Consider the following 57,671-nt stretch of genomic DNA (forward strand, 5'->3'; position numbering starts at 1 on the left):
GAGGTCGCCACGCTTGTAAGCCGCGCGCGCTTGCCGGATCTCTTTCGTTTGTGGGAAAGAGCCTATCGTCGTGGTTGGGAACAAAGGCAATTGAAAACGTGCCTGTTGCTTCACAATCCGCTGCGGAAATGCACTTTGGCGTTCTGCGTCCGCCGCGGTAACGCCAGCGACTCTTTGCTTGACTAAAGGATTGTGAATACGGGTCGAGGTAGCACGTTTATGGATGGCGATTTGCGATGCAGTAAAGTGGGCAATGACCGAGGCTGCTTGTCCGTTTAAGGCTTGTTTTAAGGCGACAATCTCATCGAGCTTTTGTGTCGCAAATGCGAGCCAGCTTTTTAAGTCAGCATCGAGCGCTGTCTCGGTCGCCAGATCGACTGGCACGTGCAACAGAGAGCAACTGGATGAAATCCATAACTGATCGCCTAATTGCTTTTGCAGTGGTTGCAATTGCTTGAGTAAGACTGATAAATCCGCACGCCAGATATTGCGACCGTCGATCACTCCCGCAGATAACACGCGTGCTTTTGGCCACGTTTGCGCCCCATTGGCGAAAAAGTCCGCCAGTTGTTGCGGCGCTCTCACCAGATCAAGATGAACACCCGCTACCGGCAATTGATGCAATAAATTTGCATAGTCTGTTACCGCCTCAAAATAGGTTGCCAGCAAAATTTTTGGTGCCGTCTTTGCCAGCGCGACATACGCAGGCTGAAACGCTTTTTGCCATTGCTGATCCAGATCTAGCGACAAAACCGGCTCATCGATTTGCACCCATTCCACCCCGGCAGCTTGCAAGCGCGCCAGGACTTTTTGATAAGCCGGAACTATCTTGTGCAGTAAATCAAGTTTATGCTGAAGCTGTTTACCTGCGTCGCCTTTGATCTTGCCCAGATAGAGCAAAGTGATCGGCCCGATCAACGTCACCTTGGCGACATGTCCCAATTTTTGGGCTTGTGCAAGCTCATCAAATAACCAATCAACGCCGCCATCAAAGCGGGTATCAGTAGTCCATTCTGGCACCAGATAATGATAATTAGTATCAAACCATTTGGTCATTTCCATCGCGACATTGGCGCTATTACCGCGCGCGGCGCTGTAATAATTTTCTAAGGACAAAGCCTGCGGATCAAAACCAAATCGTGTCGGCAAAGCACCCAGTAATGCCAGCGTGTTTAAGACCTGATCGTACCAGGCAAAGTCGCCGACGCTAACATAATCCAGACCGGCTTGCTGCTGCACACCCCAGTGTCGCGCCCGCAAATCAGTGCCGATATCTTGTAAGGCCTCTTCGGACAATTCTTTACGCCAGAACGCTTCTTGCGCAAATTTCAATTCACGCTGCGCACCGATGCGCGGAAATCCCAAAATATGTGCTAATGCCATGACAACTCCTTTTATCTAAGTGTTGTCATGATGGTGCAACGTCGTTTATGATTCAAACGATAAATTTTAAGAATCAACTTGAATTTCACTAATAGTAAAAACCGTTTATGCAATCAATTCTGGAAGTCCGGCACCTCAAAACCCTGCACGCTTTGCGTGAGGCTGGCAATCTGTTGCGCGCTGCAACACTGTTAAATGTGACGCAATCTGCGCTGTCGCACCAAATCAAATTGCTGGAAGAGCACCACGGTAGCGCCTTGTTCGAACGCAAATCGACACCGATACGTTTTACGCCAGCAGGAGAACGACTGCTACAACTGGCCGACGCGGTGTTGCCACAAATCGCCAATACCGAGCGAGACCTCGCACGTCTAGCGCAAGGGGTTGCCGGGCAATTACGCATCGCGGTGGAATGTCATACGTGTTTTGACTGGCTCATGCCTGCGATGGATTTATTCCGTCATCGCTGGCCAGAAGTCGATCTGGATATCGTCTCCGGTTTTCAGGCAGATCCGGTTGGCCTGCTGTATAGCAACCGTGCCGATGTGGCGATTGTGGCTGAGATTGATCATGATGAGAGCGTCAGCTACCACCCATTATTCCGGTTTGAAATCGTCGCGCTACTCGCCAAAGACCATTTGCTGGCAACTCGCGATTATCTGGTGGCGCAGGATTTTGCGACCGATACGTTAATTACCTACCCGGTACCCGATGAGATGCTAGACATCGTGCGGCAAGTGCTCAAGCCGGCTGGCGTCGACGCAACAAGACGCACGACAGAACTTACGGTCGCTATGTTGCAACTGGTCGCCAGCAAACGAGGCATCGCCACACTACCGGTTTGGGCGGCACAAAATTATGTGAATCGCGATTATGTTCTGCCTAAACGGATCACTGCTGACGGCTTGACGGGCAAACTGTATGCGGCTTGCTTACCAGAACTGGCGGACAAAGCGTATTTGACTGACTTTGTGAAGACGATACGAGAAAGCAGTTATTTGAATTTACAGAGCATCGAGTTGATTTAATTCTGATTGATTTCACTCTAGTAGATGCAATGCGTTTATTGCGGAGATTATTTGCAAGCCTCCAAACCATTTTTGTACTCGGTGCTACACTTTTATTTTACTGGACGTGAGACAACACACCATGACGCATATACCCGACACCTTACTCAATTTAGGCAAAATCACCAGCGAACAGTGCGACGTGACGTTCGCCACGCGTGAGCATCAGACCAGAGAGCCGCACACACCCCCCACGCCGATTTATGTGATAGTCACCGAGGGCACGATGTTTGTCGCCAGTGGTGGTGAAGAAAAAGCGTTTCATGCAGGCGAATGGTGCGTGATTGATGCGGGCGTAGAACACGCGGAACGCTTTGCAGAGAAAACTTCGACTATCGTGTTCTGGGTTAAAAACTAACCATGTCGGTCTGAGCAAAGCAACAAATAAATATTATGCTTGGTTGATATGGGCGAATAAATAGAACGAAAACCGGTCGTATTCCAACTGCAATGACTGCAAAAAATCCTCGATAGAATCTAGCTGACGGACTTTAATCGCTTGATTGATCTCATGCGCAAAATGGCGAGCCGGATCAGCGTTGAAATTACCAAATAATCCCGCCAGCGAGTGTGCATTGAGCTGTAACGTCACAAGGTCCCGGCTAACCCATGCATCCTTCATATCACTCAATTGTTTTGGTGCATGCGTTAAAAAGTGTTCTGCGATCAAACTTACTACTTCAGCGTCCGCACTACTTATTGCGGCATGATAATCAAAATATCCCGATTCAAACGACTCCATACCAGACTTCTTTTTTTCGGTACTGATATCGTCCGCTGGAGAGCCATATGACAAGGCTAACTCTGATTGACGCGGAAAATGCTTGGCAAGGATTTGCTTAAAAATATCTGCTTTAAACGGTTTAGACAAATAATCATCCATACCATTTGCGATACAAATTTCTTGATCTCCCTCTAATGCATTCGCAGTCATCGCAATAATTGGGATATGAATATGATGTCCTTGCTCTCGTTCACGAATTTTTTTAGTCGCCTCAAAGCCTCCCATCACGGGCATTTGTAAATCCATCAAAATGACATCAAATGTCAAACTATCGTACAACTCCAAAGCTTCTTTGCCATTGTTAGCTACCCAAACCTGATGACCCCATTTCGCCAATAAAGCAGTTGCCAATGCTTGGTTCGAGAAGTTATCTTCAGCAAGTAATATTTTTAAGGTACTACTCGCTTCTCGAATACTATGTCTCGTTACGACCATTTTCTCTTCATCGTTAGCAGACCTGCTGCCACCAACGACATTCGCAATCGCTGAATAAATCTCATCTGGGCTAGCAGGTTTTAGGAGATAAGCCTGGATACCAGCCTGTCGACATTTTTTTATATCCCCAGGCATACCACTGGAGGACAACATCACAATAGGAATATGTTTCACATGCTCTATCGCCGAAAGCTGTTCTGCAACTTTAAATCCGTCGAGTCCAGGCATTGCATAATCGATCACGATGCAATCGGCTACCGCCGATAGATCAGCACAGTAAGTTAACAAGTCCTGACCGCTAGAAAAATCGACTACCTGCATCCCGACTTTCGATAACAGGGTGTGCAACACCTTGCGATTGGTCTCGTTATCATCAGATATAAAAACAGTGAGTCCGGCTAATGCGGCATTCTGTTTTTGGTTGGATTGACTATGCAGTTGATCTTCATATGGTAAGGATAATTCAACAGAAAATTCACTCCCCTCGCCCAAAATACTCGTCACACCAATTGTTCCACCCATCATCGCGACTAAACTTCGAGTAATTGACAGACCAAGACCCGTTCCACCAAAACGGCGGGTGGTTGAACCATCTTCTTGCTCAAATGCGTCGAAAATACGATGCTGCTTTTCAGCGGAAATACCTATACCCGTATCTTTCACCAGTAATAAAAAATGGACTTGATGGTCGCTGATTTTTAATAATTTAACAGAGATCAATATCTCGCCATACTCGGTGAACTTGATCGCATTTCCAACCAAATTATTGATAATTTGCCGGAGGCGCCCAGGATCACCACGTAACCTAAAAGGTATCTCAGAATCAATATCAAGGACAAGCTCCAAACCCTTCTTCACAGCACGCAATGAGTGTGTGCGCAAGGTTTCCAAAATCATTTTCGGGAAATCAAATACGATCGATTCCAATCCCATCTTGCCAGCTTCGATTTTTGAAAAATCTAATATGTCGTTAATGATCTCTAACAATGAATCGGCAGATGATTTAACGATAGACAAATATTCTCTTTGATTAGTGCCTAACTCCATGTCCAATACCAAGTCAGTCATTCCAATAATGCCATTCATCGGCGTTCGGATCTCGTGACTCATATTCGCTAGAAATTCGCTTTTTGAGCGATTAGCTGACTCTGCCGATTCTTTAGCAAGCATTAAGGTTCGTTCTGCAATTTTGCGATCAGATATATCAACAATAGTTCCTAACAAACCCAGTATGCTGCCATCAGATTTGAGTAAAGCCGTTTTAGTAAATATGGCATCGACGCAAATGCCGTTAGATAAGTCGACCACCTTCTCACGAGAAACTACACCACCAGAACTGATCGATTGCAAATCTGCGTCGGTATAAATTTTTTCAAAAGAGCGACCAAGCAAGCCATAATTATCTTGTCCAATAAAGTCCTCGGGCTTACTTTTAAATAAATCGCAAAACGCTTTATTAACACGTAAAAACTTTCCGTCACTTCCCTTAAAATAAACTGGCAGCGGAATTGATTCAAAGATCGCATCGACAAATTTTAGATTTTCTTTGAGATTTTCTGAGGCATTCCTGCGCTCGGTAATGTCTACTAAACTACCGGTTAAGCCGACAACGGTTCCGTTATCAATTTCCAGTTGCGCATAGACCGATATCCAGCGATATCCACCCTGCTTTGTAATATAACGTGCATCATGTTGTGAGTATCCCTTTGAGCCCGCAAGTAATTTGTATAACCCTGCCTCAATCGCTGCCCGGTCACTTTGATGAATAAAATCCAAAAATGATTTTCCTATCGTCTCTTCAGTAGAAAACCCGGTGATCACTGTCCAGGCGGGATTCAAAAATGTCCAGATGCCGTTTGCGTTTGTTCTAAAAACGATCTCTTTTAAGCGATCAACGACAGTACGATATTGGCGCTCACTATTAGCGATACGCTCCGCCATTTTCTTACGCTCTGTGATTTCGGTGCGGATCGCAATGTATTGATACGGTTTTCCGTCCTGATTCAAAAATGGAACGATGGTCGCGTCGACCCAATATTGATGACCTTGTTTTGCGATATTACAAATCTCGCCGTTCCATACCTTGCCATTAGAAATGGTATCCCACAAATTAGTAAAAAATTCTGGCGGATGTAATTTTGAATTGATCAACCGATGATTAACGCCAATTAATTCAGAGCGATCGTATCCACTGATCTGGGAAAATTTGTCGTTGACATAAATAATTGTTCCATCGGTGTCCGTGATGCTAACGATCGCATGTTGATCCATCGCAAAACGCTGGTTGTATAACTCTAAGCGACTAGCTTCTCTTTGGCTGACAAGCTTTGGCAATAATGCAGACAGCACTTCAAGATCATCCTCTTCGGGCAAGTTGAGGACTAATTCTGAGTGAGAAAGTAGTTCTCCGGCTGCTTTGCGCACTGATTCTAGACTGCGGTTGCGACTGGTTAATTCTGTCCGCATACGCTCATTAGCATCACTTAATTCAAACGAACTGATATCCAGACTGCGGGAACGCAGATCGAGGTCACGTTCAAACTGCCCATAAGTCGCATCGATCTTACCTATGAGTTCCGGGAGTCCGCTCAGAAATAGAACCAACTGCTCATTATCGGAACATTGTGGTGCTAGCGCTTGTGCTTGTTCGACAACGAGTGCAAAACTATCGATCGACTCGATGCCACAACTCCGTCGTAGCTGCCTGGCTAAAGTACGATGCATATGAGATTTAATGAAGGTTTATTTTAAATTTGATTCAATTTCATTGATCCAAGTGATCGTCATCGTTTGATTATGCAAACGGCATTCGCCATGGAAATCCGTACCCGCAATCTCGCCGTTAGAATAAAAACCTGTAATCGTTGTGTTTTTCCCCAAAATATCGGCAACCGCCTCTACTTCCTCATCGACACGATCCCCCATCACCAGTTTTCGGCCTATACAGCTCACCAAGATAGCAAGCGACTCACTTCCCACTTGTTTAGCTAAAGTTAAGGCGGTTGTCGCTGCGGTCTCAGCACCTTCGATTAATTTATCCGTACTTGAATGCATCAACCTTAAGTAACCGTTAGCATCGATATCGCCCGCCAAAGTAAGCGAGCCATCAACTTCGTCTATACCAAGAATCGTTCTAAAAATACCGCTTTTATCGCGATTTTTACCTAACATTTCAAATGGAAATAACAGTCCTGACCCTGGCAGGTCTTTGGCATAGTCGCCAAGGTAGCGTTTATACACGTCCAATGCACGTTCACCATCCAGCTCGAATAAAACATTTTCAGCGCAGCGCGTCACTTTTCTGGCTGGGCCAAAAGGCTCCCAGCCGGCAAACGTACCGTAACTTAGCTGTATTGATTTACCATACAAACCAACTGCAACGATCTGATTATCTGCAACGCCAGATTCACCCCAAGTCCAGGTTTGCTGAAAAGCGCCCGCATCCGCTGCGAGTCCGCCAGATATGGGAATATTGGGCGCTAAAACCGACTGTAATCCTGCTACTAAGGCACTGCCATTAATCGATACACCAGTTCCAAAAACTAATATTCCGGCAAGGTCGTCAGCCGGCAGCAAAGTCGACAATCTGGCTCCAGCATCAAACGAGTCCGCCATATTGGTGATTGGCGTTGAAACGGATCGTAATGTAGTGTTAGAAAATTTTACTGTTGTCAGCGCGACGATATCGTCATACACCCGGTCGACTGCTATTTCGCCCGCAGTGGAACATCCCAAAATAATCGCCTCGGGAAATCGCTTTTTGACACTCGGTGGAAAGTTGGCTGAAGTAAAAAACGGTACTGCACCGAATACTAAGACCAGATCAGGCGCATCGTCGAAAATCGTACTTAATATTTTTTCAAAATCGCTGTCCAGCTTTACTACAACTTGCTGTGTTTTCATTTTTTTGTCTCCAACGGCAAAGCTAAAAAAATATTGTCTAATCAGGGAACTGCGATCGAATTTTCAATACGTCTGGCCAAGCGTTTAAAAAAACATGGGCACAAGTAGGGCAAAAATGACTACCGACATTATCAGCAATATAACTTCGCGCATCGTCTAAAGACCAGGCTTTTTTATAAGGTCGCTCTGATGTCAGTGCATCGAAGACATCAGCAACAGCGACGATGCGCCCAGATAAAGGGATATCATTCCCGACCAGGCCGGCTGGATAGCCACTGCCATCAAATTTTTCGTGGTGGGCACCTGCAATTTCAGCAGCGAGCTGAATTAATGACGCGTTACTTCCACTTAAAATCTCGGCACCGATTTCAGCATGCTTTTTCATAATCGCCATCTCATCTGCGTCAAGCCGACCCGGCTTGAGCAAGATATGATCTGGCGTCGCCAATTTACCGATGTCATGCATAGGAGCAGCCTCAAGCAAGGTTTGTTGATATTCCGGCGTGAGATTTAAACATTTTGCAATCAAGGCGGAATAGTGTGCCATGCGCAAGATGTGCGCACCAGTCTCTGGATCACGATACTCAGCAGCTTTCGACAGCCGTAAAACTAATTCTTTTTCTCGTTCTAAAATTGATGCTGTCGCCAGAGATACTTCATGCCGTAAATGCTTCGCCTGATCTTTCAATAAATTTTGAGCATGGCGCAATGCCAATAAATTTTTAACCCTTAAACGAAATTCACTGGGGTCAACTGGCTTAGATAAAAATTCAGTTGCTCCAAGAGAAAGTGCTTCTTTTCTAACGTTTTTTTCATTTTCGGTAGTGACCATCACAATCGGCACATCGGCACAATTTTTCAAAGTTCTGAATTGCGCAATGAATTGATGTCCGTTCATATCTGGCATCATAAAATCCACCAGTACCAAATCTGGACTATTTGTCTGACACCATTCAATTGCCTTGAGGGGGTGCTCAAATGTCAATACATCGACCTCCGCTGCAGCTTTCGCTAAGGCACTGAGCAGAACTAAGTTTGTCGCATTATCATCAACAATGAGCACCTTCATTGAACACCTTTGAAAATAAACCTAAGTGATTTTGGAATATATTCTGAGCCTTGACTCCGTTTGCTACGTTTGCTTCGCTTTAAAAGGGCTTACTCAAACCACCCAACTGCGTTGCGGAGACAATTTTGCGTAAGTTCTCACGGATAATAATAAACATCCATTTCATCATAGCAAAAAAAGCGGGGACGGTTTAATAAATCACTTATTTTTTGGAAACAAACTTATATTTTTTATGTCGACAAACAGTTACTCCCTTATCTAGCCTGGCACTGAAGATTTACGCTAATTAATTAAGTTCACTGGCGACACCAGCACGCCATCCGCATCGGCATAAATCCAGTCACCGGCATCAATGGTTACACCAGCAAAACGGACACGCACATCTTGTTGCCCGGTATTGCGTTTGGCACTTTTAACCGGGAACGCCGCCAAAGCACGTACGCCAATCTCGCAGGCATTAATCTCGTCCACGTCGCGGATGCAGCCATTGACGATAATGCCAGCCCAACCGTTTTGCTCCGCCAGTTTGGCGAGATTACCGCCCACCAGCGCACAACGCAGGCTGCCGCCACCATCGACGATCAGCACCTGACCGTTACCAGGGGTTTCTAGCTTATTGCGTATCAATACATTTTCTTCAAACAATTTCAGTGTGACGGCGGGTCCGGAAAATTGCGTCTTGCGACCGAATTGTTTAAAAATAGGTGTAAAAACTTGTAGCTCACTGCTGGCTATTTTGTCTTCATATGCATCGCAGATATCACAGGTTAACAGACTCATTAGATTCTCCAAAAATTGAAAATACCACATACCCCCTTTATATTTAACAAAAATATCCTTAATGACCAATAAATATAAGGACAATTAAAAATACTAGTTAGGAGTATATTTAATCATATAAAAAAACAGCTATTCAACTTAGACTCCCTAACACGTCATCCGAGTGCTGATCTTATTCTAACCACAGCCGCTGCTATTGTCTAAAACACGGGCCTCTTAGTCTGGCTAAGAACTCAGACTAACAGGCCTGACTAAGAGGTCAGAATTTACTAATGCGTTTCAGGCCGAAACTTGCCCGTACTCAACACCAACATTGATGCCGAGGTTAAACAGCCAGCGTCCTTGCTTTTGTGTTTGACCCCACATTCACCGCTGTCAAAATCGCCATCACCTGGAACACGCCAATGCAGACAAAAATCCAGCTTGGATGATGCGCATCCATGACTGCGCCAAACAATAAGGGTGAGCATGCCAAGCCAGTATCAAGACCGGAGTACACCACGCCATAGACGCGCCCTGTGGCATTTTTTGGTGCTGCTGCGCGTATCAATAAATCTCGCGAAGGTCCGGCAACACCAGAGCCAAAACCGATCGCGCCCATCAATACCACTGCCAGCGCGGCGTCAACCCAGCCTGTTGCCAGCAACAATGCAAAGCAACCCGCAACTGCAAAAGCAATGCTGATCGTACGATCATGCTGTGCCGTTTTGGCTGCGATAAAACCACCCCATAGCATGCCAGCAGCAGACGCCAGCATGTAAGCGGTATAAGCCGTGGTCGCCCAAGTCAATGACATGCTATATATTTCACGCAAACCAACTGACGCAAAACTCTGTATGCCGCCCAGTGCCATTGCCGTCATAAAGAAAAAAACAAAACACATCCAGACCGCAGGCACACGCATAAAATCCATTGCCCCACCGCTGGCCTTAGCTGACATCGGTGCTGTACCAGACACTATGTTTGGTACCTCATCCGTCCGCAAAACATCGCGATATACAAACAATACGATCAACACCACAACTGGCAAAAAGGCGGCCGATAACAGGGCTGTACGCCAGCCGGAAAATCCAGCAATCGTCACCAAAAATAGCGGTGCCGCTGCCCATCCCAGATTACCGGTAATTCCGTGCACCGAGAAAGCATATCCAAGGCGTGCAGGCGACACTCGCTTGTTTAATAAAGTGTAATCTGATGGATGAAATACACTATTGCCCAGCCCAGCCAACATCGATCCAGCCATCAGCATAGAATAATTTTGCGCACCAGATAACACCAGCGCGGCAACACCCAGACAACTCACACCAAAAAACAGTACGGTTCTTGCACCGATTTTATCCACCACAAAACCAGACAGAGCTTGCCCGATACCCGAGACTACAAAAAAGGCACTCATCAATAAGCCCAATTCTGCATACGAGAGATTGAACGCCTCTTTAATCCAAGGGAATAAGGGTGCCAGTATCAAATGAAAAAAATGCGAAATACTATGCGCCATGCCGACCAGGCCAATCACTTGCGCGTCTTGCTTCATATTGCCCGGTTGCCTTGTGCTGTTGCTGATACTGATCATATGATTCTCTTTTCTGGTTAGAAGCTGCTTAGTAATTACTTAGTCATTATTGTGCAGCCAATGAACATCATTGATCGTTGCCATGATGTCGCCTTATGAAGTTATGCATCTAATTGCCACTTCATTTATTTTTATTTAAGCAAAGTGTATGCAAAATCGCTACGTCTGTTTTAAGATAAAAAGACAATCTTTGTCGTAAAGATGCCAACTATGATTGACTCGCTATGAGCACATCTCCTATCACCACAACAGCATCGGCACCGAACAGGTTATTTCCTAGTAAAGACAGGCCCGTGCGCGTCATTGCCAGAAACCTAGCCGCAGACGAACTGCTACGACAACACCAACATCCGTGGGGACAAGTTACGTATGCGCTGGATGGCGTAATGCAAGTGCACGCCAAAGACAGCACCTGGTTTGTGCCTCCACTTCGCGCAATCTGGATACCAGCGAATGTGGCGCATGAGGTAAGGATTATAGAAACAGCGCGTCTGCGCGCCATCTATATTCATCAAGATGTTGCGCCGATCAAAGGCGATCAATGTGTGGTGTTAGAAGTGTCTGCGCTGATGCGGGAACTGGTCTTAAGATTGGCGGAACAAGATCCGGCTGGCCAGCGCGAAAATCATTTGGTCGCAGTATTGCTAGACGAGTTAGCAATTGCTGAAAGTCTGCCAATGAGAGTGGCGATGCCGCACGACAAACGTCTGAAAACTCTTTGCCTCACCCTGATTGATGATCCTTCATCTAATTTGACTCTAGACGATTTGGCCTGCCAGGTCGGGGCATCGGCCCGTACCCTGGCACGGCTCTTTGAGAAAGATCTGGGGATGAGTTTTGTTGCATGGCGCCAGCAAATGCGTTTGGCACGTGCGGCGCCTTTGATCGCTGGTGGAATGCCCTTATCACAAGTCGCATCAGAATTGGGTTACGCAAGTCAATCTGCATTGACTGCGATGTTTAAAAAAGCCTTTGGCCAATCACCCTCCGTTTTTTTTAAACATCCTTGATCTGTCGTATGACTGTCCCCTGCCGATAAGAAAACCAAAATAATATGGCCGCGACAGCTAAAAAATTCCAGTAATCAGAGGGGGCAAATAAAAACCAATTTTTATGCCACGCTACATGCTTGGGATCAAAACGAGCTAATCCATAAGCAGGATTAAAAACAAACCACAAGAAATCTTCTACGATCCAAAACATCATAATGCAAGCCAGCGCTCTAGCTTCTAATTTGAGCGTCCAGCGTTGCGAGAAAAAAAACGGAAAATGGAAAAACATTGAGATAAAAGGAAACACCCAAGCGTGGTAGCCCGTCATCGGACGACCGCCCCAAAAGATATCTAATAACCAGTGATGCTCTATCCGCCAAGTCGGTAAGTTGGCTGCCCAACCCGCGCCGCCTTCAATCTGGATTTCTGTCTGCGCAAAAAATAAGCCTAATAATGCGACCCAAAACAAGGTAACGATAAGAGGAACAGTTTTATGGCTTAAGTCTTCGATCTTGGTTATCCGAGCTGCGTCAGACTCAGGCTGGTTTGATTTCATTTGCGATTTCATTTGCGACATTATTGGCATCAATTGACTCTACTTTATACGGAGTTTTTAAAAACCCTTTTATGTGTTTTTACAGACCAACTCCAGCACTTGCTGCGCTGCATCGGCGCGGCCTAATACGGTCGCTTTGGCACGCATATCTGCTAGTTTTTCTGGATGCGCCAACAGATAACGGATGCGATATTCTAGCGTCACATCATCAAAAGCTTTTAGTGCAACACCCTGCTCTAACAAGTAATCGGCATTACGCTCTTCTTGCCCTGGTATCGGTGAATTGACAATCATCGGCAAGCCCATCGCCAGACATTCTGAGGTCGTTAATCCACCCGGCTTAGTCACGACCAGATCGGCACATGACATTAAACGTTCTACCTGATCAGTGAACCCTTGTGGTAATAAACGTCCGGGATAACGCGTTGCCAATCTCTGCAACTCAGCCAAAGCTGGTAAATTTTTTCCTGCTAAAACAATTAGTTGAAAATCGCTATCCAAGGCCAATAAACGTGTTGCGATCGTATCCAGACTACCCAAGCCTGCGCCGCCGCCCATTAACATAATCGTCATGCGAGCGGGATCAAGACCGAATTCTCTAGCGCATTCCACCCTATCTAAATGACTGGCAAAACTAGGCATGATCGGGATGCCAGTCACGTGGATCGTATCCGCTGCGATTCCCTGCGCCCGCATACGAAAAGCTACCTCTTCATTCGCAGCAAAATAGCCGGTCATGCGCTCATGAACCCACATTCTGTGTAAATCAAAATCTGTCACTTGTACCCAGACTGGACAATGCAAACGCTCTTTTTTAAGCAGCCTTGACAGCATTTCGGCAGGCAAAAAATGCGTACAGATAATTGCATCTGGTTTGAAATTAGCAATCTCTTTGAGCAAAGCACGTGCGTTTAAACGTTCCAACGCCCGTCGCATTTTTTCCATTGTACTGTCGGGCTGCGCCTCGTGCGAGGCCTGGTATAAATAGCCCCACAGTGTTGGTGCTTTATTGACCAGTTTGATATAAAAATCGGTATATAACTTACGAAATCCTGCCGTCATAAAATTCATCACATCCAGATGTGTTGCCACCACCTGATAGTGAGGATCAAGCGAATAAGCACGTATCGCCTCGGCAGCGCGCATATGGCCGGCACCGGCAGAAACGCTCAGGAGTAAGACCTTTTTTTGCTTCATGGTCGATACGACTTAATGGATGAAATATGGTACATGCGTTTAAGTAAAGTGTGGTGTATTGAGATTTTTTGCTTCGATCAAAATCTCATTTTGGACTATATTGATGAATCTACGTCAAAATTAATTGAATTCAGTCAATTGATATTCGCCAGCCGGACCTTGTTACGGCCCGCATTTTTTGCATCATAGCAAGCGCGGTCAATTCTGCTAAATGTCGCGGATGGATTGATATCCTGATCCAAATTGACTGTACCGACACCGATACTGACTGTCATCTCAATCTGAATATTTTCAAATTGGCAGGGAGTATTTAATACTATCAATCTCAATTGTTCTGCCATCACATAAGCATCTTCTGCGTTGGTAGCGGGCAAAATAATCACAAACTCCTCACCGCCTATACGCGCAATGATATCGCTACCTCTTCGTATGTGTTGCTGTAATAGTCCAGAAAAATGCTGTAAGCAAGCGTCACCGCCAAGGTGGCCATAGCGATCATTGACATGTTTAAAATGATCCAGATCGAGCATCAGCAATGCCAGTGTCGCTTTTTGTCGCACCGCCAAATGCCAGGCTTGTTGCCATGCCTGGTCATAACTCCGTCGATTGGATAAACCAGTCAACATGTCCGTCAGTGAGAGTCGATCTATTTCAGCACGGCTGCGGATTAAATCCACTTCCGTTGCAATCTGCTGAGCATATTCGTTAGCAGACCGGCGCAGATTTGCGATTAAATATAAAACGTAAAACGAGAGCGTCAGGCCAGTGGAGCTAAGTTCGAGTGACGGTAGAAAAAATACTAGGGCTGCAGGCAAGATCAGCGCTAGCAAACTCCATCGAGCCTGGCGTGGGTGCATGGCAAAAGCCTGACTTGCTGCAGTACTAAATGCAACGGTCGCAATCGTCGCTACCATAATCGCGCTGTCGGGACGCACTCTTAAATAACCGATCACGGCGGGTACCAGCCCCCAAACCACCGAGCCTATCTGTATTAACAACCAATGTTGGCTGATCCACTGCTTGTATTTCTCTGTGTCGGTACCTGCTACAGGAGGCAGATGCTTGTACCGCATCACCCATAAAATGAGAAAAGTGAATATCAGCAAGGCACTCAGCCAAGGCCAGCGCAAATGATAGCCAGTGATGCCCATCAGTAAAAAACAAGCGATCAGGTAAAACACTGGGCCAATTAATGCACGCCTGTAAAGGTCATTACAAATACGATCGTTTTTGTAACTTTCTAGCTCAGAGCTTTGCTTGTTTAAAGCTGATTCAATCTTGGAACCAGGGGTCTCGATCATGCTGTATCAATGTCCTATCATATTCGTGAAAAATCCATGAAAGCTAATGATTTTCCTGCTATGAACTACCTAAATAAGTTTCCCATCATACACACTCGGCTTTGGTAAAACTATGCATTCATGGCTGATCAACTAATTTTGAAATGATTAGCAGAACAGCAAATTGGCTTTGCTGATAAGTCCCCATCCCACGATTAAGCGTCTACACCGGTTTAGCTCCTGGCTACGCCTCAGGCTTAGATTGCTGTATTTTTTTATTTTTGATTAAAGAAGAAAATTTCTGATTTTTTCAAAAATCTGTCCTTGACTTAATCAGTTAACGATATATCATACAGTTTTACACTAAAGATATATCTATAAATCATGAAAAATCATCATCATACTCATTCAGAACACAATCATCACCAACGTCATGGCTCCCACGAACACCACGGACATCATAGACATGGCGAAAGACATTTTGCTCATGAGCATAACCACCCACAATATTTTGCCGGCATAGGCGATGACGCTTTTGATGACGAGGCAGGCGGTGGGCATGGTCGCTTGCGTGGTGGTGGTGGTGGAGGCGGCGGGCGTGGGCGCGGTGAACGCGCAGAGCGCGTCTTCGGTCGTGGCGATTTGCCTTTAATCGTCTTGGCATTGATAGAAATCAGCCCGCGTCACGGCTATGAAATCATCAAGGCAATTGAAGAACGTTGCGGTGGTGCTTATGCCCCAAGCCCAGGCGCGATCTACCCGACCTTAACCTTATTGGAAGAGCAGGATCAGGTCAATTCGCAAATTAATGTGTCGGTCAATTCAGCAGATAGCTCAGGTACCAGTAGCGGCGTTCCAGCGACCGGTAACAAACGTCTGTACACGATTACGGCGATTGGACGCGATTATCTTGATGCCAATCGGGCACAAGTGAATGGCGTATTGGCACGCCTAGACATGTTTGCCAAAGTCCAGGCTAAACAGTCATTACCAGAGCGAGTACATCAGGCCATGCATACCCTAAAGCATGCATTAATGCTGCGACGTGGTAGCTGGAATGCGGCCGAAGCTGACCGCGTTGCAATCTTGCTGGAACAAACGGCGAACAGCATTATTTCTGACTCAAACTCAGAAGCGGACTTAAAAATGAAAGAACAATAATATGACTCAAACACCACATCAAATTCTAAAAATACGGCACGACCTCAAACTGCGTTTATTGACGGTGTTACGCACCGAAAAACTATCGCCACACATGCTCAGAATCACGCTGACTGGCGAGGCGCTGGATGGTTTTACAACTGCGGCGCATGACGACCACATGAAATTGTTTTTCCCTGCCGTTGGAAGTGATCAACCCGCTCTGCCGCAATTACCTGGGGCTGGGCAAAATGCCAACAATAACAATACGAACGTGATCGGCAGACACTACACGCCGCGTCGCTTTGATGCTGCGAGTAAAGAGCTGGATATTGATTTTTTCTTACACGATGACGGCCCCGCATCAAACTGGGCAGCGCAAGCCAAACCCGGACAAACCGTGGGTGTCGGCGGCCCACGTGGTTCACGCGTGGTGCCAGCTGATTTTGACTGGTATTTATTGATGGGCGACGAAACTGCCTTACCCGCTATTGCCCGCCGGTTAGAAGAATTACCACCGGATGCGCAAGTAATCGTGTTGGTCGAAGTTGCAGACCTGAGCGACAAAATCACTTTAACGCAAGGCGCGCAGACACAAATTCATTGGCTACAAAGCGACGTAACTGGACAAAGCAATCAACTCTTAACCACTTTAAAAACCCTTAACTTGCCGGCGGGTGAAGGCTATGCATGGATCGCCACCGAGTTAGGCAATGTACAGGCCTTGCGTCGGTATCTTTTACAAGAAACCCGTTTAGAAAAAGCGCATATACACGCAGCCAGCTATTGGAAACGTGGTGCTAGTGAACATCACCAGACACATGATGAGTAAGCTCAATCGAGTCAAAAATTGAGTCCAGATTAAGCCAGCTCAGAAAAATTCAGCTCGATACCGACGCCAGCAGGATCAATCAAAAACAGTTGTGTTTGTTTGGTCTCTGGTACGGTTTTAACTGTGTAAGAAACGCCAAACAATTCTAGCTGTGCTTTGCTCTGCGACAAATCCTGACAAGCGAAGGCGACATGATTCAGGTATCCAGTGGTGGTACCAAGAGTCGTCCCTACTACCGCCATCGCGTCACTGTCGTTGTGAATAAATTCCGTCAACTCAGACAAATGGATCATGCAGCTATCGCCTGCATATAACCAATAACCATGCGATTGAAACGCTGGCCGGAAACCCGTTTGCAAACCCAGAACGCTGCAATAAAAATCGCGGACACGCTCCAGTAATGCAGACGGTGCTTTGATGTTGATATGGTTAAGTGCATTAATCATGATTTTTGTTGTCCGTGAAATGAGAGTATTCACCGGGAATTTCCATTAGGATTTAGGATGATGACAGCGCATTGGGTGCGCCTAATGGAAAAGCTCAGTTTAATATACTCCCCATTATTTTTATAAAATATGCTTTATTGTCCATACTTTATATGGACTATTAAAATATACACTATCCCAGTATATTAATTAATCTAAGACTAAAACAGATAATTACTCTTGAGCGCCTGGCAGATAAGCTAGCTTGGCAGGACACTGGATTCCGGCCTTCGCTGGAATGACGCCCCTGAGCAAATTCACTAAGCCAATCAATCCGCTCGCTGCAAACTCAGCACAAAGCTTACGCCTTCCGCGGTGTTTTGGGCGCTGATCGTTCCACCCATTTTTGCCATATAGGTTTTTGCGACGAACAAACCTTGACCACGATTGCCATTGGCAGCGGAATCTTGCTGATCTGAGACGCCGTACTCAAAAATCTTATCCAGCATATCGTCTGCAATATGCGGGCCGGCATTGTGGATCGTGATCGTAGCTGCGGTTTCGCTGATCTGTAAGTTGAGGGTAATCGCGCTGCCAGGCAGGCGGTACCGGTCAGCATTTCGCAGTACATGGGTCACCACATCTTCTAGTGAGTAATCATCTGCTCTGACCATAACTGCCTGATCTCCACCGATAAACTCTACTTGCTGTATGCCGACGCAAGGCGCGTTACCCGCAACGTTATGCAGAAAAGCGCTGATGTCGATACTGGTCACTTGCAATTCAGTCGATTGAAAAGCCTCACTCGGCGAGGCGTTGCCATACAGGACGCGTATCGCTTGTTGCATGCGATGAATATAGCGGCTGCTCTGGTCATCTGCCGCGCCGTGTAAAGCCATCAGTGATTGCAAAGGGGACATAATCTCGTGCCCGACCGCGTGCCACATTTGCTTCTCTTGTTCTGCGCGAATACCTTCGCGCTCAACATCTTCTTTAACCCGCCGCAACAAGTCGTGCAAACAACTTGCCAGCACGCCTAATTCATCATCACCACGTAAATCACCGAGCTCAAATTGCTGCAAACCGCCAGCACCTTTAACCGTTTTTGAAAGGGAAGCAGCGCGTTTAGTCAGCACCGTGATTTTCCGGATAATACTGATCTCCATCACCAACCAAGTGAGAAAAAGTGCCAGCAACATCGCACCGACAAACCAGGACACCCGTGTTGCAACTACCGCCAGACTTTTGCTAACACTGCGCAGATCACCCTTGAGTACAACCTCATAGGTATCTAGCGCAGTGGTGATCTGGTCGCTGCTTTCTAAAGGTGTGTCGTAGTCATCTACTGGCAAACGACGGATCAGTCGAGTCAACAAATTCCATGACTCATTCTCTTGCTCGACCTGGGCATTCAGATTCACCAGCTCTTTGCCACCGGTCAGCTTGCGTATGCGCACGGTCTCACCAGGTAGTAATTGAGTTTGTAAATCTCTTAGAGAAAACGGCGGCGTTGGTGTGCCATTCTCACTATCAAACAAAATTTCGGGTATCGAACCGGGACCTTGATCCGGCGCAAGAACGGCGATTTTGACCTTCACCTGATCTAAATCCTCAGGCGGCCAGACCGGACGTTTTTTCTCAAACAAGGCGTCTTGCCAGACAGCGATCGGCAGACGCAATGAATAGAAGGAGGTCTTGCTGCAAGTGCTGTCCTGATCATCTAGTTCAGCCTGATTGCAATTCGCATTTTGCCAAATCCAACCACGAAATTCTTTGACCGGTCGCGCGTTGGGCTTGTCTGCTTCGCTCGCCCAGAATCCAGTTAACCTTCCACTTAATCCACGTTGGCTAATCGATTTTTTGCCAGCATCCGGCATTTTTTCAAACGGAGCAATCCATTGGTAAGTTTGTCCACGCAGGCTGACGCTAACGCGCATTCTGTGTGCTTGGGCAAGGCTCTCATCACCACGCTGATGCGAGACCAGATCAGCGCTATTAAAACTACCTGCAACATAAATATAGCCGCCAGCCCAGGGATTATTCCCTATGCCTAAACAGAGCGATCCTGTCGTGCCGTATTGCACCAAACAACCGGACATCGCTACTGCTTGCTGCACCTTATTTTGATCATCAAAATCCAGCGCAGAAAATGGTAATAGCAAAGGATGCAAACCATCGCTACCCTTTTCTGCGGGTGGATTGAGTAACGCCAATTGTCCCGCCGGATGGCGCAAGGTGGATAAAATCTGCTCACGTGTTTTAGCAAAACTATGCTGATAATTTTTATAGCTGAGCTGCTTTTCTTGCTGCAAAACTGAGACTGCTAAAGCCACAGTAGCAATTGCCAGCAGTAAAAATGCCGTACGAAATAATAACCGTAGCCGGAACGGTGCCAGTGCAGAAAAGAGCGATCTCATCACTTAGCGTCCACCCAACGGAAACCGCGCATCGGTACGTTTTCTATACCTTCAAATTCAGGATCAATCTCGCGGAAGGCATCTCGGATGGTGCTGACATGTTTACGGATATTGTCACGGTTACGTCCACTTTTAACGACTTCATATAAATCGTCGTAAGACACGACTTGGCCGCGACTGGCAAATAAAGCGGCCAAAATCCGTTGTGCTGTCAGTGGCAAATTAATCCGCTGACCACGCCAGATCGGACTACGCTGACGCAAGGGGTCCATCGCTAACTCATCAACCACCTCGACTTGTTTGCCATTGTCTTTATGTTGCTTACGCTCTTTGACAGCACGCAAAATCTCCAGAAAAGTGTCGATGAAATCAACTTCTTCAAAGGTCGCCTTTTGTAAATAATCCCAGGCGTCTAAGGCTTTCATAATACTGCGATAAATCGTGGCGGGCATGGCTGACACCACCAGGACGGGCGTCGCCTGACTTTTGTTAATCACATTGATGATGGCAACACCGGCATGACGTTCGCGTCCCAGCTCGATGTCGAGCACGACCAGATCATAGGTCTCACGCGCTAGCGCGGCTTCTGCATCGTCACGACTAAACCATTGATCTACCTGAATGCCGGGCTTGGCGGATTCTATCCAGGATTTAAGTTGGTTACTGGTTGGGAGATCGTCCTCGATGACGGCTACTTTTACCATGTTCTACCTCTCTTGCTGTCTGCTGACGTATGTTGTTAGTCGATCATATTTAATCAAAATTCAATCAAAATCCAATCACATGAGTATCCACGCTTTCAGCACAAAAGTCATACCTCTGGCTGTGAGTTTTTACTCACACGGCCTTCCGTCGATTCCGCTGAAGGAGCAAGCGCTCTGGTGCGATGAAGATACTGGCACGGCTGCCTAGTTGATTCTTCCGCGCAGCTAGTCGCATGATGTGTCTCAGGGAACAGCAGCAAATAAACGCGGCGCCCACAGCAAGCTCAGTACCTATTCAGCACTCATTTAGTACAAATTTAGTACAAATTTAGTACCCATTTAGTACACAAGCCACTCACAGGAGAATGCCATGTCTGACCGTATCAAAACTATCGTGCAAGCTATCCGTTCCGCATTATCCAAGGGCGCATCCGGCGTGTTCCATACATCCGGCGGGATTGCGAATGGTGCAGGCAATGTCATCACAAGCGGTGTCAAAACACATGGCGGCAAAATCATCAAACGTTTGTTGATTCTGGCAACGATAGGCGCTACTGGTTACGTCGTCGTCAAGCATCCGCCTGCACAAACCATAGAACGTGGTGAAGTCGGCATACGGATCAACCAATTCACCGGCGTATCAGAAGAATTGCGGGCTGGCACCGCCATGGTCATCCCTGGCATTCATGAATTACGTCGCTACTCCTTACTCGATCAAATCTATCGTCCTGTGAAAAGTGCTAAGGCCAATGGTGAAGCGCCATTCCAGTCGGTAGAGGGCTTGTCACTTGGTGTTGACCTGACTGTGCGTTATGTCCTGGACCCGGCCAAATTAACCAGTATGAGCAAAAATCTACCGCGCGACATCAATGGTGAAATTGTTGAACCCGCCGTACAAGGCGTGATCTATAAAGCCTTTACCCGTTACACCGTGCGTGAAATTTTCTCTAGCAAACGTCAAGAAATCCAGCAATTAATCGAGGCCGAACTCAAGCCCAAACTGGCGGCAGATGGCATCGTTCTGCGTAGCGTGATGGTAGGCAAAGTTGATTTACCAGAAGACTATAAAGCAGGCATGGAAAAGCTGCTAGCAGAAGAGTTAGAGAGTGAAAAAATGCGCTACACCCTAGAACTAAAAAGTAAGCAGGTTCAGCAAACATCCTTAGAAGCCGATGCAGAAAAAATCCGTCGTGAAAAAAATGCAGAGGCAGCTGCCAGCGAACAAATCATTGCCGCCAAAGCGCAAGAAGAAGCGATGAAGCATGTACTGCCATTTAAGCAAAAACAAATCGAACAAAGACAGTTAGAGGCCGAAGCAGAAAAAATCTCTCGCATCAAAACCTCTGAAGGGACAGCGCAAGCCCGTATTATCGAAGCCTCCGGCGAAGCAGATTCACGCCGTAAACTAGCGGATGCAGAAGCCTATCGTCAAGATCTGGTCGGTAAAGTCGCCAGTGCACAGTTAGAGCGAGATGGCGCGTTGCTGACGAAACATCCATTACTGATACAAAAAACCATGGCGGATAAATTGTCCGACAAAATTTCCGTCATCATCGCGCCGCCGCCTGCAGATGGCGGCTTTATCGGATCGGCCTTATTGGGTATCGGTAAAAATCAGCAAGCGCACTTACAGACGACAACACCGACCAACACGACAGAAGAAAGCCAATAATCATGTTAGCTACTGCCATCACTTTAATCGCGATTGTGACCCAGGATCAGGCGCAGTTGCGCGCCTCACCGAAAGATAGCGGACAACAGCAAGCCGTATTATGGCAAGGCGATAGTCTGGAAATCCGCGGTGAAAAACTCGATTACTTGCAAGTCTATGATCACCGCCGCGAACGCGCAGGTTATATCAAAGCCAGTCAAGTCAGAATGGTATCGATGAAGCCAGACGACGCACCAGAATTATTGTCTGTCGTCCGGTTTTTACGTGATACGCCAGGTGCAGAGGCATTGGGTATTGCCTATACCGCGGCCTTTTTAAAAGCAGCACCAGCACAGACGATTAATGCAGAAGCTTTTGATGCGCTGGGTGGAATGGCAGAGCGTCTGGCACGACGTGCATCGAACAAAGCGCTTGGTGCAACAATCAAACCAAATGAGGCGCAAATTTCTGCCCACTTAGAGGTCGCCGCTTATTACGGCGTTAATCTCAAAGGTGTAGAACGTGATGGCCGTATCCAACTTTGCTATGACGGCGAAGCCTTCCGCCGCGTACTGGCAATGAGTGCAAATCAAACGCAAAAAGCCACTGCAGCGCTGGCGCTGACACGTGCTGATTGCATCGATCCGGTGATGCGTCCAACCGAGCGCAATAGTCTTGATCTATGGCGCGCCGACGTACTGGATCGTGTTGATATCAGCGAGTTGCCAGAGTATATGAAAAATCGTATTCATATGCGCCGTGCCGGTGTCTGGTCCAGCATCGCTTTCCAACATCAACGTAAAGGCGATAACAGCCAACCGGCAGCGACCCGCGCATTGACAGAATTAGCCGCCGTGAACAAGAGCGAAATGAGTGACGACGATCTGAATAGTTATGCCGATGCAGGCGTACGTACAGGCAGTATGCGTTGGGCGGCGGAGCCGACACCGGTAGCGGCACCGACCAGTACTCAGACAGATGGAAAAAGCCTGCATATCGTCACAACTGCTGGCCAACCCGGCGAGACTTGTGTTGCCTTGGTCGATGCAAAGCATGACGTAAAAGCACCGCTGGTACAGCGCTGTACTTATAGTCTGGTATGGACCGCATCAGCACGGCCGAACGCACAAGCTACTGCGCTGACTTTGGCGGTGCAACCGATGGATACCTGGCGCGAAATGTGGCTATTCCACCAGACCGGCAAGGACTGGGTGATTGACGTACTGCCACCAGCCAATAGCGACCCCGATCTGGGTTATGCAGAGTTTGCCGGCTGGGTACCTGGCACGACAAAAATACTGGTCGCACGCGAAGCCAGAATCGATGGTCGCTACAAACGCAGTTTTGAATTAATCAGTATGGAGTCTTTACAAACAGAAAAATCGGCAGATAAGCCAAGCTCTTTAAGTCTGTTTTATCGCTGGCAAGATCCGGTATGGAAAAAGCAGACGATTAGTTTGCGGTGATGGAATGAGTTTTAAGAGTTCACGATCCCTGCAAAACAAGGATCGTGATTTCATCAAATCGATTACTGGAACAAGCCATCCTCATGCGCCACACTTGCTGATGCCGGAAATTGTACGCAGAACTTGCTACCGACATTCGGCGTAGATTCGATCACCAGATGGCCTTTATGGCGCAGCAATACATGCTTCACAATGGCTAGGCCAAGACCGGTGCCCTGGGTCTCGCGGGAACGGCTTTTATCGACACGATAAAAACGCTCGGTCAGCCGGGAGATGTGGTCGTTGCTGATACCGATACCATTATCTTGCACGATAAATTTCTGACCCTGACCGTTGGTTTGATTTTTCCAGATCAGTTTGATTTCGCCATTTTCTGGCGTATAGCGAATGGCATTGGTGACTAAGTTGGTTAGCGCGCTACGGATTTCATCATTGCTGCCTAATAAATCCGAGCCATTAAATTCCAGACTAATATGATGCCGTCCGGCAGATAAGGCATGTGCTTCTTTTAAGATTTGTTCCAGCATCGCGCGCATGTCAATGCGCTCCGGGCGCATAGGATAATCGATCGATTCCAGACGGGTTAAGGTCAACATATCCTCAACCAGACGCTGCATGCGTTCGCCCTGCTCTGCCATCAATTTAAGATGTGACATGCGGATGCTGGAATCCAGATCCGGCTGCATAGAGGCAATCTCCAGAAAGCCGTTAATCACGGTCAGCGGTGTACGCAATTCGTGCGAGGCGTTGGCGATAAAATCGCGCCGCATCATGTCGATACGTTCGGACTCCGTCACATCATGCGTGACCAAAATTTGCCGGCGATTTTCAAACGGGATAATGTGGACGATCAGCTTGCGCTCGCGGAAAGACAAGGTCAGCGGCGAGTCATAGCGACCCAAAATGATGTAGTCCATAAACTCCGGGCTGCGTACCAGATTGGTAATTCGCATCCCTTTATCTTGTCGCAGACTCAGACCAAGATGGCTCTCCGCCGCGGGATTACACCATTCCAAAAATAGTACGTCGTCCATGATGACCACACCATCCGGCAACAAAGTCATGGCTTGGCGAAAGCGCGCCAGCCACTCTGCCAGTTCAGCCTGGTTTTTTTCATCGCCACGGCGCAGGCGATACAAACGAGAAAATACGTCAGTCCATGCACCCCAGCCATCGGGCAGCCGAACCGTATTTGGGTTGTCCAGCCAGTCAGAGAGTCGCAGTAAATAAAATAACTGGATACCAATCAAACCTATCATTCCAGCCAGACCGAGCAACAAGCCAGGCACTGCCCCCCAGAAAAACCAGCCGACCGCGGCGGTCAATAAAACGACGATCATACGCACTATGGCGGAAATCCAGAATACGAGATGAGGATGCATTAAATGGTCTAAATAAGATGCTAAATAAGATGCAAAGCGAGATGCAAAATCAATTACTGAATCATCTACTAAAAATCGAGAACTACGCTGGAGAAACGGCGTCAATCAGATAATAACGCCTATGATAAATAATATACTCCATACCTGTATATATTAGTTGTCCAAGTAAAACCGAGACAATACGGCAGTTTTTAAAAATTTTATGGGGAGTATATGAGTTATTTAGTCTATTGCCAGAATATCGAGATTGCTGCTTCTAAAGCACACTACAGTTTTGACTATCGCTCTGACTATAGCCCTGACTATTTTTCTGACAGCATATAACCGACGCTACGTACCGTTTTTATCAAGGACTCGGCCTCTTTCAATACTTTACGCAAACGCAGTACATGCACATCGACAGTACGCTCTTCAATCACGACATGGTCGCCCCAGACTTTGTCGAGTAATTGGCTACGGGAAAAAACGCGTTCCGGATGCGCCATAAAAAACTTTAGCAGCTTATATTCTGCATGCCCGATATCGACTTTTTGCTCATCAATTTTGACCGTGCAACTTACCGGATCGAGTATCACTGGGCCCGCAGCCAATGCGCTTTGTGCATGTTCTGGACTCTTACGACGCAACAAGGCTTTGATACGGGCAGTCAGCTCACGCGGAGAAAACGGTTTAGTGACGTAGTCATCTGCGCCATGATCCAGGCCAGCAATTTTGTCTTCTTCCATGCTTTTGGCGGTCAACATGATGACCGGCATCTCATTGAAGTTGCGGTCAGCACGAATTTTAGACAACAGTCGCAAACCGCTCTGGTCAGGCAGCATCCAATCCAACAAAATCAACTGTGGTGTTCTGCGTTGAATAAATTCCCATGCTTCTGCCGTGTTATTTACAGCAAAGGTATTCCAGCCAGCAGCACGGAGTGTAAAAGTAACCAGCTCGACAATCGCTGGTTCGTCTTCCACAATGAGGATTGTTGTCTTATCAGCAGCCATAATTTAGATTAGTTATTTTGCTCTTGTTTGGTCGCTACATAGTCGGAATGGCGGATGTCTTTGCCTTCGATAATATAGATCACGTGCTCAGCGATATTTTTAGAATGATCACCAATACGTTCAATCGCTTTGGCAACCCACAGGGCATCCAGCGAGGATGAAATCGTGCTTGGGTCTTCCATCATGAAGGTAATCAGATTACGCATGATGGAACGGAAATCGTTATCCACAATCGCATCTTGGGCAATCAGGCGTACTGCCTGCTCGCCATCCAGACGGGCAAAGCAATCCAATGCCTGATGCAACATTTCACCTACGCCACTGGCCAACACACGCACGGTCTCGTAACCACTGAAGATGGCAACGGATTTACGATTGGCCGCAGCATCTCTGGCAATCCGTGCGATCTTGGTCGATTCATCGCCAATTCGCTCCAGATCCGTGATCACTTTGCCAGTCGCCATGACAGTGCGCAGATCGTTCGCAGCAGGCTGGCGCTTGACGATGAGGTGGCTGCACATATCATCCAGCAATACCTCAAGGCGATTCACTTCCAGATCAGATTTGATTACCAGTTCTGCCTGATCTGCATTACCAGTACGGAAGCACGACATCGCATCATGGAAATGGTTTTCAACCAAACCGCCCATCATCAAGACCTTGGAACGTATCGTTTCCAGATCATTGTCGTATTGTTTTGAAGAATGTTCACCTATCACGGTCTACTCCTAAATTTGCAATTTCTTACTTAGTTTTTAACTTAGTTTTTTACTTTATATCCACGCGTGCAGTTAGCCGAAACGACCCGTGATGTAATCCTGTGTTTCTTTTTTGACCGGGTTCATAAATATCTGATCGGTCTCACTAAATTCCACCAATTCGCCCAAATACATATACGCCGTGTAATCAGAGCAACGCGCTGCTTGCTGCATGTTGTGCGTCACAATCGCGATGGTGTAATCCTGCTTTAACTCATGAATTAATTCTTCAATCTTGACGGTAGAAATCGGGTCCAGCGCCGAGGTTGGTTCGTCCAGCAACAAGACTTCTGGCTTCACTGATACGCCGCGTGCGATGCACAAACGTTGTTGCTGACCACCAGATAAACTCAGACCACTCTTATTGAGCTTGTCTTTAACTTCGGTCCACAATGCTGCTTTTTTCAATGCCCATTCAACCCGTTCATCCATCTCACCTTTGGACAAATTTTCATACAAGCGAACACCGAATGCGATGTTGTCATACACCGACATCGGGAACGGTGTCGGCTTCTGAAACACCATACCAACTTTGGCGCGCAAAAGATTGATGTCTTGATCGGCATCTAAAATATTCTTACCGTTGTACATAATCTTGCCTTCGGCACGCTGGCCTGGATACAGATCGTACATACGGTTTAAAGTGCGCAATAAAGTCGATTTACCGCAACCAGAAGGACCGATAAATGCAGTCACTTTTTTGTCATGGATATTCAAATTAATATCACGCAAACTACGTGTCGCACCGTAGAAAAAATTCAATCCGGAAATTTCTATCGACATTTTCATATCTGCGCTGGCAGTCGCACTCGAAGATGAATTTAAACCAGCATTCATCAATGGATTAATAGCTACGTTGATTCCATTATTCATATTTGTACTCATTGGCGTTGTCATCATGCTGGTTCCAAGAAATTAGTTTTGTACTTTTTGATTAAACATCGTGCGAGACAGGATATTCAATCCCAATACGCTAAATGTAATCAGCAAAGCGCCGCCCCATGCAAGGTCACGCCAGTTATCGTAAGGACTCATAGCGAACTGGTAAATCACTACGGGTAAGTTGGCCATTGGCTTATTCATATTGCCGTTAAAGAATTGGTTATTCAATGCAGTGAATAACAAAGGTGCGGTCTCACCAGATATACGGGCAACTGCCAATAAAATACCGGTAACGACACCCGCTTTAACAGCGCGCAAACGGATTAGCAAAGCGACTTTCCAGCGCGGCGCACCAAGTGCAAAAGCAGCTTCACGCAAACTGGTTGGTACTAATCCCAGCATATTGTCGGTGGTGCGTACAACCACCGGTATGGCAATCAAGGAGATCGCTAAACTACCGGCCCATCCAGAAAAATGTTTAACATTAAATACATAGATGGCATACACAAACAAACCGATGACGATGGAAGGTGCTGACAACATAATGTCCGTCACAAAGCGTGTGATGCTGCCAAACCAGCTTTTATCACCGTATTCTGCGAGGTAGATACCGGCCAAAATACCAATCGGCGTACTGATCAGAGTAGCGAAACCGACCATCATAAAACTACCGACAATCGCGTTCATCAAACCGCCGCCATCGCTACCTGGCGCTGGCGTTGTTTCTGTGAACATATCTAAGCTAATCGCTGAGAAACCTTTGATCAGCAAAGTGAACAAAATCCACATCAGGAAAAACACGCCTAATGCCATTGCCAGAGAAGACAAAGTAATACCGATTCTATGCATCAACAAACGACGTTTGTAGACAGGATTATTTGCTGAAGAATTTAAAGCGTTGCTAGTGAGGGTCATAGGACTGGTTGAATTCGTGCTCATTTTGCACCTTCTTTTCTGGTCAAACCAAGCAACATTAATTTAGCTGCGGCCAAAACAATAAATGTGATGACAAACAAAATCAGACCAAGCAAGAACAACGATGATGTGTGCAACACGGTCTCTGCTTCGGCAAATTCGTTCGCTAAGGTAGAGGCAATACTGTTACCCGGAGCGAACAAAGACCAAGATAATTTGTGCGCATTACCGATCACAAAAGTGATTGCCATAGTCTCGCCCAAAGCCCGACCCAAGCCCAACATCACACCGCCGACTACACCAATTTTTGTATAAGGCAAAACGATTTTTCTGACGACTTCCCATTTAGTACAGCCAAGACCGTAGGCCGACTCTTTTAAGACTGGCGGGACAACCTCAAACACATCACGCATGACAGAAGCGATAAAAGGAATAATCATGATCGCTAAGATCACACCGGCAGACAAAATACCGATACCTATCATAGGGCCAGAAAACATCACACCAATCACAGGCAATTTGCCTAATGTTGCGTGTAATGCTGGTTGTATATAGTCCGAAAACAGCGGTGCGAATACAAACAAACCCCACATACCGTAAATAATACTTGGCACACCGGCCAATAATTCTATTGAAGTACCAAGCGGGCGTTTAAGCCAGGCGGGACAAATCTCAGTTAAAAATAAAGCGATACCAAAACTCACCGGGAAGGCGATCAGCAAGGCGATAATAGAGGTTGCCAGAGTACCGACAATGGCGATTAGACCACCGTATTTATCATTGACCGGGTCCCACTCTATCGTCGTCACGAAGGCAAAACCAAATTCTTGCATCGCTGGCCAGGCGCGAATGATGAGTGAAATAATGATGCCTACAAGCACCACCAAAACAAACAAAGCGAAGCCGAATGTCAGTTTATGAAATAAAAAATCCTGCCACTGCTGACGGCGCATCACCGCTGCCATATTCACCTCTGCATGATTTGCCGGTGCGCTTGGCTGCGTTGTATGTTGCTGCGGATTGCTTGATGTAGATGAGGAGGCTGACATAGCGATCGGAGGTTGTTGTGTCTGCATGGAAGGAGCTTTCCATATTGGTTTACTAGCAGCTTAATAAGTGATCGGCATGAACATGGTTGTCTGACCCATTGACTTATCCGTTCACTTACGCGTTGACTTACCTGTTCATGGCCACTTAAACAAAGGCACTGAAATCAAACAGTGCCTGTAAAACTCTTGATTAAAATCATCGGAACTTCGAAGTTTTACAAAGTAACTTCGTCGCTCCGATGATGTAGCTTCAAACTAAATTAATTACCAAATTGCTTTACCAGAAGCATCTTTGATTTTAGATTTCCAGCTATCTTCAATCAACTTCACAACTGGTGCTGGCAGAGATACATATTCCAACTCAGTAGCCATTGCGCCACCGTTTTTGAATGCCCAATCAAAGAATTTCAACACTTCTTTACCCTTGTCAGCTTCTACTTGGGATTTGTACATAATGATGAAAGATGCGCCAGTGATAGGCCATGTAACTTTGCCTGGCTGGTTAGTCAACACCAGATACATACCTGGTGCTTTTGCCCAGTCTGCACCAGCGGCAGCCGCTTTGAAGTTTTCATCATCCGGTTCTGCGAACTGGCCATCCGCATTTTTCAACAAGGTGTAGGTCATTTTGTTACGTTTTACGTAAGCGTACTCAACATAACCGATGGAATTTTTGATACGTTGTACGTTAGCTGCAACGCCTTCGTTACCTTTACCGCCCAAACCAACTGGCCATTTGACTGCAGTGCTTGCGCCAACGACTGTTTTGAATTCTGCATTGACTTTAGACAGATAGTCAGACCACAAGAATGTTGTGCCGGAACCGTCAGAACGGTGTACAACATTGATGTCTTCTGCTGGCAATTTGATACCTGGATTCAATGCAACGATTTCTGGTGCATTCCATTTTGTGATCTTGCCCATATAGATGCCGGCGAGTACGTCACCAGTCATCTTCATCTTACCTGGGCCAACACCGTCCAGATTAACGACTGGCACTACGCCACCGATAATCGCCGGGAATTGTGTCAGGCCATCAGCTTCCAGCTCTTCTAACTTCAAAGGCATATCTGATGCGCCGAAATCGACAGTTTTTGCTTTAATTTGCTTGATACCACCGCCAGAACCGATAGACTGATAGTTCAAGCCATTGCCGGTTGCTTTTTTATAGGCTTCTGCCCATTTAGCGTAGATTGGATAAGGGAAAGTGGCACCAGCGCCAGTCATGTCTGCGGCATACGCGGCAGATAAGGAAACAGTTGCACCGACTGCTGCCAGCGTAACCACTAAAGATTTGACGATACGATTGAGTTGCATATTCACCTCTGAGTTAAATAACATGATGCTATCCATTTAGTACGAAGCGAACTCTACAATCCAATTATGACAAGATTATGACTTCATTTAATATTCTGTAATAATAGATGAAATGGGGTAAAAGTTTGTATTTTTCCGTCATAAACTTGTCATATTGCCTCTTTACAATATACTCACCTACATATGACGGTCTCTATGACACGCGAGCAAAATGCCAGATCAAAAATTACCCGACCCATCAGCGGAAAAAGTGGTGACTGTCAGTGAAGAAGACTTGCCTGAAACGCCACATGATGATGCAAAAACACCGCCGAAACCACCGGCAAAACCAATTGTGACAAGCCACAATACGCAAACTCCCCAGGCACCAACGGAGTTGCCGCGCTCGGCAATCTTCCTTGACCGTGAGATGTCACAGATCGCGTTTAACTGGCGAGTACTGGCGCAGGCGGAAGATAAAACGATCCCTTTGATGGAAAGATTGCGTTACTTATGTATCGTCGGTAGCAACTTGGATGAGTTTTTTGAAGTCAGAGTCGCCAGCCTGTTAGCGCAAAATACGATTGATGGTGAGTTGGCACAGCATGCGACTTTTGTTGGGATGATGGAGCGCATTAATACTGAATGCCATCAACTGGCAAAACGCCAATACGAAGTATTAAATCAAGAAATCCTGCCGCAACTGGCACGCAAGCGTATCCATTTATTGCGTCATACCGATAGAAATGAAGCGCAACGCGCCTGGGTGAAAAGCTATTTTGACCGCGAAGTCAAACCGCTGCTCACACCGATCGGCCTTGATCCGGCACATCCATTTCCGCAGGTTGTTAATAAAAGTCTTAATTTTATCGTCTCACTGGCAGGCAAAGATGCTTTCGGTCGGGGTACTGCGATTGCGATCGTAAAAGCACCACGGGTACTGCCGCGTGTAATTAAATTGCCAGATGAGTTGTCGGACAAAGGCTTATCGTTCTGCCTGTTATCCTCAGTTATTCATGCGCATATCGGCGATTTATTCAATGGTCGTGAGGTATTGGCGTATTCACAATTCCGCGTCACGCGCGATAGCGATTTGTGGGTTGATGAGGAGGAAATTAAAAATCTGCGTCAGGCTTTACAAGGCGAATTACAAAGTCGTCAGTTTGGTGTTGCAGTTCGCTTAGAAGTTGCCAAAAACTGCCCTAATGATTTAGCCCAGTTTTTACTATCTCAATTTGCATTAGATCAAGATCGCTTATATCCGGTAGATGGCCCGGTGAATATGGTGCGCTTGTCGGAGTTAGTCGATCACGTCAAGCAACCTAGCCTGCGCTTCCCGCCCTTCTCTGCCAAGATTAATTCAAAATATACCCATAACGATATTTTTACTTTACTTGGCAAGCAAGATATTTTGCTGCACCACCCTTTCCAACCGTTTCAGACCGTCATTGATTTCATCCGGTCAGCCTCACTCGATCCAAGTGTCGTCGCGATTAAACAAACAATTTATCGTACCGGCATGAATTCAGATTTGATGGAGTCGCTGATCACTGCGGCACGTCATGGCAAAGAAGTGACTGTCATCGTAGAACTGATGGCGCGCTTTGATGAAGAAGCCAATATCAACTGGGCGGACCGACTGCAAAGAGCTGGTGCGCAAGTTGTGTATGGCGTGGTTGGATTAAAGACGCATGCCAAGCTGGCATTAGTAATACGGCGTGAAGAAGGTGGCGTCTTGCGCCATTATGCGCACATGGGTACAGGTAATTATCATCCATCGACTACCAAGTTTTACACCGATTTTGGTTTGCTCACTGCCCACCCGGAACTGGCGGCTGAGGTGAATGAAGTCTTCATTCATTTAACCGGATTAAATAAACCCAAGAAGCTGGAATACCTTTGGCTAGCGCCATTTGCCCTACAACCACAAATCATCAAAGCCATCCGTAACGAAGCCAAAATCGCGCGCTCGGGTCGGCCTGGTCGGATCATCGCCAAAATGAATGCCTTGCTAGACGAATCCGTCATCCGCGCTTTGTATGCCGCCTCTGCCGATGGCGTCAAAATTGATCTGATCATTCGCGGTGCCTGCGCCCTGCGACCTGGCGTGCCGGGATTATCAGAAAACATCAAGGTGCGCTCTATCATCGGACGCTTTTTGGAACACAGCCGCATTTATTATTTCCGTAATGATCTGGCACATGATGTGTACCTGGCGAGCGCTGATTGGATGAGTCGTAATTTATTCCGCCGGATTGAAGTTGCCTTCCCTATTTTGGATAAATCCCTGAAAAAACGGGTGATGACAGAGGGACTTGATCCCTATTTAAAAGATAACGTCAACGCCTGGACGCTAGACAGTGAGGGCGAATATCACCGCAAAAAAGCCCGCACAAAACAGGCCGCTATTTGCGCACAACAGAGCCTGATGCAACGCCTAGGCTCTTTGTCTGAAACAGAGGGCGAATAAAATGGACCTAATCTTGTGGCGTCATGCAGAAGCAGAAATAGCAACGCCAGAGATGCCCGACAGCTTTCGTAAGCTCACAGGCAAAGGCATTAAACAAGCTAATAAAATGGCCTATTGGTTAGATAGTAATTTACCTGAGACCTGTCGCATCCTGGTTAGCCCAACGGTAAGAACCAGAGAGACCATGGCAGCACTCGACCGCAAGTTTAAAGTGCTGCATGAGATAGGCCCAGATGCAGATGCAGACGCCCTGCTACAAGCCGCCAACTGGCCAAATAGCCGCGAACCTGTGCTGATCATTGGACACCAGCCTACCCTGGGGCAAGTCGCCGCACGTCTGATCGCACCAATGCAACAAGAGTGCGCAGTACGCAAAGGTAATGTCTGGTGGATTAGCCAAAAGCAGAGGAATAAAGAGGAAGGCGACGACGATTTGCAAACCTATCTGAAGGCGATTATGTCGCCGGACTTGGTTATAAAATAAAAGAAATAGCCAAAAGGAACTTCTAAAATAGGACGTCCAATTAAAATGGGGCTTCTGGCACGAAATCACGCCAGAAGCCCCATTTTCAATGGACGTTCTAAATTCACAGATATTATCCATTGGAACTGCAACAAATGCCTTTGGTGAACTACGTGGCTCCAAACGGCGATACACGCTGGATCTTGTCAGGAGAAGTAACGGCGCCCGGCAGTCTTTGCTAGGAACCTATACCCAAACAGTGATATCTTTCAAATAAAAAACAACAGCCAAAAAATAAAAAAAGCGAATACAACCTTCATCGTATCCGCTTTTTTTTAATTAACTACAACAACTGTCATATACAACTACTCGTAATCGCTCACAGGCACGCAAGAGCAAAACAAATTGCGGTCGCCGTAGACGTTGTCTGCACGCCCTACCGGTGGCCAGTATTTTTGTTTGCGTAAAGATGCAACTGGGAATGCCGCGACTTCCCGACCATAAGCATGCACCCAATCATTGGCGACCAATACTTGTGCTGTATGTGGTGCATTTTTGAGTGGATTGTCTTTAGCATCATATTCGCCGCTCGCAACTTTGGCGATCTCTTCACGGATCGTGATCATGGCGTCGATGAAACGATCCAGTTCCACTTGAGATTCACTCTCTGTCGGTTCAATCATCAGCGTACCGGGTACCGGGAAGCTCATAGTCGGTGCGTGGAAACCAAAATCGATCAGGCGTTTTGCCACATCTTCATTACTGATGCCGGTTGCATCTGTCAACGGACGCAAATCCAAAATACACTCATGCGCGATCAAGCCGTCATGACCAGAATATAAAACTGGATAATGTGGCGCCAGACGTTTAGCAATATAGTTGGCCGCCAGAATTGCGGTTTCCGTTGCCGCTTTAAGACCTTCTGATCCCATCATGGCGATATACATCCATGAGATTGGCAGAATACTCGCAGAGCCAAAGGGTGCTGCACTGACAGCGGAAATACCATCTGCACCGCGCACATAGCCAGTCGATTTCTGATTCGGCAAAAACTTCGCCAGATGAGCACCTACGGCAACCGGACCAACACCTGGACCACCACCACCATGAGGAATACAGAAGGTTTTATGCAAATTGAGATGACTGACGTCACCGCCAAACTTGCCCGGTGCAGCAACACCAACCAGCGCATTCATATTCGCACCATCGACATACACTTGACCGCCATGGGTATGAACAATGTCACACAGCTGTTGAATGCCTTCTTCAAACACACCATGCGTGGATGGATAAGTCACCATTGCCGCAGCCAGATTAGCGCTGTGTTTTTCTGCCTTGGCTTTAAGATCAACCAGATCAACGTTACCGTTGTCATCGCAGGCGACGACAACCACTTCCATCCCGACCATGCTGGCGGATGCCGGATTGGTGCCATGTGCAGAGGACGGGATGAGGCAAATATTCCGATGCGCTTCGCCACGTGAGGCGTGGTAGGCCTGAATTACCAGCAGACCTGCGTACTCACCTTGTGAGCCAGCGTTTGGCTGTAACGAGACAGCATCGTAGCCAGTCGCAGCGCACAGCATGGCCTCTAACTGATCAATCATTTCGCGATAGCCAATCGTCTGGTCATCTGGTGCAAAAGGATGAATGTTAGAGAATTCTGGCCATGTCACCGGGATCATTTCTGACGTTGCATTCAACTTCATGGTGCAAGAACCCAGCGGTATCATTGTGCGATCTAATGCTAGATCTTTGTCCGCCAGACTACGCAGATAACGCAGCATTTCATGCTCTGCGTGATAGCGATTAAAAGTGGGATGTGTCAGGAAAGTGCTGGTACGTACCAGCGCGGCTGGCAAGGCATCCGACACCGCTGCTTCGGTTGCATCAAAATCAGGAATAACTTTGCCGTGAGCAAAAATACTCCACAACGCATCGATATCAGCCCGTGTAGTTGTCTCATCCAAAGAAATACCAACTTGAGTAGTGCTAATTTGGCGCAGGTTATAACCTGCTGCTTGCGCTGCCTGATGGACGGCATCTGCATCACTGACATTGATCGTTAAGGTATCAAAATAAGTCGCATTAGCGATCGTCAAACCCACTTGTTGCAGACCTGATGCAAGTACGCCCGTGAAACGATGTACCCGTTGCGCAATCTGACGCAGTCCGGCCGGGCCATGATAAACCGCATACATCGAAGCAATCACCGCCAACAATACTTGGGCAGTACAGATGTTCGAGGTCGCTTTTTCACGACGGATATGTTGTTCCCGTGTTTGCAACGCCAAGCGATATGCCTGGTTACCTTGCGCATCAATCGTCACGCCAACCAAACGGCCAGGCATACTACGTTTGAATGCGTCGCGTGTGCCCATATAACCTGCATGCGGACCGCCGAAGCCAAGCGGAACACCAAAGCGCTGACTGTTACCGACTACGACGTCTGCGCCCCACTCACCCGGTGGCGTGATCAGGGTCAGCGCCAGCAAGTCAGCAGCAGCGATCACCATCGCGCCTTTAGCATGTACCGCAGCAGCAAACTCGCGGTAATCACGGATAGCGCCATCGACACTTGGGTACTGCAACAGCACGCCGAAGCACTCACTCTCAAGGGCTTCATTGGTGGTGAAAGTACGAACTTCTATCCCCAATGGTTTAGCACGGGTTTCAATGATCTCGCGGGTTTGCGGCAGTACGTCATGGGCGACATAAAACACGTTGGAACTTGATTTTCCTACTCGCTGGATCAGGGTCATCGCCTCAGCAGCAGCAGTACCTTCGTCCAGCATTGATGCATTGGCGATGTCCATGCCTGTCATATCTGTGATGACTTGCTGGAAGTTGATAATCGCTTCTAAACGTCCCTGAGAAATCTCTGGCTGATATGGCGTGTAGGCCGTGTACCAGGCTGGATTTTCAAAAATATTACGCAGAATGACGCCAGGTGTATGTGTGTTGTAATAACCCTGACCAATCAGAGATTTCAATACTTTATTTTTGCTTGCTAAGGACTTTAAGGTCGCAAGCGCTTCTTGCTCGGACTTGGCTTCGGTAAATTGCGCCAGTGGCAGTACATCATGGCGACGGATATTGGTAGGCACGATCGCATCGATCAAGGCAGTACGCGTGGCATAACCCAAAGTTTTGAGCATGGCGGCTTGTTCTGCCTCAGAGGGACCAATATGTCTGGCGATGAAGGCGTCATGCGCTTCAAGTTGGGTTAAGCTGGTTCTGGTCATAATAGAATTCTAGGATTCAAAAAACGTGAAATAAAAACCGTCAAATGTGCTGGAAAGGCGATAGAGATGAGAGCATCAAATGACTGGCAAATACTCTCCCGTCAGGACTAAACCGAGGGAGAGAATTCAATTTAACCGATGTTTTTTGCGTATGCGTCAGCATCCATCAAAGCATCGACATCAGCAGAATTACTTGGCTTCATTTTGAACATCCATGAACCGAATGCATCGGTGTTGATTGCTTCTGGCGCATCGGCGACTGCTTGGTTTACTTCAACTACTTCGCCTGACACCGGCGCATAAATATCGCTTGCCGCTTTGACGGATTCGACCACGGCGCAATCCTTACCCGCAGTCAATGCCTGGCCAACTTTTGGCAAGTCAACAAACACGATATCGCCCAAAGCATCTTGTGCAAAATCAGAGATACCTACGGCGATCGTACCGTCGGCTTCAACACGCACCCATTCGTGGGAGGCGGTATATTTGAGATTAGCTGGAATTGTCATGGCATGCTCCAAAAAAATGATTGTTGATTTAAAAGTCGAAATTAAAATTGATTTTGTATGATCCGGGTCTATACCTGATCACAACGTCAGTACAAATAAGGTACAACGATTCAGTACAACAGCAAACGCACAATGATTATGGAACCGATTATGCGACCAATATTTTACCGTTGCGAACAAACGGCAATTTGACTACGGTCGCTGCTAATTGCTTATCGCGGATCACGACCTGTACCGTATCGCCGATCGCCACATCCATCGGCAGACGTGCCAAGGCAATTGCTTGCTGCATGGAAGGACTGAAAGTACCGCTGGTGATTTCACCCGCGCCAATAGCAGTGATGACTTTTTGATGTGCGCGTAAAATACCGCCTTTTTCACGCAAAATCAGACCGAGGAATTGGGCTGTTTGTCCCTGCTCTTGCAATGCTTTTTTACCGACAAAATCGCGCTCGCTCACCAGATCAATCGTCCATGCTAATCCAGCATTTAAGGGATTCACTGTGTCGTCCATATCTTGGCCGTATAAATTCATACCGGCTTCCAGACGCAACGTATCACGCGCTCCCAGGCCAGCCGGCTTAACACCTGCGGCGATCAAAGCATCCCAAAATGCGACGACTTTATCTGCAGCGACTGCGATTTCAAATCCGTCTTCTCCGGTGTAACCCGTGCGAGCCACCATGACCTCACCAAACGCGGTGTCAGCAACAATAACGGCGTTAAACGGTTTGATCTCAGCACTGGCAGCTTTGGCTTCTGTCAAAACTTCCCATGCTTTAGCGCGGGCGTTGGGACCTTGTACCGCAACGAGTGCGAAAGCATTAGCACCATCGCGGCGCTGGGTAATGGTAATGCCGCTATCAGTAGCAAGATTGTGCGCGGACATCCATGCGAGATCTTTTTCAGCAGTACCCGCATTGACGACGAGACGGAACCAGTTCTCGCTCAAAAAATAGATAATCAGATCATCGACGACCGTTCCTTGTGGCGTCAGCATCGCTGAATACAGCGCTTTGCCAGGGACTTGTAATTTATCGACATTGTTGGCGACCAGGCTGCGCAAAAAGGAACGAACCTTGTCACCTTTGAGATCCACCACACACATGTGCGACACATCAAACATGCCGCAATCAGTGCGAACCGCATGATGTTCTTCAATTTGTGAGCCGTAGTTGACTGGCATATCCCAGCCGCCGAAATCAACCATTTTTGCGCCAGCAGCACGATGTGCGGCGTTGAGAGGAGTTGCCTTGAGAGATGTCACTGCTTGCGTCATGAGAGCCTCATTACCAAAATAGAAGGGACGATCCATCACACAGGCGAGCGAGCTCATCCATGCGACAACATCGCAGACCCCTCTGTCCTGATACCTGAGAGATTACGGACTGCGTTTTAACAACAGCAATCCGCGCGCACCTTCGGTGGGTAGTTCGGCTTAAATCTATTTAATGCTACGTAATGCCGCTACCGCTCTCCAGAGTTTGGGCTGAAAATCCAGCCCCTTGATCAGTCCATTTGCCTGAGAGTTTTTGGGTGTTAGCCCCTTCGGCGGCGGCTTGCAACTATAAACATCAATCTAGCTGGCCGCGCTCTCCTGATCAAGTTCAGCGATTATAAGGGCTTAGAAAGCGCTTGAGAGCGTTGAGGGGTAAATATTTGTGAGCTTGTATTTTTGTGTCAGGATTTCTATTTCTACAATCTTTGAGATCATTGATGTTTCATTTTTAAGTGGTAGCGGAATATTGATTGAAAACAATTGTCACAAAAAGCTGTAAGCGCGCGAAAACTCATACAAGCGACGATTCATCTGACTACACTGAAATTAAGTATCGTTATTTCTTAACGATCAATTCAATGATGCGGTGGGAGAACTAGTATGAACGCGGCGCCTTTTCCAAACAACGAAACTCAACGCATAGCATCATTACGTTCTCTCGACGTTCTCGATACCGAACCAAAAGCAGAACTAGATGCCTTGGTGAAGGCAGCGTCTTTAGTTTGCGGCGTGCCGATATCTCTGATCAGTTTGATCGATACAGAAAGACAATGGTTCAAAGCGAACTTAGGATTGCCAGGCGTATCTGAAACCCCAAGAGATATCGCGTTTTGCTCGCATGCTATTCTTGAAAACGATATTTTCGAAATTTATGATGCGCTGCAAGACGAACGCTTCGCTAATAATCCTCTTGTTACCGACCATCCCGATATCCGATTTTACGCAGGCGCACCAATTACGATAAGTGATGGTAGTCGTGTCGGTACATTATGTGTCATCGACCGACTTCCAAATCGCCTGGACGAAAAACAACATGAGGTTCTGCGTTGTCTGGCCAATGCCGCCGCTGCAATACTTGAAGGACAACGTGACAAACGTGCTTTGCTGGCAAAGAGTCAACGAATCACTAATCTTATTGAAAGTACCCACGTGGGTACATGGGAAAGAAATTTCCAAACCGGAGCAGTACGATATAACGAGCGGTGGGCTGAAATTACTGGCAGAACATTGCTGGAACTAGAACCATTGACTCCACAGATCTGGCTTGATCTCATTCATCCGGGCGACCTGATTGCATGCCAATCAGAATTAGACATCCATTTAGCAAATCTCAGCCCACGTTACGAGTCTGAAGTTCGTTTAAAACATAAAGATGGCAATTGGAGGTGGGTACTCGATAGCGGCAAAGTTATCAGCTGGACTTCCGATGGCAAACCAGAATGGATGTTGGGTACTTTACTCGACATTACTGATCGCAAACATCAAGAGGAAGACCTTCGTAAAAGCCAGCTATTTTTAGACCGGACAGGCAAATTAGCAGGCGTCGGGGGTTGGGAAGTCGATCTCATTACCAACGAAATCTACTGGTCAGACGAAACCTGCCGCATTCATGGGGTTCCAGTTGGTTTCAAACCGACAATGGATCAGGCAATTCATTTTTATGCACCTGCTGCTCAGCCTATTATTTTGGAAGCAGTACAAAGTGGAATCTTAACGGGTAAAGGCTGGGATCTTGAACTGCCCTTCATCCGGGCTGATCAACGACCGATCTGGGTACGTGCCGTGGGTACCGTCGAATTCGTAGACAAAAAACCGATACGATTAGTTGGTGCATTCCAAGATATTACCGAGAGAGTAGAAGAACATTTAGCATTACAAATTGCGAACGATCGTATAGAACTTGCGACCGATAGCGGAGCCATCGGTATCTGGGAATATGATCTCATCAACAGCACCGTGCTATGGGACGCGTGGATGTATCGTTTATTTGGACTGCTGCCTCGCACTCAGGCAGGTAGCTTTGAAACAGCTGCATTTGAAACTGACACATTTAAAACAAATACATTTGATTTTTGGAAAAATCACATTCATCCAGATGACATAGAAAAAATAACGCTGGCAACGCAATTAGCCATTAGCGGCACAAAACCATTTCAACTGGAATACAGAGTAATCTGGCCAGATGCTAGTTTGCATTACATCAAAAGTACCGCGCTGGTTAAATACGACGCACAAGGTAATGCCTTGCGCATGGTCGGCACGGCGATCGATATATCTGCACCAAAAAAACTGGAAATAGAACTCGCCGAGCAACATGCATTACTGCATGTCACCCTAAAATCGATTGGTGATGCGGTAATTACTACCGATGCAAAAGGTTATATTAACTGGCTCAATCCAGCCGCAGAACGTATGACAGGATGGCTTGCCAGCGAGGCACAAAACCGACCGCTGACGCAAGTTTTTCATATCATCAATGAAGAGACCCGCAAACCAGCAGCCAACCCTATCACCACCTGTTTAGCGCAAGAAAAAATAGTTGGTTTAGCCTACAAGACGGTTCTGATTTCACGCAATGGTAGCGAATTTGGCATTGAAGATTCTGCCGCTCCTATCCGTAATGAGCGAGGTGAAATTCTCGGTGTTGTGCTGGTATTCCACGACGTGACAGAGCAACGCCGCTTATCGGGTGAAATGAGTTTTAGAGCTAGCCATGACGTGCTTACAGGCTTGGTCAACCGGATAGAGTTTGAGGTCAGATTACAAAAATTATTAGACTCAGCACGCGCAGATCATAGCCAGCATGCTTTGCTATACATTGACCTTGATCAGTTCAAATTGGTAAATGACGCATGCGGCCATGCAGTAGGCGATCAATTACTACAACAGGTATCTAAATTATTGTCAGAAACAGCGCGCACGCGGGATACCCTTGCCAGACTAGGAGGTGACGAATTTGCGATCCTGCTAGAACAATGCTCAACCGATCAGGCACAACGAGTGGCGCAGCAAATATGTGACCGGATGGATGATTTCCGTTTTATGCATGATGGTAGACGTTTCCGTATCGGTGCGAGTATCGGACTGGTGCCGGTGGACGATCGCTGGTCATTGACCGAAGCCATTATGCAAGCAGCCGATACCTCTTGTTATGCCGCAAAAGAAGCTGGTCGCAACAGAGTGCATGCTTGGTTTGACACTGATCTTGCAATGCGTGCCCGTCATGGTGAGATGCAATGGACTACCCGTATTGAACAAGCGCTTGATGAAGATCGTTTTGTGCTCTACGCCCAAAAAATTATTGCACTGAACGATCAATCACCCGGTTTGCATGCAGAGGTATTACTGAGAATGCGTGATTTTGATGGTTCATTGATAGGCCCGGGTGCTTTTTTACCCGCCGCAGAGCGTTTCAATCTGGCATCTCGTATCGACAAGTGGGTTCTTAAACAAACCATTACCTGGATGAGAAGCTTAGTCTCTATCGACCATATCGCAAAAATCAGCGTTAATCTCTCAGGACAATCAGTCGGTGACAGAGCATTTCATCGATGGGCTATTGATGTACTTGCCAATGCCGGGTCGGCGATTTGCGCACGATTATGTTTAGAAATTACAGAGACCGCAGCAGTCACCAATCTGGCTGATGCCGCTTTATTTATTGAACAAATTCATGACATTGGAGTACGGGTTGCATTAGATGATTTTGGCGCTGGAGCCTCATCATTTGGCTATCTGAAGAAAATGTCTGTCGATTATTTAAAAATCGACGGTCAATTTGTGATGGATATTGTGACCGATCCTCTGGACGAAGCAGCGGTGAAATGTTTTGCCGATGTTGCGAAGGTGATCGGTGTCAAAACCGTCGCTGAGTTTGTTGATCATCCCGATGTACTTGCGCGATTATGCGAAATTGGAATCGATTTTGCACAAGGCTTTTTACTTCATAAGCCTGCGCCAATTGATGAACTGGAATTTATCAATATCATTTAAAAGTCAAAAAAATAGCCGGCTAATTTGCAGACTATTTTTTGATTTTACAAACTAAATTAATACGAGCGGGAGCTGCAAAGTACCTGGACGGTTTAGTACAAGTCTTACAAATAAATATCCCGCTTGATCTGTTGCATCTGCTGGGTATATCTAAAATTCCAGCTACGTAACTCATCCATTCTAAACGCTGTTTTTTGTAAAAAGTCGCGCAACTCTTGTCGCTCACGCTCGCGTTTGCGATCGTTGTTGGCAGTGTCATTATTCACAACCCGGTTTTTGTCATCCTGATCGCGGCGGATGTCCCGTTCGATGCGATCCAGTCTGCGTGCAGCATCCACCCTACGGTCGTTTAAAGATGCTAAATCATTGTCGACATTGGCAAGTTTTCTGGCGAGGTCTTCATAATCTTGCCCACTGGTCCAGGCGCGGCGTACTCGATTTTGCATACTGGCCTGACAAACTTCAAATGCCATGCGGTTATTGCCACGGCCAAAGTTAAAGGCATTGTCAGGGCTGCAGTAATTCGCGTTTTGGGTAGTCCATGCCTGATTATAAGTATCGCGGGTTTGGGCAATCACAAAGACATTATTGGCTCTGGCGCTGCTCATACGTTCTTCAATTTGATTGGGTTTACCAAAGCCATCGGTGTTGCCGGCATCGCGCCAATATTGAATCAGTCTTTGCTCCCACTGCTGCACATACTCTGCTTCAGAAAACTTCAGGCCACGGGGTTTGGCGTCAGCACGACGCGTATGCACATCACGTCCTTCGGTCGCATCGCTCCAGCCTAATCTGCGCCAGTACTCAATAATCTCTTTATTCCAGGCTTCTTTATAAGCGTCTTCGCGGACAAATAATCCGCTTACTAATGCCGCCTGCGCGCGTTTTTTTAACTCAGTATCGGGTACTCCGTCATGCGCATCTTGAAAACCAATCTGCGTCCAATACGCATAATTACCATTAGCCCAACCTTGCTGATAGCTGCTTTGATTGAAGCCAATCTGCTGACCGCTGGCGGCACGATTTTGCTCTTCTTTAGCGGTACGACCGGCTTTACCATCCAGATCACCCAGGCCATACCAATAGTCGGCGTTACCTTTGACCCAGCCTTGCTGATACGCGGTTTTGTTGAGGGGCGTTTTATTACTCGTGATTTTTTCTGACACCACTTGGGTATCGAAGTAGCTGATCGCCTGCCCGCTGCGACCATCGTTACTACCCAACTCAGTCCAAAAATGCTGATTGCCCTGCTCCCAGCCAAGCTGATAATTGCTGGCAGATTCTGCCTTGATTTTGTCGCTATCGACGACAGAGCAGAATTTGCGGCGCTCTTCAAAGCGCGGATCAAATCCTTGCGCACCATCTTTGTTACCGATGAAATTCCAATCGCCGGTTTTGCAATCATGCATTTGGCTGATCGTCGTCTGGCACGCTGCCAGCGGCAAAATCAGGAGGAGTGAGAGGACAGCCTTGCGACAAAGTGTGAGCATAGAAATTTGTAATTAATTGTAAGAATGTGACTTCAACGCTTGTAACACCTATTTTGTTGACCGTGCTGTCAAAATCATCTACTGCTGACAGGGCGAATGAACACGGATTCAATATACTCCCCATTATTTTTTAATGAAACAGCCGATTATCCATATAATACAAGGATAACTAAAATATACTTATCACCAGTATCTATTTTAACAATATCAATCTTTGTGGCGTGACCAACATTAGAGCGCTCAGTAATTTACTGGAAACACCTTTCCCTCATCAGCAAGCCAAGCGAAGTCCGGTCAGAGATATTTGCGCAGAAAAACCTAGGCAGAAAACCCCCTTCGCGCTCTGTTGTAAAAATCATCCTGTCAAAACAAAAGTTTGTTTTATAGAAAGTATTCTGCCTATAATCCATTTTCATTTTTCCTGGACAAAACGATATGGCACGCTTATTTAAGTGGTTAGGACGAGGGGTCTTATTCTTGCTATTACTGCTCGTGATTGGCTTTGTACACGTCTGGTATTTCAAGCCGTTAAAAATCGATTGGTTTTATGGGCGCGTGATGGCGAGCTTCGCATTGCAGCAGCCGGAGATGTTATCGAGTATGCGGATTTTGCCGGACCGGATGGATTTTTATAGCGACAAGTTAAGCGATGCTTCGCCAGCCGCTGAGCAAAAAATGGCCGATATGGTGAAAGCCGATCTAGAGACTTTGCACCGTTATCAGCGCGACTCATTTGATCGCGACGGCCAATTGTCTTATGACACGATGGACTATTTTTTGCGCATGCAAGATGAGGGTGATCGCTATCGTGATCTGAGTTTCCCCGTGAACCAGATGTTTGGCGTGCAATCAAGCTTGCCTAACTTTATGACCGAAGTACATCAGGTTAACTCAGTAGCAGAAGCTAAAAGTTATATCGCTCGTCTGAAAAAATTCCCCGTTAAATTTGATCAGGTGCTGGAAGATTTGCGCCTCAGGGACAGCAAAAATATTATTCCGCCCCAATTTATGGTGGAAAAAGTACTGACACAAATGCAGGGCTTTATCGCCAAACCAGCCAAACAAAATCCGTTGTACACCAACTTTAAAGAGAAGCTGGATAAAATCCCCGCAGATAAAATCGATGCCAGCTCACGTAGTGATTTGCTAGCGCAAGTCGATGCGTCGATTACACAGCAGGTATATCCCTCTTATCAAAAATTAATCAGCTATTTCACCGCGCTGCAACCAAAAGCACAAGGCAATTTTGGCGCATGGCATATGCCTGATGGCGATGCCTACTACGCCTGGTGTGTGCGCATGCATACGACGACTGACATGACGCCGCAACAGGTGCATGACTTAGGTCTGGCAGAAGTCGCCCGGATCACCCAAGAAATGGACGCCATCTTAAAAAGTAAAGGCTTGGCAGACGGTAGCATCGGTGTCCGTGTTTTAAAATTATCGCAAGACCCTGAGCAGTTGTATCCTAATACGCCAGAGGGCAAACAAGCCATGCTCAAAGGCTATCAGGCAATTTTAGACGAGGTGAATAAAGGGCTCGGCAGCGCGTTTGATGTCCGTCCAAAGTTAGGGGTAGAAGTCAAAGCAGTACCGCAATTTGCCGAGGCTACCGCACCTGGCGCGTATTACAGCGAAGGTGCTTTTGATGGGTCTCGTCCCGGGATTTTTTACGCCAATATGCGTGATACCAAAGAAAATCCTAAGTTCACGATGCGCACCCTCGCCTATCATGAAGGCATACCTGGCCATCACTTCCAGATATCGATTGCGCAAGAATTAAAAGACGTGCCGTTTTTCCGCCAAGTATTACCCTTTACCGCCTATGCAGAGGGCTGGGCATTGTATTCAGAACGCCTGGCTTGGGAAATGGGATTTGAAAAAGATCCTATGGATAACCTGGGTCGCCTGCGCGACGAAATGATGCGTGCCGTACGTCTGGTCGTTGACAGCGGCATCCACTACAAACACTGGACACGCGAACAAGCCATAGACTACATGGCTGACAATACTGGCATGGCCTTGACCGATGTCACCACCGAGATCGAACGCTATATGGTCGATCCGGGACAAGCATTAGCCTACAAAGTCGGCATGCTGAAAATCCTCGCCTTGCGTGAAAAGGCGAAGTTGGCACTTGGCGATAAATTCGATTTAAAGCAATTCCATAACGAGGTATTGACCCACGGCGCTTTGCCTTTGGTTGTGCTGGAGCGAGTGATTGATGATTGGATTGCCAAGCGACAAAAAGCTTAAGTCTGGACTAGATAGAAAAATTACTCCCCATATGTATATTTAAGTTGTCCATATAATCATTGGACAACAGAGTATATTTATAAAAATATTGGGGGAGTATATTGTGTTAATGACAGATTCATTAATACAAATGATGGCCGCTAATGGTCTGTCGCATCGCTTAATTTTGAATTTTCAGCAGATCGATTTCAAATAATTTCGGCCACAATTTTCCAGTGACAAACAGGCGATGGCGCTTACTGTCATAAGCAATACCATTGAGTACCGCATCAGCGGAATTGCTAACGCGTTCGCCAGGTGGCAGCAAGCCTTTCAGATTGATCCAGCCGACGACATGGCCTGTTGCCGGATCAATTCGGGCAATCACATCGGTGCCCCAGATATTGGCGAATAGCTCGCCTTCCACCCACTCAAGCTCGTTTAGTCTATCTACGGCGATACCATCGGCCATCACATAAATCCTGCGTTCCTCTTTTAATGTGACTGGATTAAGGATGCGGATAAAAGGTGTGCCGTCGCTCATATATACATGGCGTGTATCGCTGGTCAGACCCCATCCTTCGCCCGTGTAAGTAAAGCGTTTTTTTAAGTTAAAGGTTTTAGCGTCGAAGATAAAGCCGACTTGCGACTTCCAGGTCAAACTAATAATTTTCCCATCGATTTCGGTCGATCCTTCGCCAAAAAATTCTGGACTCAAATCTTTCTGCTGTAAGATTTTACCGCTCACAAGATCAACTTTTCTTAGCGATGAGTGCCCAGCTAATCCGGTACTTTCATACAAAAAATCGTCTTTATAAAACAAGCCTTCAGTAAAAGCGGATGGATCGTGCGGGTAAGTATTTTTGACGATGTAGCCATAGACAGGGATGGCAGCATGCGCCATATTCGCTGCTAATAAAGCGCTCGCTAACAGACATTTCAGAAAATTTTTAAACATGGATTCCTTTGCTCGGTTGGCTTCGCACATGAGGACTGAAGAGAAAGCCATCGACTACATTTTAAGACAGGTGTAACTTGCTGCGACTAGATTGTTGACCAGAACAATACACGCGTACGACGACAGAACGCAAGACACCTTCAACAGTTTTAATTGGTTTTACGACTATGCTTTTACGACTATTCTCATAAAAAGGCAATATGATACCGCTAACATCAAGCCCGAATACTCCTTAAAATACATGCTTGATCCTATTAATATCCCAAGTAATTTCTTTATTCAGCTACCAACTATTCTGTGAAAAAAAATCTTTATCAATTGACTGCGGCAGCATTGTTGTTCGCATCCACAAGCTCACCTACATTTTCCGCAACCAGTGTGACGGACGATCTAGGGACGACGATTACTCTGGCGCGTCCGGCGCAAAAAATCATCAGCTTGTCGCCTCATGTGACCGAGTTAGTGTTTGCTGCCGGTGCAGGTGATCATCTGATTGGCACCGTTAAATACAGCGACTACCCTGAAGCGGCAAAAGCCATCCCGCGAGTTGGCGACAATCGTCAACTCGATATCGAGCGCATTATTGCGATGAAGCCCGATTTGCTGGTGGTGTGGATGCATGGCGCTTTTGAGCGTCAGTTAGAACCGCTGCGCAAATCAGGCATACCATATTATTTTAGTGATCCGCATAAGCTGGAAGATGTTCCCGCCACCTTGCTCAAGTTGGGTACGTTATTTGGGACTGAAAAGCAGGCTCAGATAGCGGCAGCGGACTTTAGCCAGCAGCTCAACCAGCTTGTCGCACGCTATCAGAGCAAACCAAAGGTCAGAACGTTTTATCAGGTCTGGAGTAAACCTATCTACACACTCAATGACAAGAATATCGTCAGTGATGCGATCAGGATTTGTGGTGGCGAGAATATTTTCGGACACTTGTCTGCTGCTGCGCCAGTAGTGGGACTGGAGTCAGTGATACAAGAAAACCCCGAGGTGATTTTGACAGGTGACAGCAAACTGCAAGCTACCAGCGGACTAGAGCAATGGAAAGATATTAAAAACTTATTAGCAGTCAAAAACAATAATCTGATTGTGGTCGATGGCGATTTATTAAACCGTGCCGGACCAAGAATTATTGAAGGTGCCAAAGCGGTATGTGAAGCATTAGATCAGGCACGCAGCCGACGTGACACTAAGATTGACAGCAAGCTTGACACTAAGACTGATACGAAGTTAGCCCCAATCAAGTCATCGGTAACACCATGACGATGAGCAAATCTCCCTACCAGCGTATAGCCTGTTTATCCACCGAGGCAGTAGAAACCTTATACGCGCTTGGCGCAGAAGAGTTGATCGTCGGGATTTCTGGCTATACCACCCGTCCTGCCAGAGCCAGACAAGAGAAGCCAAAAATTAGCGGATTCTCTTCTGCCAAAATAGATCGCATTCTGGCGGTGCAGCCAGATCTGGTGATTGCGTATTCCAATATGCAAGCGGATATTTGCCGTGACCTGATTGCCGCGGGGATTGAGGTGCACGTCTTTAATCAACATACGGTTGCGGGGATTTTACGCATGATAACGGCGCTCGCCAGTCTGGTTGATAAGCAACAGCAAGGTGCAGAATTGATCGCTTATTTGCAAACAAAGACAGAACATATTCAACAGCAAGCCGCGCAATGGACGCGCAGACCCAAGGTCTATTTTGAAGAATGGAATGAGCCTTTGATGTCCGGTATAGGCTGGGTTTCAGAACTGATCCAGATCGCTGGTGGTGACGATATCTTTGCTGAGTTAGCGCAACATCACAGCGCCAAACAACGCATCATTACTGACCCCGGCGAGGTAGTGCGACGCGTGCCAGATATCATCATGGGATCGTGGTGCGGTAAAAAATTCAGACCAGAAACCGTGACAGAACGCGACGGTTGGCAGCAGATTCCGGCGGTACAAAATGGCTTAGTAGTAGAGATAAAATCGGCCGATATATTGTCGCCAGGACCGTCAGCGATTTTGTATGGTTTACCGCAGTTGCATGCTTTAATTTCTCGCTGGCAAGACATTTGACTCACTGCATCGTCAGTCAATAATAAGCAAAATCCCGCTTGGGATTTGCTTGAGCAAATGTCTATGTCCTTACATTTTCAACAATCCACCTTAACTTCGTTTTTATTTCGCTTCAACGCCATGCCCACAGAACGCGGTGCTGTCTGCACAAAACCAAATTGCGCATACAACTCTTGTGCTTTGCCGTCAGCAATTAAGCTGATGTAAGCACTGTCAGGCGCATTTATTTCTAGATAGGCGACAATCCCCTGCATGATGCGCTTACCTAAACCTTTGCCTTGATGCAAGGGAAGTACGGCGATATCAACCACCTGATAAAAACAACCTCCATCGCCAATGACACGCCCCATACCAACGGCCTGATCGTTGAGCATAATTTGGATCGCAAACAAGCTATTCGGCAAACCTCTGCTGGCGGCCTCGGTCGTTTTTCCGCTTAAGCCTGCACCTGATCGCAAAGCTTGATAGACCTCAATCGAAGGGATCAGATTACTGATCGAATACGCGCTTGCGTGCTGATCAAGCTGATTTGTTTTGTTCATGGCGTTAAATACTCTCTCAAAATGAAGGGCATTAAACTATACAGACAAGCCTGAAGCATATAAAAATCAATATACTCCCCGATATATTTTAAGTTTTACGCTCATTGACCAGTGAATGATTGGACGTCTAATATATACTAAGCCCAGTATATTATTATCTCTCATCCTATGAAAATCACCACTTTAATGGTGCAAGGCACCACCTCAGACGCGGGTAAAAGCACCGTAGTCGCCGCCTTATGTCGTCTGCTCAAACGACAAGGTGTGTCGGTCGTGCCGTTGAAGCCGCAGAACATGGCATTGAATAGTGCCGTGACAATCGACGGTGGCGAGATCGGCCGGGCGCAGGCATTGCAAGCGATCGCCGCTGGCTTGCCCGCACATACGGACATGAACCCTGTCTTGCTCAAGCCCTCTTCCGACACCGGAGCACAAATTATCATCCACGGCAAAGTACGCACCGACATGAATGCGCGTGATTACGATCAGTATAAAACCGTCGCCATGCAAGCCGTGCTGGAATCCTATGGCCGGCTGCAACAACAATACGACAGCATCATTGTGGAAGGCGCAGGCAGTCCGGCGGAAATCAATTTACGCGCGCGTGATATCGCCAATATGGGGTTTGCTGAGGCAGTTGATTGTCCTGTGATTCTGGTGGCGGATATTGATCGTGGCGGCGTGTTCGCCCACTTCCTCGGCACGCTGGCCTGTTTGTCAGAGTCAGAGCAAAACCGTATCGTTGGCTTTGTGATTAATCGTTTTCGCGGCGATATCAGTCTGTTGGAACCGGGCTTGACATGGCTGGAAGAAAAAACCGGCAAGCCGGTGCTGGCAGTGCTGCCGTATTTGCACGGACTAATGCTGGATGCGGAAGATGCGATCCAGTCTAGCCAGCAAGGTGCAGGCAAATTCCGCATTATCGTACCGGCGATACCGCGTATTTCTAACCATACCGATTTTGATGCACTGCGCGCGCATCCCGAGGTTGATTTGCAATTTATCGGCCCCGGCATGGCGATCCCGCCTGCCGATCTGATTATTCTGCCAGGCAGTAAAAATACCCGCGCTGATCTGGCTTTTTTGCTAGAGCAAGGCTGGCAGCCTGTGTTGGAAAAACACTTGCGCTATGGAGGCAAAATTATCGGCATTTGCGGCGGTTATCAAATGTTAGGTCATGTCGTCAGCGATCCGCATGGGGTAGAAGGCATCTCTGGGGATTCTGACGGTTTAGGCCTGCTCGATATCAGCACCGAACTGACCAAAGACAAACGTCTGCAACAAGTTACCGGTCGCTGCTTGTTTGGTAACCAGAATGGAAATTCGATTGAAAACCAGGCAGCCAAAGTCAGCGGTTATGAAATCCATATGGGCATCACCTACGCCAGCAATGATACCCAGCCGGTGTTCGTATTAGATAACGACAGCGCAGAATTAGAGGGCAGCCGCTCACCAGATGATCAGATTCTGGGTTCTTATCTGCACGGCTTATTCGATCACCCAGAAGCTTGCGCTGCATTACTTGCGTGGGCAGGATTAAAGACCGAAGTCACAGTCGATCTGGCGGCATTGCGGGAGCAAAGCATTGACCGCGTAGCGGATGCCTGCATGCCGTTGTTAGCAGCCTTGCAGGAACTTTAAAACGAAGTCAATTTTATCGCCCTCCGCTTAACACTAAATTCAACTTCCGTCTCCGTCTTGTAGCAGATGGAACTTTTTATCTGCTGCATTGTCATATTTGCTTACATGTTTTAAGATGAAATTTTGTCATTGCAATACATTGCGATAATCCAGCACTCAGACGCTGTTCTAAAGCCTGAAGCGATGGCAAGACCATTAGATTTGCGCACCACCAAATAAGATAATTATTCAACCGGGATTTTTCATTAGGCAATGGAAATCTCGGTTTAACTCACTAGCGATCATCATGTCATTTAACCTCCTTCCATTCCGCCTTGCCTTATTGCCATTAGCAATTTTCATCGCGTTTAATCCGGTAGCTCAAGCGCAGCAATCAACTCCGGTGCAGGCCGACCCGCAAAAAACACAAACTCCAGCGCCAGCACCAAACACTGCGCCTGCAAATAAAGAACAAATCCAAAAGGTCGAAGTCAGCGGCGCCAAAGGTTACGACGAGCGTCGCCAGGATACCGCAACCAAAATCGTGGTGACACAGGAGGACATTATTCGCTACGGCGATTCAACAATAGCTGATGTGTTGAAGCGTCTTCCCGGTATTACGATCGGTGGAGTGCAAGGACGTGGTGGAGATATCCGCATGCGTGGTCTGGGTTCCGGTTATACCCAAATTTTGCTCAATGGCGAGCCTAGCCCCCCGGGATTTTCTTTAGATTCACTCTCACCCGACCTGATCGAGCGGATAGAAATTATCCGTGCCGCCACTGCCGAGTACAGCACACAAGCCATTGCAGGTGCGATCAATATCGTATTAAAGCGCACTGTACAAACGTCACAGAGTGAACTCAAAATTGGCGGGCAAGAGGATGGGGGCAAGTACGGTGTCAACGCCAACTGGCAAGTGTCAGATAAAGCTGGAAAAATGTCCTACTCGATTTCAGGTTCGCTGAATCATGGTCAATACGAGCGTCCGTCACGTATGGATGAAGTTGGTACCGATGCGAATGGTAATGTAAATTTACGGCGCAGTACTTCCATCGACAACTGGGGCACTTTCAGCGGCATCGGCTTGTCGCCAAGGGTTAATTTTAATTTAGACAATGGCGATACCGTAACGACTCAGAGCTTTGTCAACGCGAACCGTTTTTCCGGCAATAGTACCGATAGCTCGGTGACGAGTTTAGGCGCATTGCCGAATTACGTCAGTGATCGAACTCAGATCCAATCTGAGTTCGCGATGCTTAGAACCAATCTGAACTGGATACACAAAATGGCGGATAGTGCCAAGCTGGATTTTAAGCTTGGCTTTAACTATAACAAGCGTAGTTCGGATGTGAACACGCAAGGCTATGACATCAATCAGTCAGAAATACTAGATAGAAAAAATCAAACCAGCGCAAGCGACAAAGGTTTGACTTGGGGCGGTAAATATACGGCGCCTTTTATGACTGATCATGCCTTAGCTATTGGCTGGGATGGTGCCTATAGCAAACGCAACGAAGCTCGGACGATACATGACATCACTACCAATGGAGTGACGCCACTTAACTTGAATGAAGTATTTGATGCCAGCGTTAACCGCATCGCCGTATTTGCGCAAGATGAGTGGAATGTCACCAAACGCTGGTCAGTCTATGCCGGTCTGCGCTGGGAAGGGATCGATACCAAGAGCACGGGCAATTCCTATGCCGAAGTCAATAACCGTTCCAGCGTTTTTAGCCCGATTCTGCAAACATTATGGAAACTGCCTGACAGCAAAAATGACCAGGTACGCCTTGGTCTGACACGCACTTATAAAGCGCCGGATACCAGCAGTCTGATTCCGCGCCGTTATATTTCAGAAAACAATAGTCCAACCAGTCCTGATAGCATCGGCAACCCCAATCTAAAACCAGAATTGGCATGGGGACTGGATGCAGCATTTGAACATTATCTGCCCGAGGGTGGCTTGATGAGTGTGAGTGTGTTTATGCGCAGAATTGACGACATCACCCGCACCCAATTATCTAACGTCAACGGTATCTGGACCAATATGCCTATCAATGATGGGCAAGCTACTACCCGTGGCATTGAGATGGAAGCCAAGTTCCCATTGCGTTCAGTGATGAAGGACGCGCCTGCAATCGACTTCCGTTCCAACCTATCGTTTAACTGGTCCAATCTTGAAACAGTACCTGGTCCAAATAATCGTCTCGATTCGCAAACACCGATCAGCGCCAACGTCGGCTTAGATTACAAGCTGGATAAAATACCGCTGACCATCGGCGGCAATCTGAGTTTTCAAGACGGCGGTCCAGTACGTTTGTCTGCCAATAAAACCAGCTACTCAGTACCAAAGCGCGGTTTAGATTTATACGGATTATGGAAATTTAATCCAAAAACCAACCTGCGCGTCTCACTGGCAAATGCGCTACATCAAGACAATATTAATGCTTCAAGTTACGCAGACACCTTTGGTTCTTTGACACAAACTACGACGACACCGACAACGGTAGCAGTGCGTGCTTTGTTGGAAATGAAGATGTGAAATAGATATGGGCTACACATTTTAATAACTTAGCGCTGGCAAGATATTTCGATAGGATGTCTTGTCATTTAGTCAGCGTAGGGTGCATTCCACGCACCACATTGAAAAAATACTCCTAATGGGTATATATTAGATGTCCTTGTATTACTTGATTCAGAGCGAAATTTCAATAATTAATATGGGGAGTATATGCATAAGTGCAAGTATTCTGAGGTGAGCATACTTGGGTTTTGTCGCTGTTGCGGTGCGTTAAACGTACCCTGCATGTATTGAAAATGCGAAAATCATACTGCCTTTTTCGCACATTTATTTTGCTGACCCCAGTCCGCTAAGTCTATTTAAGACCCAGTTACATCCAGTCGTTTCTCGCCAAACACAAACGAGCCAGATTGGATTTTCCCGTTCTTTACTTCATAAATAGCGACCAGCCTGATCGTGCCTGTGCCCTCTGGAAAAGTACGTGTCACTTCTTCATGATCGATCACTATATTTTCCATCACCGTGCGGTTTAGCAGTTTGGCGTGCAAATTGGGTTCTTGAAATCGGATGGTGGCGCGCGCTTTGATTTCTGCTTTGTCACTGGCGACCAAGGTCGCAGGATGTTCAAATTGTTTGCCGTCATCTGCATAGGTTGCTACCCAGGCATCCAGGTCGCAGGCGTTATAGGCATCTAATTGTTGCTGTACTACGGCTTCGGGTGATGGGGTATTTGTCATTACTTTTCCTTATCGGTTTTTTGCTGCATTAGCTTGTTGCGAAAATACCTGGCTTGTCGAATAAATTTGATTTGTTCCGTCAATTTCCAGGCTATCTGGATTAGTGCTTTATGTCACCACTACGATCATAGATAATGCAATGACGCAATTCGCCTTTTGAGAAATGTACCTATGAACATGAACGACCCTATCCCGTTATTGGGTTTTAGTACCACCGCATTGGAGTTGATTTCCTTTGTGTTGTCGGTGCTGACTGTTGCATTGAATATCAAGCAAATTCATTGGGCATGGTTGTTTTCTGTTCTGGCTTCTGGATTATATGGCCTGGTCTTTTTTGACGCTAAATTGTATGGCGATATGGGTTTGCAGCTGGTATTTATTCTTGTGTCTTTGTGGGGGTGGTGGCTATGGTTACGCGGTAGTTCGGCAGGCGATACGTCGACGACTTTGGTCGTATCTGGGCTATCGTCAATGCAGCGTATGTGGTCGATCTTGGCGTGGCTGATCGGCTTCGTTGTATTAGCGTGGTTTTTAAAATCATTTACTGATACCGATGTGCCGTATGCCGATGGCTTTTTGACGGCGGGTAGTCTATTAGGGCAGCTGCTGTTGTCACGTAAAAAGAGAGAGAATTGGCACGTCTGGATCATCGTCGATATTTTGTATGTCGGCCTTTACGTGCATAAGGGGTTGATGTTGACTGCGATTTTGTATTCTATTTTTGTAGTGATGGCGGTCGCTGGCTTACGCGCTTGGAGTAAAAAATAATGACGAGTCAGACGGACAAAAATTCAATCAATCGAGTTGCGATATTAGGCGCCGAGTCTTCGGGTAAATCAGCGCTTGCTGAGGCATTGGCGGCGCATTACAAAACGGTATGGGTTCCAGAATATTTACGCGAGTTTGTCGAGACGCAGCAACGCGTGCCGAAAGAAGCAGAACAAATTCTGATCGCTCGTACTCAGGTCGAGCGCGAGAATAAACTCGCTCAACAAGCCCATCAGTGGTTATTTTGCGATACCTCGCCGCTGATGACCGCCTTATATAGTCGCCATTATTTTGGTGAAGCTGACGCTGATCTGGCCACTTTAGAAGCGCAGCATCAATATGATTTTACGATAGTGACTGCACCGGATTTTCCGTGGACTGCCGATGGCTTGCAGCGCGAATCAGCGGTAGTAAGGCAGCGAGTGCATGAAGAATTGCTGGACTTATTGGATGAGCGGGAAATGCCGTTCTTGCTGGTAGGCGGGAGTTTGAAAGAACGGGTAGAACAAGTCAGTTTCGCGTTGTCATTCCTGATGAGTTGATAGTTGAAAAGTGTATCCGTCATCAATTCAAATCTAAATGGAAAATATCGGTTGAAAAAAAGAGCGACTCATTTAAAAATGAGCCGCTCTTTTTTATTTTAAACAGCTTGTATGCTGTATTTAAAATCAAATTTTAAAAATCAAATTGTGCAGATACTTTATACGTTCTTGGTGCGCCTGGCAGTAAGTAGCCACCTAAGGATTGCGTCACGTCGCGCCAGTAAAATTTATCGGCGACGTTGTCGACATTGAACCGTAAAGTCGTCACGACAGTAGCCACTTTGGTGACATAACGCGCACCCAGGTTGAACACTTGATAGCCTGGAACGATGACGCTGTTATCCGGTTGAAACGCCTTGTTACCAGAATAATTCCAACTGCCGTTGATGTTGAGTCCAGATATGCTGGCAATAGCATAGTCTGCATACACCACAGATTTTAACTCTGGTACATTGGTGACACGCTTATCATCTAATCCTGCAATGCCGGTATCGTATTGGTGCGCCGCCAATGCAGTGACGCTGGCACCTAACGTCAAGGCTGGAGTGATACGACCTTGGGCGGATACTTCCAGTCCATTATGGATTGCGTAGCCGTTGCTGACGTAGACATTATCCGAGTTGGTATATTCCAGCGATTTAGTGATGTGGAAGACGGCGGCAGTGATACTAATATCTTGTGCCACATCTGCTTTAAGACCAAATTCAACTTGCTTGGATTTACTCGGATTAAGCATCTGGTTGACGTTGTTGGTACCGAACGGGGCGATGCCGCCATGCTCTAAACCTTCTGTGTACGATCCGTACAGCGTCCAGGATTTTTGTGGTTTAAAAAGTAGCGCAACGCTTGGCAATTCGTAGTTACGATCGTAACCCGGCGCATCGATTTGCTGACGCTTGATCGCAACGTGACGTATACCGATATCCAGTTTGACAGTATCGGTCAGATCAATAATATCCTGCGCAAACAGGGACCATTCTTTATCCGTTCTGCGCAACAGAACCGGGCCGGTTGTGTTGGTCGATTGCGGTACGACGACAGGTTGAAATACATTGCTAGTGCCCACTAAATCGTAGACATAGTCACCAAAGCGATCACGGCGCTGGAAGGTCGAGAATCCCACTGCGACTGTGTTTTGCAAACCGCCTAACCGGAATTTGCCATTTAAAATTCCCTGCGTTGCCACTGGCGATTTTGATTCTCCTACGCTTTGATAGTCATAGACATCGTAGTCACCATTCGCGCAATAACCTGGGAATAAGTTTGCGGACGAACAGCCGTAAGGGAAGGCGGTGTAATCATCGC

At 46.9% G+C, this 57,671-nt stretch carries 44 protein-coding genes and 2 riboswitches (2 of these 46 cut by a window edge); of the genes, 17 read left to right on the forward strand and 27 right to left on the reverse strand.

Going from position 1 to position 57,671, the window contains the following annotated elements:
- Window positions 1-1,383 carry the 5' portion of a 5-methyltetrahydropteroyltriglutamate--homocysteine S-methyltransferase gene (gene metE / locus QN395_RS01605; RefSeq protein ID WP_322118168.1) on the reverse strand. Its footprint begins 939 nt before the window's first position, so only the first 1,383 of its 2,322 coding nucleotides appear in the window; the start codon lies at window positions 1,381-1,383; its stop codon lies beyond the left edge, outside the window.
- Between the two features lie 107 nt (window positions 1,384-1,490).
- On the opposite strand from metE, the gene QN395_RS01610 reads away from it, so the two are divergent.
- Both QN395_RS01610 and QN395_RS01615 read left to right on the forward strand, forming a co-directional pair.
- The gene (locus tag QN395_RS01610) at window positions 1,491-2,411 is read left to right on the forward strand and encodes a LysR family transcriptional regulator (protein ID WP_322118167.1); all 921 of its coding nucleotides are present in this window, start codon (window positions 1,491-1,493) and stop codon (window positions 2,409-2,411) included.
- 121 nt (window positions 2,412-2,532) lie between these two features.
- Complete coding sequence (locus QN395_RS01615) at window positions 2,533-2,808, forward strand: cupin domain-containing protein (protein ID WP_322118166.1); 276 nt, start codon at window positions 2,533-2,535, stop codon at window positions 2,806-2,808.
- Between the two features lie 33 nt (window positions 2,809-2,841).
- Here QN395_RS01615 and QN395_RS01620 read toward each other — a convergent pair whose 3' ends face one another.
- The 5 genes from QN395_RS01620 to QN395_RS01640 all read right to left on the reverse strand — a co-directional run bounded on the left by QN395_RS01620 (window position 2,842) and on the right by QN395_RS01640 (window position 10,994).
- Window positions 2,842-6,393 (reverse strand): PAS domain S-box protein, encoded by a 3,552-nt coding sequence (locus QN395_RS01620; RefSeq protein WP_322118165.1) that lies wholly within the window; start codon window positions 6,391-6,393, stop codon window positions 2,842-2,844.
- Between the two features lie 18 nt (window positions 6,394-6,411).
- Window positions 6,412-7,572 carry an FIST signal transduction protein gene (locus QN395_RS01625; RefSeq protein ID WP_322118164.1) on the reverse strand — a complete coding sequence of 387 codons (1,161 nt, stop codon included), beginning with the start codon at window positions 7,570-7,572 and terminating at the stop codon, window positions 6,412-6,414.
- Between the two features lie 37 nt (window positions 7,573-7,609).
- Window positions 7,610-8,641 carry an HD domain-containing phosphohydrolase gene (locus tag QN395_RS01630; RefSeq protein ID WP_322118163.1) on the reverse strand — a complete coding sequence of 344 codons (1,032 nt, stop codon included), beginning with the start codon at window positions 8,639-8,641 and terminating at the stop codon, window positions 7,610-7,612.
- 282 nt (window positions 8,642-8,923) lie between these two features.
- The gene (gene rraA / locus QN395_RS01635) at window positions 8,924-9,421 is read right to left on the reverse strand and encodes a ribonuclease E activity regulator RraA (protein WP_322118162.1); all 498 of its coding nucleotides are present in this window, start codon (window positions 9,419-9,421) and stop codon (window positions 8,924-8,926) included.
- A gap of 325 nt (window positions 9,422-9,746) precedes the next feature.
- Entirely contained in the window at window positions 9,747-10,994 is a 1,248-nt protein-coding gene (locus QN395_RS01640) for an MFS transporter (RefSeq protein ID WP_322118161.1), read from the reverse strand.
- A gap of 224 nt (window positions 10,995-11,218) precedes the next feature.
- On the opposite strand from QN395_RS01640, the gene QN395_RS01645 reads away from it, so the two are divergent.
- Complete coding sequence (locus QN395_RS01645) at window positions 11,219-12,004, forward strand: helix-turn-helix transcriptional regulator (RefSeq protein ID WP_322118160.1); 786 nt, start codon at window positions 11,219-11,221, stop codon at window positions 12,002-12,004.
- Here QN395_RS01645 and QN395_RS01650 read toward each other — a convergent pair.
- The 3 genes from QN395_RS01650 to QN395_RS01660 all read right to left on the reverse strand — a co-directional run bounded on the left by QN395_RS01650 (window position 11,991) and on the right by QN395_RS01660 (window position 15,040).
- Window positions 11,991-12,542: a hypothetical protein gene (locus QN395_RS01650; RefSeq protein ID WP_322118159.1), complete on the reverse strand. Its 552-nt coding sequence runs from the start codon at window positions 12,540-12,542 to the stop codon at window positions 11,991-11,993. The genes QN395_RS01645 and QN395_RS01650 overlap by 14 nt on opposite strands.
- Window positions 12,543-12,611: 69 nt before the next feature.
- Window positions 12,612-13,739 carry an MGDG synthase family glycosyltransferase gene (locus QN395_RS01655; protein ID WP_322118158.1) on the reverse strand — a complete coding sequence of 376 codons (1,128 nt, stop codon included), beginning with the start codon at window positions 13,737-13,739 and terminating at the stop codon, window positions 12,612-12,614.
- A 134-nt stretch (window positions 13,740-13,873) separates the two neighbouring features.
- On the reverse strand, window positions 13,874-15,040 hold the full coding sequence (locus QN395_RS01660) for a GGDEF domain-containing protein (RefSeq protein WP_322118157.1): 1,167 nt from the start codon (window positions 15,038-15,040) through the stop codon (window positions 13,874-13,876).
- 363 nt (window positions 15,041-15,403) lie between these two features.
- Here QN395_RS01660 and QN395_RS01665 point away from each other — a divergent pair, with 363 nt between their 5' ends.
- Both QN395_RS01665 and QN395_RS01670 read left to right on the forward strand, forming a co-directional pair.
- On the forward strand, window positions 15,404-16,180 hold the full coding sequence (locus tag QN395_RS01665; RefSeq protein ID WP_322118156.1) for a PadR family transcriptional regulator: 777 nt from the start codon (window positions 15,404-15,406) through the stop codon (window positions 16,178-16,180).
- A gap of 1 nt (window position 16,181) precedes the next feature.
- A complete protein-coding gene (locus tag QN395_RS01670) occupies window positions 16,182-16,991 on the forward strand; it encodes a siderophore-interacting protein (protein ID WP_322118155.1) in 810 nt (269 codons plus the stop codon).
- 29 nt (window positions 16,992-17,020) lie between these two features.
- On the opposite strand, the gene QN395_RS01675 is transcribed toward QN395_RS01670, so the two are convergent.
- From QN395_RS01675 to QN395_RS01685, 3 genes are all read right to left on the reverse strand, one after another.
- Window positions 17,021-17,437, reverse strand: a complete 417-nt coding sequence (locus QN395_RS01675; RefSeq protein WP_322118154.1) for a diguanylate cyclase — start codon at window positions 17,435-17,437, stop codon at window positions 17,021-17,023.
- A 308-nt stretch (window positions 17,438-17,745) separates the two neighbouring features.
- Window positions 17,746-19,833, reverse strand: a complete 2,088-nt coding sequence (locus QN395_RS01680; protein WP_322121544.1) for an ATP-binding protein — start codon at window positions 19,831-19,833, stop codon at window positions 17,746-17,748.
- Window positions 19,833-20,537 (reverse strand): response regulator transcription factor, encoded by a 705-nt coding sequence (locus QN395_RS01685; RefSeq protein ID WP_322118153.1) that lies wholly within the window; start codon window positions 20,535-20,537, stop codon window positions 19,833-19,835. Before QN395_RS01685 ends, QN395_RS01680 begins: the two co-directional genes overlap by 1 nt.
- A 370-nt stretch (window positions 20,538-20,907) precedes the next feature.
- On the opposite strand from QN395_RS01685, the gene QN395_RS01690 reads away from it, so the two are divergent.
- Together QN395_RS01690 and QN395_RS01695 are read left to right on the forward strand one after the other, a co-directional pair.
- A complete protein-coding gene (locus QN395_RS01690; protein ID WP_322118151.1) occupies window positions 20,908-22,209 on the forward strand; it encodes a prohibitin family protein in 1,302 nt (433 codons plus the stop codon).
- A gap of 2 nt (window positions 22,210-22,211) precedes the next feature.
- Window positions 22,212-23,654, forward strand: coding sequence for a hypothetical protein (locus QN395_RS01695; protein WP_322118150.1), 1,443 nt, complete (start codon window positions 22,212-22,214; stop codon window positions 23,652-23,654).
- Window positions 23,655-23,716: 62 nt separating this feature from the next.
- Here QN395_RS01695 and phoR read toward each other — a convergent pair whose 3' ends face one another.
- From phoR to pstS, 7 genes are all read right to left on the reverse strand, one after another.
- A complete protein-coding gene (gene phoR, locus QN395_RS01700) occupies window positions 23,717-25,036 on the reverse strand; it encodes a phosphate regulon sensor histidine kinase PhoR (RefSeq protein WP_322118149.1) in 1,320 nt (439 codons plus the stop codon).
- 302 nt (window positions 25,037-25,338) lie between these two features.
- Window positions 25,339-26,028 carry a phosphate regulon transcriptional regulator PhoB gene (phoB, locus tag QN395_RS01705; RefSeq protein ID WP_322118148.1) on the reverse strand — a complete coding sequence of 230 codons (690 nt, stop codon included), beginning with the start codon at window positions 26,026-26,028 and terminating at the stop codon, window positions 25,339-25,341.
- 8 nt (window positions 26,029-26,036) lie between these two features.
- Window positions 26,037-26,747, reverse strand: a complete 711-nt coding sequence (gene phoU / locus QN395_RS01710; protein ID WP_322118147.1) for a phosphate signaling complex protein PhoU — start codon at window positions 26,745-26,747, stop codon at window positions 26,037-26,039.
- 72 nt (window positions 26,748-26,819) lie between these two features.
- Complete coding sequence (gene pstB / locus QN395_RS01715; protein ID WP_416200146.1) at window positions 26,820-27,575, reverse strand: phosphate ABC transporter ATP-binding protein PstB; 756 nt, start codon at window positions 27,573-27,575, stop codon at window positions 26,820-26,822.
- Between the two features lie 126 nt (window positions 27,576-27,701).
- Window positions 27,702-28,607 (reverse strand): phosphate ABC transporter permease PstA, encoded by a 906-nt coding sequence (pstA, locus tag QN395_RS01720; protein ID WP_416200096.1) that lies wholly within the window; start codon window positions 28,605-28,607, stop codon window positions 27,702-27,704.
- Window positions 28,604-29,632, reverse strand: coding sequence for a phosphate ABC transporter permease subunit PstC (gene pstC, locus QN395_RS01725; protein ID WP_416200145.1), 1,029 nt, complete (start codon window positions 29,630-29,632; stop codon window positions 28,604-28,606). The genes pstA and pstC overlap by 4 nt, the downstream gene beginning before the upstream one ends.
- A 264-nt stretch (window positions 29,633-29,896) precedes the next feature.
- Window positions 29,897-30,949, reverse strand: coding sequence for a phosphate ABC transporter substrate-binding protein PstS (pstS, locus tag QN395_RS01730; RefSeq protein ID WP_322121540.1), 1,053 nt, complete (start codon window positions 30,947-30,949; stop codon window positions 29,897-29,899).
- Between the two features lie 211 nt (window positions 30,950-31,160).
- On the opposite strand from pstS, the gene ppk1 reads away from it, so the two are divergent.
- Both ppk1 and QN395_RS01740 read left to right on the forward strand, forming a co-directional pair.
- Window positions 31,161-33,398 (forward strand): polyphosphate kinase 1, encoded by a 2,238-nt coding sequence (gene ppk1, locus QN395_RS01735; RefSeq protein WP_322118146.1) that lies wholly within the window; start codon window positions 31,161-31,163, stop codon window positions 33,396-33,398.
- Window position 33,399: 1 nt separating this feature from the next.
- Entirely contained in the window at window positions 33,400-33,882 is a 483-nt protein-coding gene (locus QN395_RS01740; protein WP_322118145.1) for a SixA phosphatase family protein, read from the forward strand.
- Window positions 33,883-34,226: 344 nt separating this feature from the next.
- Here the strand turns inward: QN395_RS01740 and gcvP are convergent, their stop codons facing one another.
- From gcvP to gcvT, 3 genes are all read right to left on the reverse strand, one after another.
- Window positions 34,227-37,106, reverse strand: coding sequence for an aminomethyl-transferring glycine dehydrogenase (gene gcvP, locus QN395_RS01745; RefSeq protein WP_322118144.1), 2,880 nt, complete (start codon window positions 37,104-37,106; stop codon window positions 34,227-34,229).
- 131 nt (window positions 37,107-37,237) lie between these two features.
- A complete protein-coding gene (gcvH, locus tag QN395_RS01750; protein ID WP_322118143.1) occupies window positions 37,238-37,615 on the reverse strand; it encodes a glycine cleavage system protein GcvH in 378 nt (125 codons plus the stop codon).
- Between the two features lie 148 nt (window positions 37,616-37,763).
- Complete coding sequence (gene gcvT / locus QN395_RS01755; RefSeq protein ID WP_322121539.1) at window positions 37,764-38,894, reverse strand: glycine cleavage system aminomethyltransferase GcvT; 1,131 nt, start codon at window positions 38,892-38,894, stop codon at window positions 37,764-37,766.
- 72 nt (window positions 38,895-38,966) lie between these two features.
- Window positions 38,967-39,106: riboswitch (glycine riboswitch) on the reverse strand.
- A gap of 9 nt (window positions 39,107-39,115) precedes the next feature.
- Window positions 39,116-39,225, reverse strand: a riboswitch (glycine riboswitch).
- Window positions 39,226-39,494: 269 nt separating this feature from the next.
- Here gcvT and QN395_RS01760 point away from each other — a divergent pair.
- Complete coding sequence (locus QN395_RS01760) at window positions 39,495-42,887, forward strand: EAL domain-containing protein (protein WP_323491954.1); 3,393 nt, start codon at window positions 39,495-39,497, stop codon at window positions 42,885-42,887.
- A 104-nt stretch (window positions 42,888-42,991) separates the two neighbouring features.
- Here QN395_RS01760 and QN395_RS01765 read toward each other — a convergent pair whose 3' ends face one another.
- The gene (locus QN395_RS01765; RefSeq protein ID WP_322118141.1) at window positions 42,992-44,377 is read right to left on the reverse strand and encodes a DUF2799 domain-containing protein; all 1,386 of its coding nucleotides are present in this window, start codon (window positions 44,375-44,377) and stop codon (window positions 42,992-42,994) included.
- A gap of 435 nt (window positions 44,378-44,812) precedes the next feature.
- Between QN395_RS01765 and QN395_RS01770 the strand changes: the two genes are divergently transcribed.
- Complete coding sequence (locus tag QN395_RS01770; protein ID WP_322118140.1) at window positions 44,813-46,633, forward strand: DUF885 domain-containing protein; 1,821 nt, start codon at window positions 44,813-44,815, stop codon at window positions 46,631-46,633.
- 160 nt (window positions 46,634-46,793) lie between these two features.
- Here the strand turns inward: QN395_RS01770 and QN395_RS01775 are convergent, their stop codons facing one another.
- The gene (locus tag QN395_RS01775; RefSeq protein ID WP_322118139.1) at window positions 46,794-47,570 is read right to left on the reverse strand and encodes a glutaminyl-peptide cyclotransferase; all 777 of its coding nucleotides are present in this window, start codon (window positions 47,568-47,570) and stop codon (window positions 46,794-46,796) included.
- A 297-nt stretch (window positions 47,571-47,867) separates the two neighbouring features.
- Between QN395_RS01775 and QN395_RS01780 the strand changes: the two genes are divergently transcribed.
- Both QN395_RS01780 and QN395_RS01785 read left to right on the forward strand, forming a co-directional pair.
- Window positions 47,868-48,833 (forward strand): cobalamin-binding protein, encoded by a 966-nt coding sequence (locus QN395_RS01780; protein WP_322118138.1) that lies wholly within the window; start codon window positions 47,868-47,870, stop codon window positions 48,831-48,833.
- Entirely contained in the window at window positions 48,830-49,633 is an 804-nt protein-coding gene (locus QN395_RS01785; protein WP_322118137.1) for a cobalamin-binding protein, read from the forward strand. The genes QN395_RS01780 and QN395_RS01785 overlap by 4 nt, the downstream gene beginning before the upstream one ends.
- A gap of 77 nt (window positions 49,634-49,710) precedes the next feature.
- Here the strand turns inward: QN395_RS01785 and QN395_RS01790 are convergent, their stop codons facing one another.
- Window positions 49,711-50,175 carry a GNAT family N-acetyltransferase gene (locus tag QN395_RS01790; RefSeq protein ID WP_322118136.1) on the reverse strand — a complete coding sequence of 155 codons (465 nt, stop codon included), beginning with the start codon at window positions 50,173-50,175 and terminating at the stop codon, window positions 49,711-49,713.
- 186 nt (window positions 50,176-50,361) lie between these two features.
- Here QN395_RS01790 and QN395_RS01795 point away from each other — a divergent pair, with 186 nt between their 5' ends.
- Complete coding sequence (locus QN395_RS01795) at window positions 50,362-51,816, forward strand: cobyric acid synthase (RefSeq protein WP_323491962.1); 1,455 nt, start codon at window positions 50,362-50,364, stop codon at window positions 51,814-51,816.
- A 286-nt stretch (window positions 51,817-52,102) separates the two neighbouring features.
- Complete coding sequence (locus QN395_RS01800; protein WP_322118135.1) at window positions 52,103-54,340, forward strand: TonB-dependent receptor; 2,238 nt, start codon at window positions 52,103-52,105, stop codon at window positions 54,338-54,340.
- Between the two features lie 338 nt (window positions 54,341-54,678).
- Here the strand turns inward: QN395_RS01800 and QN395_RS01805 are convergent, their stop codons facing one another.
- The gene (locus QN395_RS01805; RefSeq protein WP_323491955.1) at window positions 54,679-55,056 is read right to left on the reverse strand and encodes a nuclear transport factor 2 family protein; all 378 of its coding nucleotides are present in this window, start codon (window positions 55,054-55,056) and stop codon (window positions 54,679-54,681) included.
- A gap of 177 nt (window positions 55,057-55,233) precedes the next feature.
- On the opposite strand from QN395_RS01805, the gene pnuC reads away from it, so the two are divergent.
- A complete protein-coding gene (gene pnuC / locus QN395_RS01810; protein ID WP_322118133.1) occupies window positions 55,234-55,824 on the forward strand; it encodes a nicotinamide riboside transporter PnuC in 591 nt (196 codons plus the stop codon).
- On the forward strand, window positions 55,824-56,366 hold the full coding sequence (locus QN395_RS01815) for an ATP-binding protein (protein WP_322118132.1): 543 nt from the start codon (window positions 55,824-55,826) through the stop codon (window positions 56,364-56,366). Before pnuC ends, QN395_RS01815 begins: the two co-directional genes overlap by 1 nt.
- A 133-nt stretch (window positions 56,367-56,499) precedes the next feature.
- Here QN395_RS01815 and QN395_RS01820 read toward each other — a convergent pair whose 3' ends face one another.
- A protein-coding gene (locus QN395_RS01820) for a TonB-dependent siderophore receptor (RefSeq protein ID WP_322118131.1) crosses the window boundary here: on the reverse strand, window positions 56,500-57,671 show its 3' portion. The gene runs 1,027 nt beyond the window's last position; only the last 1,172 of its 2,199 coding nucleotides appear in the window; its start codon lies off the right edge, out of view; it ends in the stop codon at window positions 56,500-56,502.

This window comes from Undibacterium sp. RTI2.2, assembly GCF_035018705.1.
Lineage (GTDB): Bacteria > Pseudomonadota > Gammaproteobacteria > Burkholderiales > Burkholderiaceae_D > Undibacterium.

Coding starts and splice junctions, on each gene's coding strand:
- QN395_RS01610 (WP_322118167.1), top strand. CDS start 1,491: ATGCAATCAATTCTGGAAGTCCGGCACCTCAAAACCCTGCACGCTTTG.
- QN395_RS01615 (WP_322118166.1), top strand. CDS start 2,533: ATGACGCATATACCCGACACCTTACTCAATTTAGGCAAAATCACCAGC.
- QN395_RS01620 (WP_322118165.1), bottom strand. CDS start 6,393: ATGCATCGTACTTTAGCCAGGCAGCTACGACGGAGTTGTGGCATCGAG.
- QN395_RS01625 (WP_322118164.1), bottom strand. CDS start 7,572: ATGAAAACACAGCAAGTTGTAGTAAAGCTGGACAGCGATTTTGAAAAA.
- QN395_RS01630 (WP_322118163.1), bottom strand. CDS start 8,641: ATGAAGGTGCTCATTGTTGATGATAATGCGACAAACTTAGTTCTGCTC.
- rraA (WP_322118162.1), bottom strand. CDS start 9,421: ATGAGTCTGTTAACCTGTGATATCTGCGATGCATATGAAGACAAAATA.
- QN395_RS01640 (WP_322118161.1), bottom strand. CDS start 10,994: ATGATCAGTATCAGCAACAGCACAAGGCAACCGGGCAATATGAAGCAA.
- QN395_RS01645 (WP_322118160.1), top strand. CDS start 11,219: ATGAGCACATCTCCTATCACCACAACAGCATCGGCACCGAACAGGTTA.
- QN395_RS01650 (WP_322118159.1), bottom strand. CDS start 12,542: ATGAAATCAAACCAGCCTGAGTCTGACGCAGCTCGGATAACCAAGATC.
- QN395_RS01655 (WP_322118158.1), bottom strand. CDS start 13,739: ATGAAGCAAAAAAAGGTCTTACTCCTGAGCGTTTCTGCCGGTGCCGGC.
- QN395_RS01660 (WP_322118157.1), bottom strand. CDS start 15,040: ATGATCGAGACCCCTGGTTCCAAGATTGAATCAGCTTTAAACAAGCAA.
- QN395_RS01665 (WP_322118156.1), top strand. CDS start 15,404: ATGAAAAATCATCATCATACTCATTCAGAACACAATCATCACCAACGT.
- QN395_RS01670 (WP_322118155.1), top strand. CDS start 16,182: ATGACTCAAACACCACATCAAATTCTAAAAATACGGCACGACCTCAAA.
- QN395_RS01675 (WP_322118154.1), bottom strand. CDS start 17,437: ATGATTAATGCACTTAACCATATCAACATCAAAGCACCGTCTGCATTA.
- QN395_RS01680 (WP_322121544.1), bottom strand. CDS start 19,833: ATGAGATCGCTCTTTTCTGCACTGGCACCGTTCCGGCTACGGTTATTA.
- QN395_RS01685 (WP_322118153.1), bottom strand. CDS start 20,537: ATGGTAAAAGTAGCCGTCATCGAGGACGATCTCCCAACCAGTAACCAA.
- QN395_RS01690 (WP_322118151.1), top strand. CDS start 20,908: ATGTCTGACCGTATCAAAACTATCGTGCAAGCTATCCGTTCCGCATTA.
- QN395_RS01695 (WP_322118150.1), top strand. CDS start 22,212: ATGTTAGCTACTGCCATCACTTTAATCGCGATTGTGACCCAGGATCAG.
- phoR (WP_322118149.1), bottom strand. CDS start 25,036: ATGCATCCTCATCTCGTATTCTGGATTTCCGCCATAGTGCGTATGATC.
- phoB (WP_322118148.1), bottom strand. CDS start 26,028: ATGGCTGCTGATAAGACAACAATCCTCATTGTGGAAGACGAACCAGCG.
- pstB (WP_416200146.1), bottom strand. CDS start 27,575: ATGAAAATGTCGATAGAAATTTCCGGATTGAATTTTTTCTACGGTGCG.
- pstA (WP_416200096.1), bottom strand. CDS start 28,607: ATGAGCACGAATTCAACCAGTCCTATGACCCTCACTAGCAACGCTTTA.
- pstC (WP_416200145.1), bottom strand. CDS start 29,632: ATGTCAGCCTCCTCATCTACATCAAGCAATCCGCAGCAACATACAACG.
- pstS (WP_322121540.1), bottom strand. CDS start 30,949: ATGCAACTCAATCGTATCGTCAAATCTTTAGTGGTTACGCTGGCAGCA.
- ppk1 (WP_322118146.1), top strand. CDS start 31,161: ATGCCAGATCAAAAATTACCCGACCCATCAGCGGAAAAAGTGGTGACT.
- QN395_RS01740 (WP_322118145.1), top strand. CDS start 33,400: ATGGACCTAATCTTGTGGCGTCATGCAGAAGCAGAAATAGCAACGCCA.
- gcvP (WP_322118144.1), bottom strand. CDS start 37,106: ATGACCAGAACCAGCTTAACCCAACTTGAAGCGCATGACGCCTTCATC.
- gcvH (WP_322118143.1), bottom strand. CDS start 37,615: ATGACAATTCCAGCTAATCTCAAATATACCGCCTCCCACGAATGGGTG.
- gcvT (WP_322121539.1), bottom strand. CDS start 38,894: ATGACGCAAGCAGTGACATCTCTCAAGGCAACTCCTCTCAACGCCGCA.
- QN395_RS01760 (WP_323491954.1), top strand. CDS start 39,495: ATGAACGCGGCGCCTTTTCCAAACAACGAAACTCAACGCATAGCATCA.
- QN395_RS01765 (WP_322118141.1), bottom strand. CDS start 44,377: ATGCTCACACTTTGTCGCAAGGCTGTCCTCTCACTCCTCCTGATTTTG.
- QN395_RS01770 (WP_322118140.1), top strand. CDS start 44,813: ATGGCACGCTTATTTAAGTGGTTAGGACGAGGGGTCTTATTCTTGCTA.
- QN395_RS01775 (WP_322118139.1), bottom strand. CDS start 47,570: ATGTTTAAAAATTTTCTGAAATGTCTGTTAGCGAGCGCTTTATTAGCA.
- QN395_RS01785 (WP_322118137.1), top strand. CDS start 48,830: ATGACGATGAGCAAATCTCCCTACCAGCGTATAGCCTGTTTATCCACC.
- QN395_RS01790 (WP_322118136.1), bottom strand. CDS start 50,175: ATGAACAAAACAAATCAGCTTGATCAGCACGCAAGCGCGTATTCGATC.
- QN395_RS01795 (WP_323491962.1), top strand. CDS start 50,362: ATGGTGCAAGGCACCACCTCAGACGCGGGTAAAAGCACCGTAGTCGCC.
- QN395_RS01800 (WP_322118135.1), top strand. CDS start 52,103: ATGTCATTTAACCTCCTTCCATTCCGCCTTGCCTTATTGCCATTAGCA.
- QN395_RS01805 (WP_323491955.1), bottom strand. CDS start 55,056: ATGACAAATACCCCATCACCCGAAGCCGTAGTACAGCAACAATTAGAT.
- pnuC (WP_322118133.1), top strand. CDS start 55,234: ATGAACGACCCTATCCCGTTATTGGGTTTTAGTACCACCGCATTGGAG.
- QN395_RS01815 (WP_322118132.1), top strand. CDS start 55,824: ATGACGAGTCAGACGGACAAAAATTCAATCAATCGAGTTGCGATATTA.